The 49908-nt window shown below is 72.1% G+C and carries 33 protein-coding genes; 20 read left to right on the plus strand and 13 right to left on the minus strand.

The genetic code is table 11. The annotated features are described in order from the left end of the window. Positions 1 to 6: 6 nt before the first annotated feature. Positions 7 to 1314, minus strand: a complete 1308-nt coding sequence (locus ACPYO6_RS16120) for an ISL3 family transposase (RefSeq protein ID WP_425713489.1) — start codon at positions 1312 to 1314, stop codon at positions 7 to 9. A gap of 527 nt (positions 1315 to 1841) precedes the next feature. Between ACPYO6_RS16120 and ACPYO6_RS16125 the strand changes: the two genes are divergently transcribed. From ACPYO6_RS16125 to cimA, 6 genes are all read left to right on the plus strand, one after another. Then, positions 1842 to 3890: an acetolactate synthase large subunit gene (locus ACPYO6_RS16125; RefSeq protein ID WP_425715813.1), complete on the plus strand. Its 2049-nt coding sequence runs from the start codon at positions 1842 to 1844 to the stop codon at positions 3888 to 3890. Positions 3891 to 3900: 10 nt separating this feature from the next. Further along, positions 3901 to 4425: an acetolactate synthase small subunit gene (gene ilvN / locus ACPYO6_RS16130; protein ID WP_425715814.1), complete on the plus strand. Its 525-nt coding sequence runs from the start codon at positions 3901 to 3903 to the stop codon at positions 4423 to 4425. Positions 4426 to 4552: 127 nt separating this feature from the next. Next, complete coding sequence (gene ilvC / locus ACPYO6_RS16135) at positions 4553 to 5581, plus strand: ketol-acid reductoisomerase (protein WP_425715815.1); 1029 nt, start codon at positions 4553 to 4555, stop codon at positions 5579 to 5581. 120 nt (positions 5582 to 5701) lie between these two features. Then, entirely contained in the window at positions 5702 to 6787 is a 1086-nt protein-coding gene (locus ACPYO6_RS16140; RefSeq protein WP_425715816.1) for a 3-isopropylmalate dehydrogenase, read from the plus strand. Between the two features lie 122 nt (positions 6788 to 6909). Beyond that, on the plus strand, positions 6910 to 8037 hold the full coding sequence (locus tag ACPYO6_RS16145; RefSeq protein WP_425715844.1) for a branched-chain amino acid aminotransferase: 1128 nt from the start codon (positions 6910 to 6912) through the stop codon (positions 8035 to 8037). A 16-nt stretch (positions 8038 to 8053) separates the two neighbouring features. Continuing rightward, positions 8054 to 9643 (plus strand): citramalate synthase, encoded by a 1590-nt coding sequence (gene cimA, locus ACPYO6_RS16150; RefSeq protein WP_425715817.1) that lies wholly within the window; start codon positions 8054 to 8056, stop codon positions 9641 to 9643. Between the two features lie 61 nt (positions 9644 to 9704). Here the strand turns inward: cimA and ACPYO6_RS16155 are convergent, their stop codons facing one another. Continuing rightward, positions 9705 to 11531 carry a DNA/RNA non-specific endonuclease gene (locus ACPYO6_RS16155; protein WP_425715818.1) on the minus strand — a complete coding sequence of 609 codons (1827 nt, stop codon included), beginning with the start codon at positions 11529 to 11531 and terminating at the stop codon, positions 9705 to 9707. A 314-nt stretch (positions 11532 to 11845) separates the two neighbouring features. Between ACPYO6_RS16155 and ACPYO6_RS16160 the strand changes: the two genes are divergently transcribed. Further along, positions 11846 to 13312, plus strand: a complete 1467-nt coding sequence (locus ACPYO6_RS16160; RefSeq protein ID WP_425715819.1) for an MFS transporter — start codon at positions 11846 to 11848, stop codon at positions 13310 to 13312. A 72-nt stretch (positions 13313 to 13384) separates the two neighbouring features. Beyond that, the gene (locus ACPYO6_RS16165; protein ID WP_425715820.1) at positions 13385 to 15838 is read left to right on the plus strand and encodes a GmrSD restriction endonuclease domain-containing protein; all 2454 of its coding nucleotides are present in this window, start codon (positions 13385 to 13387) and stop codon (positions 15836 to 15838) included. Positions 15839 to 15945: 107 nt separating this feature from the next. On the opposite strand, the gene ACPYO6_RS16170 is transcribed toward ACPYO6_RS16165, so the two are convergent. After that, positions 15946 to 17652 (minus strand): DNA/RNA helicase domain-containing protein, encoded by a 1707-nt coding sequence (locus ACPYO6_RS16170; protein WP_425715821.1) that lies wholly within the window; start codon positions 17650 to 17652, stop codon positions 15946 to 15948. A 279-nt stretch (positions 17653 to 17931) separates the two neighbouring features. On the opposite strand from ACPYO6_RS16170, the gene ACPYO6_RS16175 reads away from it, so the two are divergent. The 4 genes from ACPYO6_RS16175 (at position 17932) to ACPYO6_RS16190 (ending at position 21836) form a co-directional block, all read left to right on the plus strand. Continuing rightward, positions 17932 to 18141, plus strand: coding sequence for a heavy-metal-associated domain-containing protein (locus ACPYO6_RS16175; protein WP_425715822.1), 210 nt, complete (start codon positions 17932 to 17934; stop codon positions 18139 to 18141). Positions 18142 to 18230: 89 nt separating this feature from the next. Continuing rightward, complete coding sequence (locus ACPYO6_RS16180; RefSeq protein ID WP_425715823.1) at positions 18231 to 20591, plus strand: heavy metal translocating P-type ATPase; 2361 nt, start codon at positions 18231 to 18233, stop codon at positions 20589 to 20591. A 36-nt stretch (positions 20592 to 20627) separates the two neighbouring features. Beyond that, positions 20628 to 21008, plus strand: a complete 381-nt coding sequence (locus ACPYO6_RS16185) for a metal-sensitive transcriptional regulator (RefSeq protein WP_425715824.1) — start codon at positions 20628 to 20630, stop codon at positions 21006 to 21008. Between the two features lie 111 nt (positions 21009 to 21119). After that, a complete protein-coding gene (locus ACPYO6_RS16190; protein ID WP_425715825.1) occupies positions 21120 to 21836 on the plus strand; it encodes a 2'-5' RNA ligase family protein in 717 nt (238 codons plus the stop codon). Here the strand turns inward: ACPYO6_RS16190 and ACPYO6_RS16195 are convergent. Next, a complete protein-coding gene (locus ACPYO6_RS16195; RefSeq protein ID WP_425715826.1) occupies positions 21794 to 22666 on the minus strand; it encodes a hypothetical protein in 873 nt (290 codons plus the stop codon). The genes ACPYO6_RS16190 and ACPYO6_RS16195 overlap by 43 nt on opposite strands. Before the next feature lie 37 nt (positions 22667 to 22703). After that, positions 22704 to 24053 (minus strand): isocitrate lyase, encoded by a 1350-nt coding sequence (gene aceA / locus ACPYO6_RS16200; protein ID WP_425715827.1) that lies wholly within the window; start codon positions 24051 to 24053, stop codon positions 22704 to 22706. A gap of 133 nt (positions 24054 to 24186) precedes the next feature. Between aceA and ACPYO6_RS16205 the strand changes: the two genes are divergently transcribed. Further along, on the plus strand, positions 24187 to 25734 hold the full coding sequence (locus ACPYO6_RS16205) for a helix-turn-helix domain-containing protein (RefSeq protein ID WP_425715828.1): 1548 nt from the start codon (positions 24187 to 24189) through the stop codon (positions 25732 to 25734). A 157-nt stretch (positions 25735 to 25891) separates the two neighbouring features. Continuing rightward, positions 25892 to 26944 (plus strand): lipoate--protein ligase family protein, encoded by a 1053-nt coding sequence (locus ACPYO6_RS16210; RefSeq protein WP_425715829.1) that lies wholly within the window; start codon positions 25892 to 25894, stop codon positions 26942 to 26944. A gap of 40 nt (positions 26945 to 26984) precedes the next feature. Here ACPYO6_RS16210 and pdxS read toward each other — a convergent pair whose 3' ends face one another. Beyond that, a complete protein-coding gene (gene pdxS / locus ACPYO6_RS16215; protein WP_425715830.1) occupies positions 26985 to 27878 on the minus strand; it encodes a pyridoxal 5'-phosphate synthase lyase subunit PdxS in 894 nt (297 codons plus the stop codon). Between the two features lie 87 nt (positions 27879 to 27965). On the opposite strand from pdxS, the gene ACPYO6_RS16220 reads away from it, so the two are divergent. Together ACPYO6_RS16220 and ACPYO6_RS16225 are read left to right on the plus strand one after the other, a co-directional pair. Continuing rightward, positions 27966 to 29291: an aminotransferase class I/II-fold pyridoxal phosphate-dependent enzyme gene (locus ACPYO6_RS16220; RefSeq protein WP_425715831.1), complete on the plus strand. Its 1326-nt coding sequence runs from the start codon at positions 27966 to 27968 to the stop codon at positions 29289 to 29291. 282 nt (positions 29292 to 29573) lie between these two features. Further along, positions 29574 to 30341, plus strand: a complete 768-nt coding sequence (locus tag ACPYO6_RS16225) for a GolD/DthD family dehydrogenase (RefSeq protein WP_425715832.1) — start codon at positions 29574 to 29576, stop codon at positions 30339 to 30341. A gap of 14 nt (positions 30342 to 30355) precedes the next feature. Here the strand turns inward: ACPYO6_RS16225 and uidA are convergent, their stop codons facing one another. Further along, complete coding sequence (gene uidA / locus ACPYO6_RS16230; protein ID WP_425715833.1) at positions 30356 to 32206, minus strand: beta-glucuronidase; 1851 nt, start codon at positions 32204 to 32206, stop codon at positions 30356 to 30358. A gap of 85 nt (positions 32207 to 32291) precedes the next feature. Here uidA and ACPYO6_RS16235 point away from each other — a divergent pair, with 85 nt between their 5' ends. Beyond that, positions 32292 to 34625, plus strand: a complete 2334-nt coding sequence (locus ACPYO6_RS16235; protein WP_425715834.1) for an alpha-glucosidase — start codon at positions 32292 to 32294, stop codon at positions 34623 to 34625. Between the two features lie 127 nt (positions 34626 to 34752). On the opposite strand, the gene ACPYO6_RS16240 is transcribed toward ACPYO6_RS16235, so the two are convergent. Further along, a complete protein-coding gene (locus tag ACPYO6_RS16240; RefSeq protein WP_425715835.1) occupies positions 34753 to 35502 on the minus strand; it encodes a YggS family pyridoxal phosphate-dependent enzyme in 750 nt (249 codons plus the stop codon). 343 nt (positions 35503 to 35845) lie between these two features. Here ACPYO6_RS16240 and galT point away from each other — a divergent pair, with 343 nt between their 5' ends. Further along, the gene (gene galT / locus ACPYO6_RS16245) at positions 35846 to 36970 is read left to right on the plus strand and encodes a galactose-1-phosphate uridylyltransferase (RefSeq protein ID WP_425715845.1); all 1125 of its coding nucleotides are present in this window, start codon (positions 35846 to 35848) and stop codon (positions 36968 to 36970) included. Next, a complete protein-coding gene (locus ACPYO6_RS16250) occupies positions 36963 to 38177 on the plus strand; it encodes a galactokinase (RefSeq protein WP_425715836.1) in 1215 nt (404 codons plus the stop codon). Before galT ends, ACPYO6_RS16250 begins: the two co-directional genes overlap by 8 nt. Positions 38178 to 38241: 64 nt before the next feature. Here ACPYO6_RS16250 and ACPYO6_RS16255 read toward each other — a convergent pair whose 3' ends face one another. The 5 genes from ACPYO6_RS16255 to ACPYO6_RS16275 form a co-directional block, all read right to left on the minus strand. Continuing rightward, complete coding sequence (locus ACPYO6_RS16255) at positions 38242 to 39051, minus strand: VIT1/CCC1 transporter family protein (RefSeq protein ID WP_425715837.1); 810 nt, start codon at positions 39049 to 39051, stop codon at positions 38242 to 38244. Between the two features lie 245 nt (positions 39052 to 39296). Next, complete coding sequence (locus ACPYO6_RS16260) at positions 39297 to 39890, minus strand: hypothetical protein (RefSeq protein WP_425715838.1); 594 nt, start codon at positions 39888 to 39890, stop codon at positions 39297 to 39299. A 264-nt stretch (positions 39891 to 40154) separates the two neighbouring features. Further along, positions 40155 to 43016 (minus strand): DEAD/DEAH box helicase, encoded by a 2862-nt coding sequence (locus tag ACPYO6_RS16265; protein WP_425715839.1) that lies wholly within the window; start codon positions 43014 to 43016, stop codon positions 40155 to 40157. Positions 43017 to 43038: 22 nt separating this feature from the next. Next, positions 43039 to 44328, minus strand: a complete 1290-nt coding sequence (locus ACPYO6_RS16270) for an APC family permease (RefSeq protein WP_425715840.1) — start codon at positions 44326 to 44328, stop codon at positions 43039 to 43041. Positions 44329 to 44337: 9 nt separating this feature from the next. Next, on the minus strand, positions 44338 to 46005 hold the full coding sequence (locus tag ACPYO6_RS16275; protein WP_425715841.1) for a heparan-alpha-glucosaminide N-acetyltransferase domain-containing protein: 1668 nt from the start codon (positions 46003 to 46005) through the stop codon (positions 44338 to 44340). Positions 46006 to 46318: 313 nt separating this feature from the next. On the opposite strand from ACPYO6_RS16275, the gene ACPYO6_RS16280 reads away from it, so the two are divergent. After that, positions 46319 to 49906, plus strand: coding sequence for a hypothetical protein (locus tag ACPYO6_RS16280; RefSeq protein WP_425715843.1), 3588 nt, complete (start codon positions 46319 to 46321; stop codon positions 49904 to 49906). The last annotated feature ends 2 nt before the right edge of the window (positions 49907 to 49908 follow it).

Raw genomic sequence — 49908 nt, forward strand, 5'->3', positions numbered from 1 at the left:
GGCTCTTCACATTCGAGGGTGTAGTTGGGGTCGGAATCCGCCCGTCTCGAGTAGTGATCGGGCGATGTAATTGGTCAGGTTGCGGAAGCCGAGGGCCGAGCCGCGCAGGTGCTCGAGCCTGCCGTTCATGGCCTCGGTGGGGCCGTTGGACGTGCCGGGCCGGTCGAAGTAGGCGAGCACGTCGGCGGCGCGGCGCTTCAGGGTCCTGCCCAGCTTGCGCAGCTCGGTCAGGGCGGCTGGCACGGTGGAGCTGACGGAGGCGATGAGCTGGGCCATGAGCTGGCGACCATGTGCGCGGTCGGGGACGCGGTAGGCGGCGATCATGCGCTGGTAGACGGCCCAGGCGGCCTCGACCGCTACGTGGGTGTCGCCGTCGAACAGGCCCTCCAGGCGCTGGGACTGCTTCTCGGTGAGCAGGTCGGCGCCGGTGTGCAGGGTCCGGCGGGCGGCGTAGAGCGGATCGCCCTTGCGGCCCCGGTGCCCGCAGGTGTCCTGCTGGACACGGCGCCGGCAGTCATCGAGCGCGTCGCCAGCGAGGCGGACCACGTGAAAAGGATCCATGATGGCGACCGCGTCGGGCAGCTCTTCGGCGGCGGCGGTCTTGAACCCGGTGAAGCCGTCCATCGCGACGATCTCGACCCCGTCGCGCCAGTCCTGCGGCCGGCCCGCGAGCCACTGCTTGAAGGCGTGTTTCGAGCGGCCCTCGACCATGTCCAGCAGCCGGGACGGGCCGGTCCCCTCGCGAACAGCGGTGAGGTCGATGATCACGGTCACGAACCTGTCGCCGCGGCGGGTGTGGCGCCAGACATGCTCGTCGACACCGATGGCGCTGACGCCGTCGAACCGGGTCGGATCATCGATGAGGACGCGGCGTCCTTCGGTCAGGACCGCGGCGTTGGCGGTGTTCCACGAGACCCCCAGCCCCTCGGCGACACGAGCGACACTCAAGTGCTGGCACACGATCCCTTCCAGCGCCCACCGCAACCCGCGGCGGGAGAGCCGAGCGCGCGGCTCGGCCGCGGCGGTCGTGTCCTGACGCCACACGTGCCCGCAGCCCGTGCACCGGTACCGACGCACCCTCACCTCCAGCGTCGTGGGACGCCACCCCAAAGGCTCGTGAGCGAGCTCGCGCGTGACGGTGTCCCGCGCGACGCCCTCGCACCCGCACCGCCGGCACCAGCTGTCCGGTTCGACGACCCTGCAGGCCAGGACCGCCCGACCAGGCTCGATGCGCTGGCCGACGACCTCCAAGCCGAGCTCGTCCAGACGAGCGAACGTGGTCAGATCAGGGCGGGCGAAGGTAGCGTCAGGCACGTCGAGGTCTTCCCGGTGGGTGGCGTGAGAACCCCCATCATCGGAAGACCTCGACCCCTATCTGGACGCTGACACGCCGGCACCTCGCTCACCACCGCGCCAGGCCGTCTACACCCTCAATCCGGAAGAGCCGGATCACCGCGTCGAGCTCCGCCAGATACTTCGGCATATACCTAAGTGTTGGGGGTGGACGTGAGGGAGTCAAGGGGTGACGGGCGCTCCCAACCGCAATCTCGACGACGACGAACCGCAATCTCGGCGAATGAATTGTCTCGCAGAGTGGGAACGTGAACCACGATGCGAGACGGGTGGCTTCCCCTTCGCGCGCGGGCGTACAGTGCATGCATGCCTCGGATCAGCATTCTCGTAGTCGGCCGCGCGGCCGACCCTCGTTGAGAGCTGGTCCGGCCGCGCCCCTCGACACCCATCGGGTCGAGGGGCTTTTGCATGTCCAGCACCACCCCGATGACCCGGACCCGGGTCGCGGACGAACCGGCCCCGCGGGCCGGACAGGCGAAGGAGGGACCATGACGAGCACGTCGCACAGCGCGCCGGGCCGTACCGCGCCCGACGACGAGGCCGCACGCCCCGTCGTCGACGCTGCCAGGACCGGGACCGACGACGCCGTACTCGCGGGCGACTCCGGTTCCAACGGCGCAGCCCCGGCCCGCCGCGGCCCCACGCCCGGCATCGACCCGGTCGAGGCCGACATCCTCGCCACGGCCGCCGTCGCGGAGCGCACGCTCGCGCACGGCGGGACGGGCGGCACGGGAGTCGTCCTGCGGGGCGGTCGCATCGAGGCCGTCGCGGAGGAGGCCCAGATCGTCGAGCCGTCCACGGGTGCCCGCAACATCGTCCGTGCGCTCGAGGAGCTCGGCGTCGACACGATCTTCGGGATCCCGGGCGGCGCGATCCTGCCGACCTACGACCCGCTGTTCCAGTCGGACAAGGTCCGCCACATCCTCGTCCGCCACGAGCAGGGCGCCGGCCACGCGGCCGTCGGCTACGCGGCCGCCACCGGCAAGACCGGCGTGTGCATCGCGACGTCGGGCCCGGGCGCCACGAACCTCATCACCGCCATCGCCGACGCGAACATGGACTCCGTCCCGATCGTCGCGATCACCGGCCAGGTGGGCGCGGCGGCGATCGGCACGGACGCCTTCCAGGAGGCGGACATCGTCGGCGCCACCATGCCGCTGACCAAGCACTCCTTCCTCGTCACCGACCCGGACGAGATCCCCGCGCGCATCGCCGAGGCGTTCCACCTCGCGGCGACCGGCCGGCCGGGCCCCGTGCTCGTCGACGTCGCGAAGTCCGCCCAGCAGGCGGAGTCGGACTTCGTGTGGCCGCCGGCGATGGACCTGCCCGGCTACAAGCCGACCGTCAAGCCGCACGGCCGTCAGGTCAAGGAGGCGGCCCGCCTCATCGCGTCGGCGTCGCGCCCCGTCCTCTACGTGGGCGGCGGCGTCATTCGCTCGCAGTCCACCGACGCGCTCGCCGAGCTCGTCGAGGTCTCGAACGCGGCCGTCGTCACCACGCTCATGGCGCGCGGCGCGTTTCCGGACTCGCACCCGAACAACGTCGGGATGCCCGGCATGCACGGGACCGTCGCTGCGGTGGCCGCGCTGCAGAAGGCGGACCTCGTCGTCGCGCTCGGCGCCCGGTTCGACGACCGCGTGACCGGCCGGCTCGACAGCTTCGCGCCGCTCGCCAAGGTCATCCATGCGGACGTCGACCCGGCGGAGATCTCGAAGAACCGTCACGCGGACGTGCCCATCGTCGGCGACCTGTCGGAGACGATCCCGGCGCTCGCGTCGGCGCTGCGAGACGCGCAGGCCCAGCACGGCGAGCCCGAGCTCGACGCGTGGTGGGCGCAGCTGAGCGACCTGCGCAGCCGCTACCCGCTGGGCTGGGCCCCGACGAACGACGGCCAGCTCGCGCCGCAGCACGTCATCTCGCGCCTCGGCGAGCTCGCCGGCCCGGACGCCGTGTACGCGGCGGGCGTGGGCCAGCACCAGATGTGGGCGGCGCAGTTCATCAGCTACGAGAAGCCGCGCACCTTCCTCAACTCCGGCGGCCTGGGCACGATGGGCTACGCGATCCCGGCCGCGATGGGCGCGAAGGCCGCGCTGCCGGACACGCCCGTCTGGGCGATCGACGGCGACGGCTGCTTCCAGATGACCAACCAGGAGCTCGCCACCTGCGTGCTCGACCAGATCCCGATCAAGGTCGCGATCATCAACAACTCCTCGCTCGGCATGGTCCGCCAGTGGCAGACCCTGTTCTACGAGAGCCGGTACTCGAGCACCGACCTGCACACCGGGCACGACACGGTGCACATCCCGGACTTCGTCAAGCTCGCCGACGCCTACGGCTGCGTGGCGATCCGCGTGACCAAGGTCGAGGAGATCGACGCCGCGATCGAGAAGGCCATGTCGATCAACGACCGCCCGGTCGTCATCGACTTCGTCGTCAGCAGGGACGCCATGGTGTGGCCGATGGTGGCCTCGGGCGTCTCCAACGACGAGATCCAGTACGCGCGCGGGCTCACGCCCGACTTCGAGCACGAGGACTGAGGGGAAGGACATGAGCACCAGGCACACGCTGTCCGTTCTGGTCGAGAACAAGCCCGGCGTCCTCACGCGGGTCACGGCCCTGTTCGCCCGGCGGGCGTTCAACATCCACTCGCTCGCGGTCGGCCCGACCGAGCGCGAGGACGTCTCCCGCATCACGGTCGTGGTCGACGCCGCCGAGCTGCCGCTCGAGCAGGTCACCAAGCAGCTGAACAAGCTGATCAACGTGCTGAAGATCGTCGAGCTGGACCCGGGCAACACGGTCGAGCGGGAGCTCCTGCTCGTCAAGGTCCGGGCCGACGACGAGTCGCGCACCGCGGTCCTCCAGGTGGTCGAGCTCTTCCGCGCCCACGTGGTGGACGTGGCGCCGGAGGCCGTGACGATCGAGGCCACGGGCGGCGACGCCAAGCTCGAGGCCCTGCTCACCGCGCTGGGGCCGTACGGCATCCGTGAGATCGTGCAGTCGGGGTCGGTCGCGCTGGCGCGCGGCTCCCGCTCGCTCACGGACCGCACGCTCGACCGCGTCCGTTCCGCCTGACGGCGGGCGGCCACCTCACCCGCGCGGGAGCCACCGGCCCACCGCGCACCCCGCCGGCCGGCGCCGGCGGCACGCACGAACGCACCATCGAACGAAGCCCAGCAGCACACAACGAAGGAGGGCCCTCGTGGCCGAGCTGTACTACGACGACGACGCCGATCTGTCGATCATCCAGTCCAAGAAGGTGGCCGTCATCGGCTACGGCAGCCAGGGGCACGCGCACGCGCTCAACCTGCGGGACTCCGGCGTCGAGGTCGTCGTCGGTCTGCGCGAGGGTTCGTCCTCGCGCGCCAAGGCCGAGGAGCAGGGCCTCGCGGTCGCGACGGTCGGCGAGGCCGTCTCCGGCGCCGACGTCGTCATGATCCTCGCCCCGGACCAGCACCAGCGGAAGATCTTCTCCGAGGAGGTCGAGCCGAACCTCAAGGACGACGCCGCGATCTTCTTCGCCCACGGCTTCAACATCCGCTACGACCTCATCCAGCCCTCCGCGGGCCACGACATCGCCATGGTCGCGCCGAAGGGCCCGGGCCACACGGTGCGTCGCCAGTACGAGGACGGGCGCGGCGTGCCGGTGCTCCTCGCGGTCGAGCAGGACGCCTCGAGCCAGGCCTGGGACATCGCCGCCTCCTACGCGAAGGCGATCGGCGGCCTGCGCGCCGGCGGCATCAAGACCACGTTCACCGAGGAGACCGAGTCCGACCTGTTCGGCGAGCAGACCGTGCTCTGCGGTGGCGTCAGCCAGCTCGCGCAGTACGGCTTCGAGGTCCTCACCGAGGCCGGCTACCAGCCGGAGATCGCCTACTTCGAAGTCCTCCACGAGCTCAAGCTCATCGTCGACCTCATGTACGAGGGCGGCATCGCCAAGCAGCGCTGGTCGGTCTCCGACACGGCCGAGTACGGCGACTACGTCTCGGGCCCGCGCGTCATCACGCCGCAGGTCAAGGAGAACATGGTGGCGGTCCTCGCGGACATCCAGTCGGGTGCCTTCGCCGAGCGCTTCATCGCCGACCAGGACCAGGGCGGCCCGGAGTTCGCCGCGCTGCGCAAGAAGGGCGAGCAGCACCCGATCGAGGCCACGGGCCTCGAGCTGCGCAACCTGTTCTCCTGGGTCGAGACCCGGGACGCGGACTACACGCAGGGCCAGGTCGGTCGCTGACCTGCCCGACGCCGGAGCTCGCCCCGGCCCGGCCCGCCACCTCGCGTGGTGGGCCGGGCCGGGGCGGCCCGTCATGATCATCGGGGCCGCGAGGCCCGCACGAATGTGGAGAGGACAACTGTGAGCGAGCAGCGCGAGATCGACCTGGGCGTCATCGGTGGCGACGGGATCGGCCCGGAGGTGGTGGCCGAGGCCCTCAAGGTCGCGCGCGCCGCGCTGGACGGCACGGGCGTCACCCTCAGGGAGACGCCCTACGAGCTGGGCGCCGAGCGCTGGCACCGCACCGGCGAGACGATCACCGACGACGAGGTCGCGGCCCTGCGCGAGCACGACGCGATCCTGCTCGGCGCCGTCGGCGACCCGAGCGTCCCCTCCGGCGTCCTCGAGCGCGGCCTCCTGCTGCGCCTGCGCTTCGAGCTCGACCACTACGTCAACCTGCGCCCCGCCAAGCTCCTGCCCGGCGTCGGCACGCCGCTCGCCGACCCCGGTGCGATCGACCTCGTCGTCGTCCGCGAGGGCACCGAGGGCCCCTACGTCGGCAACGGCGGCGCGCTGCGCGTGGGCACCCCGAACGAGCTCGCCACCGAGGTCTCCGTCAACACCGCCTTCGGTGTCGAGCGCGTGGTCCGCGACGCCTTCGCCCGTGCCCAGGCCCGCCCGCGCAAGAAGCTCACGCTCGTGCACAAGCACAACGTCCTCGTCCACGCCGGCCACCTGTGGCGGCGCACGGTCGACGCCGTCGCGGCCGAGCACCCCGAGGTCACGGTCGACTACGCCCACGTCGACGCCACGATGATCTACCTCGTCACCGACCCGGCGCGGTTCGACGTCATCGTCACCGACAACCTGTTCGGCGACATCGTCACCGACCTCGTCGCCGCCGTCACCGGCGGGATCGGGCTCGCGGCGTCCGGCAACGTCAACCCCGACCGCACGTCGGCGTCGATGTTCGAGCCCGTCCACGGCTCCGCCCCGGACATCGCCGGGACCGGGAAGGCCGACCCGACGGCCGCGATCCTGTCCGCCGCGCTCATGCTCACCCACGTCGGCGAGGAGGCGGCGGCCGCGCGGATCGATGCCGCTGTCGAGGCCGACCTCGCCGCCCGGGGGAGCGCCCCGCGATCGACCAGCGAGGTCGGCGACGCGATCGCCGCCGCCGTCTCGCTGACGGCCGACGCCACGGCCACGACCGGGGCCGAGCGATGAGCGACGAGACGCCCATCGCCGTCGGCCAGGAGGTCGGGGACGCCCAGGTGACCGCCGGCGAGCCCGGCGACGCCACGACGCCCGGTGGCCTTCCCCTGCCCGGCCGGGGCCACGGTCTCGAGATGCCGGGCCTGGACTCCGCCGCCCTGCCGCCCGCCGGTGAGCTCGCCGCTCGCGTGACGGGGGAGCGCAGCGACCACCCCGCCGACGACGCCGCGTACGCGGACGTCATGGGGAACCTCGCGTTCGGCACCGCCTTCACCGACCACATGGTCCGCGCGACCTGGACGCACGACTCCGGGTGGGGGCCGCTGCGCCTCGAGCCCTACGGCCCGCTCCAGCTCTCGCCGGCCGCGTCCGTCCTGCACTACGGGCAGGAGGTCTTCGAGGGGCTCAAGGCCTACCGCTGGGCCGACGGCTCCGTGCGCACGTTCCGGCCCGGCTTCAACGCCGCTCGGCTCGCCCACTCCGCCCGCCGCCTCGCGCTGCCCGAGCTGCCCGCCGAGGACATGATCGCCTCCCTCGCCGCGCTGCTCGCGCACGACGAGCGCTGGGTGCCCGGCGACGAGGGCGCCTCGCTGTACCTGCGACCGTTCATGTTCTCCTCCGAGCCGTTCCTCGGCGTGCGGGCCGGGCGGCAGGTCGAGTACCTGCTCATCGCCTCGCCCGTGGGGCCGTACTTCGTCAACGGCTTCGAGCCGGTCGGGATCTGGGTCTCCTCGACCTACCACCGCGCCGGCGCCGGCGGGATGGGGGACACGAAGACCGGCGGGAACTACGCCGCGTCCCTGCTCCCGCAGGCCGAGGCCTACGAGAAGGGCTTCGAGCAGGTCCTGTTCCTCGACGCCTCGACGAACACCTACGTGGACGAGCTCGGCGGGATGAACCTCGTCGTCGTCGACTCCGACGGCACCGTCCGCACCCCCGGGCTCACGGGGACGATCCTCGAGGGCGGCACCCGGGACTCGCTGCTCACCCTGCTGGCCGAGTCCGGCCGCGAGGTGCGCCAGGAGCCGATCGCGCTCGCCGACCTGCTCGCGGACATCCGCTCCGGCGCCGTCGCCGAGGTGTTCGCCTGCGGGACCGCCGCCGTCGTCACCCCGATCGGCCGGCTCGCGGGGGAGGACTTCGACGTCACCGTCGGCGACGGTCGGCCGGGGCCGGTCACCCGCTCCCTGCACGCCGAGCTCACCGACATCCAGTACGGCCGCGCGGCGGACGCGCACGAGTGGATGTACCGGCTCGTCTGAGCCGGCGGGAGGCACGATGACCAGCGAGCTGCACGTCTACGACACCACCCTGCGCGACGGCGCCCAGCAGGAGGGCATCAACCTCACCGTCGCGGACAAGATGGCGATCGCCGCCCTGCTCGACGAGCTCGGCGTCGACTACATCGAGGGCGGCTGGCCCGGCGCCATCCCGCGCGACACGGAGTTCTTCCAGCTCGCCGAGAAGGAGCTGACGCTCACCCGCGCGCGGCTCGCGGCCTTCGGGTCGACGGCGAAACCCGGCGTTCCGGCCGCCGAGGACGCCCAGGTCCAGGCGCTGGTCGACTCCGGCGCCGGCGTGCTCACGCTCGTGGCCAAGTCGGACTCGCGGCACGTCGAGCGCGCGCTGCGTACCACGCCCGAGGAGAACCTGCGGATGGTGCGGGACACCGTCACCCATCTCGTGGGGCTCGGGCGCGAGGTGCACGTGGACCTCGAGCACTTCTTCGACGGCTACCGGCACGACCCGGGGTACGCGCGCGAGGTCGCCGCCACCGCGCTCGCGGCCGGCGCGACGTCCGCCGTCCTGTGCGACACCAACGGCGGCACCCTGCCCGACGAGGTCGGGCGGATCGTCGCCGAGGTCCGCGCGGGCGTGGACGGCCGGATCGGGATCCACACGCACAACGACGCCGGCACCGCCGTCGCGTCCTCGATCGCGGCGGTCGACGCCGGGGCGACCCACGTCCAGGGCTGCGTCAACGGCTACGGCGAGCGCACCGGCAACGCCGACCTCGTGGCGGTCATCGCCAACCTCGAGCTCAAGCGCGGGCTTGAGACGATCGGGCCCGACCGTCTGCGCGAGGCCACCCGCATCAGCCACCAGATCGCCGAGCTGACGAACATCCCCGCCTTCTCGCGCCAGCCCTACGTGGGCCACAGCTCGTTCGCCCACAAGGCCGGGCTGCACGCCTCGGCGATCCGCGTGGACCCGGACCTCTACCAGCACACCGACCCGGCGGCCGTCGGCAACGACATGCGGATGATCGTGTCCGACATGGCCGGGCGGGCCTCGATCGAGCTCAAGGGCCGCGAGCTCGGGTTCGACCTCTCGGGCCGGGGCGAGCTGCTCACCCGCGTCACCGAGCGCGTGAAGGCGGCCGAGGCGCGCGGCTACACCTACGACGCCGCCGACGCCTCCTTCGAGCTGCTCCTGCGCGAGGAGCTCGGCGAGGGCGGAGCAGGCGCGTACTTCGACGTCGAGTCCTGGCGTGCGCAGGTGACCTCGCTGGACGGCCGCGGCCGGACCGAGGCCGAGGCCACCGTCAAGCTCCGCACCGGGCAGGGGAGGATCGTCCGCACCGGCGAGGGCAACGGCCCCGTCAACGCGCTCGACCACGCGCTGCGCGAGGCGCTCGTGGACACCTACCCGGAGATCGAGGAGTTCGCGCTCGTCGACTACATGGTGCGCATCCTCGACTCCCAGCAGGGAACCGACGCCTCGATCCGCGTGCTCGTGCGGTCCTCGGACGGCGTGCGCTCGTGGTCGACGGTGGGGGTCGGGACCGACGTCGTCGAGGCGTCCTGGGAGGCGCTCGTCGACTCGTTCGTCTGGGGCCTCGTGCACGCGGAGGTCGCGCCGCGCTAGCTCGGCCCGCTGTCATCGAGAGTGCGGTTCGCCGAGGGCGTTCGCCGCGTGCGGGAGGCCCTCACCAGGCGATCTGGTCCACCGACCCCAGCGCGCGGCTGCGCTCCGCCTCCGGACCCGACCCGTCGGGACCGTCACCGGCCGCGGCTGCGGCGAACGTCAGCCCTGTCCGCTCCTCGAGCTCGGCGCGCGCCACCTGGTACGTCGCGAACTCGGAGAGGTCGAGCACCTCGAGGTCGGACAGGTCCTGCGAGAGCAGGAAGGACTGTGCCCGCAGCTCGCCGCCGACCACGTAGTAGATGATCTTGTAGAACTCGCGGGGGACCTGGAAGCCGCGGTACTCGCGGTCGGACTCCTTGAACACCGGTCCTGCGACCACGGCGATCCGCAGGTCCTCGACCTCGACCCGGTCGAAGAGCGCGTCCTCGAGCTTGCCCCAGACGCCCGCGAGGCCGGACTGGTTGAAGGTGTTCATCTGCGGGGCGATGTTGGTGAAGCTGAACGAGTCCTCGTTGGCGCGCTGCGCCTCGCCGCGCGGTCCCCAGAGCAGGTCCGAGCGACGCGCGATGTGGCCGCGGTCGAGGTCGTTCGCCCCGTAGAGGTCGTCACCCGCCTGGAACTCCTCGTCGATCCGCTCGTCGTAGCGGAACTCGATCCCGTCGCGACTGAGCCGCCGCAGGCCGGTGCCGTCGACGTTCCAGGCGACCCACCGGGCCAGCCGGCGGCTCCGGGACTGGGTCAGGCTGAAGTGGGTGTAGGGGACGACCGGGGAGCCGTCGACCTCGACGGCGTCGGACGCGAGATCCTTCCCGAGCTCGGGGACCGCGACCGGGAGGGAAAGGAACTCCTCGTCGAATCCTCCGCCTGTGGCCTCGGCCGTGGCGGACTCGTCCGCGACCTCCGCGGACAGGGAGAACTCGAGCTTGTCTCGCACCGAGGAGGCGTAGCAGGCCAGGGCGCGTTCCCCCTCGGCGGAGTCGGACCCGGCGAAGTGGAGCCCGCCCATCACCGTCGAGGTGTGCCCGTTGCCCGCCTTGAGCATCCAGACGGCGCCGGAGTCGCCCCCGTCGCTGAGCCGGTCGGAGGTGCCGGAGCGGCGCGGGTCCGGCTCGATCTCGAAGCAGCCGATCTGCTGCTCGCCGGTCCCGTCGCCGTAGTCGATCGACACCAGGGTCTCGATCCGCGACACCTGCCCGTGGCTGACGCCCGTCGTGCGTCCGGACTTGACCACCTGGTCGCCGAGGTCCGGGTCGCCGATCTGGTCCGGCACGATGTCCAGCTCGAGGATCGTCGGGTCGGCACCGCGGTTGTCGATCGTCGCGATCGCCGCGTCCCCCGCAGCACCCAGGTGCGACCGGAGCAGGCGGCCGAACCGGTTGTCGGTGGCGCGGTTGTCGTCGTGGGTGCCCGGCTGCAGCGCGGCGTCGCCGATCGCGCCGTCCGGACCGTGCAGGACGTGCCAGTTCGACAGCAGCACCGGCTCCCCGGTGTGCCGGTCGTGGACGATCGCCCCCGCGGTGCCGGCCGAGACCCGAGGGTGGGACACGCTCACGCCCGGCACCAGCGGATCGACGCGCCTCCGGCGCGCGTCGTCGAATGCCTCGGGCACGATCTCGTAGGAGAGCCGGAAGCCGCGCTGGAGAACGTCGGTGGGGACGGAGATCCGCTCGGCCTCGATCGTCTCGGGGATCGCCCGCGTACCGAGCGCCTCGAGCTCGGTGAGCGGGACCTTCCGCGTCACGGTGAACTGGAGCGAGATTTCGTCCGTGCGCTCCCCGCCGGTCTCCTTGTAGCCGATACCGACCGAGGTGATGTTCGGGTCGGCGAGGTAGTCGGGCCCGTGACGGCGGATCCAGTTCGTCAGCTGCTGCCGGTCCGAGGTGTCCATACCCTCGAGCCTGAACCGCCGACATGGATCTCGGGTGATCGGGCGGCGAATGCCAGGTGGACCGCGCGAGTGCGCGCGTCGCCCGGGTTCGACGGTCGGCACCTCGGCCCGTCGCCCATCACGTCCTGCCTGTAGGCCCTGTCCTGCCTGCGCGGTGCTCGGTCGCACCTCGTGCGTGACGGCGCCGACCGGAAGTGAACGTCGAGGGGTGATCGAGCGGGCGCCGACGTAGGCTCGGCGGGTCGACGCGGGGTGTTCGTCGTCGGGGAGTGGCGTGCGGCAGGTGCCCACGCCTCGGAGGGAGGAGCTCGTCGGTGCAGGCCGAGAACGATCCGAACCGGTCGCCCGACACCCCGGACCCTGCGCGCTGGCGGATCCTCGTGGTCACCCTCGGGGCCATCTTCATGGCCCTCATCTCGGTGAGCATCGTCAACGTGGCGCTCCCGTCGATGCAGGAGGGCCTCGGCGCCTCGCAGTCCGACCTCCAGTGGGTGCTGTCCGGCTACGCGCTGACGTTTGGCGTAGTGCTCGTGGCGGCCGGCCGGGCCGGCGACGTCATGGGGCGCGGCGGGATCTTCCTCGTCGGGATGGCGATCTTCACCGTCTTCTCGATCACCTCGAGCCTCGCGCCGAACGCCGAGTGGCTCAACGTCTCGCGGTTCGCGCAGGGGGTCGGCTCCGGGCTCGTCAACCCGCAGGGCGTCGGGATGATCCAGCAATACTTCCGGGGCGCCGAGCGGGCGAGGGCCTTCGGCTACTTCGGCGCCGCGGTCGGGGTGTCGGTCGCGATCGGACCGGTCCTCGGCGGGGTCCTCATCAGCGCCGGCGGGACCGACCTGGGCTGGCGCCTCACCTTCCTCGTCAACGTGCCGGTGGGGCTCGTGACGATCGCCCTCGGGCTGCGGTGGTTCCCGCGGCCCCTCATCCGGTCGCTGCGCCGGGCCGATCCCGCCACGCGCGCAGAACGCTCCCTCGACCCCGTCGGCGCGCTGCTGCTCGGCGCCGCGGTCCTCGCCATCCTCTTCCCGTTCATGGAGGGGCGCGGGTCGGCCGCGCTGTGGCTGCTGGTGCCGGCGGGTGTCCTGCTCGTCGTCGCCTGGGTGTGGTGGGAGAAGCGGTACGCGCGCTCCGGGCGGAGCCCGATGGTCGACCTCGCCATCTTCCGCACCCGCAGCTTCACCAACGGGTCCCTGATGATCACGCTCTACTTCCTCGGGATGACGAGCGTGTGGGTGCTCGTCGCGCTGTACATGCAGCAGGGCGACGGCCGCTCCGCGATGGAGGCCGGCGTCATCGGGCTGCCGTCGGCGGTGCTGTCCGCGTTCGGGGCCAACTGGGCCGGCAAGCGGGTGCTCACCTACGGCCGCAAGCTGGTGATCGGCGGGCTGCTCATGGGGCTGGTGGGCCTCGTGCTGAGCATCGTCGTGGTCCAGCTGCACGCGTCGGCGGGGCTGAGCGTCTGGTGGCTCCTGCTGTCCCTCTCTTTCATCGGCGCCGCGCAGGGGTGTGTGGTCAGCCCCAACCAGACCCTCACGCTCGCCGAGGTCCCGCTCGCGTACGCCGGGAGCTCGGGGGCGGTCATGCAGACCGGGCAGCGGATCGGCACCTCGATCGGCATCGCCGTCATCACCGCGGCCGTGTTCGGCACGCTGGAGGCGACGGACTGGCCCACGGCCGCGTCGCTCGGGTTCGGGGTCATCGCCGTGGTGCTGCTCGCCGCGCTGGCCGTGGCCGTGAAGGACCTGCGGGACCGGCGGGAGGACGGCACAGCGATGGTCTGAGGTGTGGGGCCCCGTCCGCATAGGGTGGACGACACGCTCACACGTTCGGGGGACACATCAGTGGTTACGGCATTGGAGGCCAACCTCCAGAGCATCTTCGAGGGCAAGAAGCAGTACGTCGTCCCGCTCTTCCAGCGGCGGTACGAATGGGGGCCTAGACAACTCACCAAGTTGTGGTCCGACATCGTCGAGCTCGAGGAGACTCGTCGGACCGACCCGGCGGCCACGCACTTCATCGGGTCGCTCGTCCTGGCGACGAGCCCGGCAGCCGGACCGGTGGGCGTGCAGCAGTTCCTTGTCGTCGACGGTCAGCAGCGACTGACCACGTTGACCCTGCTGCTGGCGGCACTGCGGGACCATCAGTCGGAGCACACCGGTCGCGAGCATTTCGACCGACTCAACTCGCAGTACCTCGTCAACGTCTGGGACAAGGGCACACCGACGAAGTTTCTCCCGACCCAGGCGGACAGGGACGCCTATCTCGCGGTCATCCGTGCCGCCCCGAGCGCGGGCGGCACGGACCATGTGGGGGCCGCGTACCGGTACTTCAGATCGGTCCTCAGCTCGGTTCCTGCCGATCAGGTTGAGGGCATCGAGAATGCAGTTCTTGCCGGCCTGTCACTTGTCTCGGTCACCGCTCAGCAGGGTGACAACGTCCATCGGATCTTCGAGTCGCTCAACAACACCGGTCTGCAGCTGACCCAGGCTGACCTGCTCAAGAACTACCTGTTCATGCGGCTTGGCGACAGCGGTGACTCCGTTTACCAGTCGGTATGGCTCCCGCTCGAGAGACTGCTGTCGTCCGACAACATCGAGCTGCTGTTCTGGCTCGATTCCGTCCAGCGTGACGAGCGCGTCAAGCAGTCGGAGACCTACGACAAGCAGCAGAGGCGTCTCGACGTGATGGTCGAGACGGAGCAGATCGAGCTGGAGGTGCGACGCATCGCCGCGCTCGGGGAGCTGCTCGTCCTCATTCTCGAGCCTGATCGAGAGAAGGACCCACGAGTGCGGGTGCGGCTCGAACGGCTGTGGACCTGGGGTACGAAGACTGCGTTCCCCGTCATGCTCCAGCTGCTGTCTCGCCGCGCCGACGGGACGTCGACGGCAGAAGAGGTAGCCGACGCGCTTCGGATCCTCGAGAGCTACCTCGTGCGCCGGATCGTCATCGGGCGTGCAACCGCCAGTCTGAACCGGACTCTCCTCCAGGCCGTCCAGGCAGTCGTCGCCGCAGATGATGTCGCTGCCGGGCTTCGTGAGTTCCTGTCACGTGGTCGCAAGTACTACGGGACGGATCGCGAGGTCCGCGAGGCGGTGCATGCAGTTCCCTACTACTGGCAGGGACGTGGGCTGCACAAGCGACTCATCCTCGAGTGGTTGGAGGAGTCGTTCGGCTCCAAGGAGCCGGTCGACATGAAACGCCTCTCGATCGAGCACGTCATGCCTCAGTCGTTGTCCGACGAGTGGCGTGCAGACCTGTCGCAGTGGCTCAGCGTCGAGGAGATTCATGCCTTCCACGAATCGAAGGTGCACGCGATCGGCAACCTCACTCTCACCGGGTACAACAGCGAACTCAGCAACGATGAGTTCGCGCGCAAACGGGTCGAGCTCGCGCGCAGCGGGCTGCGTCTGAATCAGTTGATCGGCGCTCACGAGACGTGGGGCCCGAACGAGATCGAGCGGCGGGCGTCGGCTATTGCTGATGCGATCATCGAGATCTGGCCGGGACCGGTCGAGGCGCTTGTCGATGACGGATCGTCGGAGGAACTCTGGCTGACGGTCGCCGAGATTCTGGCCGAGATTCCAGCCGGTAGATGGACCTCGTACGGAGACGTCGCCATCGTTGCGGGTACGCACCCTGTTCCCGTCGGTCAGCGGCTCGCTCGCGTCCCCACGGCCAACGCTCACCGCGTCCTGACCGCAGACGGGCGGGTCGCGTCCGGGTTCAGGTGGATCGATCCACAGCGCACGGACGACCCGCACGACGTGCTGCGGGCTGAAGGGGTGTTGTTCGGTCAGGATGGGCGCGCCCTGGAGGCTGATCGCCTGAGGGCGATCGACCTTGCCGAACTGTCTGGCCTTTCGGTGCCCCAACTGCGACCTGAACAGTTCGAGAGACAACTCAGCTCGTACCAGGGGCCCGATATTGTGGACGCTGTCCACCGGCTGATCGCTCACTGGGAAACGATCGGTGGCGAGATGGATTGGGGCCGAGCCTCGGAGGTCACGGCGTTCTTCAACGCTCAGGGCGCAGATGGTTCGGTCTGGCCGTTCGCGCTGTACCCCAGCGGAAAGGTTGAAGTGGTCTTCCAATATCTCGAGAGTCGACCGCCGTTCGATGACGTGCTGTTGCGGGACGAGCTCAGAGAGCGACTGAACGGCGCGCCCGGAGTGGACCTGCTGGACCGGCCCAGGCCCGGCTTCTCGGTCGAGGTGCTGGCGGATGCCGCCGCATTCGACGTGATTGCAGAGAGCCTGACCTGGTTCATGACGCATCTTGAGCGCGAGGAGTCCGACGACGACGCCTGATGGATGGCACGGGGCTCGAAATGCTGCTCGCCGCGCTGGCCGTGGCCGTGAAGGACCTGCGGGACCGGCGGGAGGACGGGACCGCGATCGTGTGAGGTGCGGGGGCGTCAGAAGAACCGGCGCAGGTACTCGCGCAGCGGTGCGTCGCAGACGTAGACGTAGGTCCCGCGAATCCCTCGGGTCAGGAGCACGCCGTAGATGTTTCGGATGAGCCCGAGAATGTCGTCGTCGGAGTAGGTGATGCCGAGCAGGTTGTTGTTGGCCTTGCCCTTGGCGTCGAAGTACGAGGAGCGGTCGGCGACGACTCGTCCGCTGAGCGGGTCGAGACGCAGGTCGTTCCCGATGATCACGCCCGCGTAGTTGAGGTCGTATCCCTGGACGGTGTGGATCGATCCGACTTCGCCGATCGAGCCTGGTGAGTTGATCCAGTCCCGTGTTGCGCGGTTCCAGGCGAGCTTGTGGCTGCCGAGCTCGATGTCGTGGGCGGCGTTGTCGCGCCTGCTCACCCACCTCCATGCGTAGCCGGCGACGAGGCGCGACAGCCCGTACTCCTCGTTCTGCGTGCGAATGCGTTCGTACATCGCATCGAAGTCGTCGAAGAGCTCGAGCTCGTACTCGCCGAACTCCTGTCGTCCCGGCTGAGAGCCGGCCAGGACCCGACGGATGTATCCGACGTAGTCGGCGTCGGCCCTGACTCGCATCTGCGAGGTGAGGGTGTAACGACGGCCGTCACGGTGCGCGTCGTCCTGCAGTGCCGCCAGCGTCTGTTCGGGAATGTCGGCGGGACGGACTCTCTGCCCGGTGTCGACGAGCAGGATCTGGTGCCTGCTCCTCGCGGTGATCCAGTCGAGCTGCGTCTTTGCCTGCCAGTCCTCCCCGAACAGCTCCTGGCTGATCTCTCTGTAGGCCTTCGTCATCGTTCCCATCGCCTGGGCCGAGTAGATGGTGAGTCGGTGAGCCTCGTCGACGATCAGGAGTTCGAAGGTGTCGGTGCTCCGTCCGACCTCGAACGGCGTGAGCACCATGCCCGGCTCGAGCCCGGGCGTCCGCCTGAACACGTTCTGCACCGAGTGTCGGAGCGACTGCTGCGGGACGACGAGTCCGACTCGGAAGTCCGCGAGAAGCTCACGGTGGCCGGGCGTGAAGTACTCGGCGAGGAACGAGTCCGACGAGATCTGCTCCTCGTCGTCGGAGAGCGCGATGTCGACGAGCAGCTTGACGAGGAAGATCGCGACGATCGTCTTCCCGGTGCCGGGGTGTCCTTCGACAAGGCTTCGGCTGTCGGCGTCGTTCGAGAGGTCCTCGAAGAGCCCGTCGAGAATGCTCTCGACGACGATCGCCTGGTCGTTGCTCAGCGCCTTGAACGGCGACAGCTTGAAGAGGTCGCTGTTGACGATCTCGGGAATCGACCGGGTGAAGTACCCGGATTCGCGCAGTGACTCGAAGATCTCGTCGAACAGCAGCTGATACCGGCCGCGGTCGTAGTACTCGGCGTCGACGATCCCGTCGTTGCGGTTGAGCACCTCGAACTGGCCGTCGCCGCTGAAGAGCCTGATAAGAGTCGACTCCAGGTCGAGGCATGCCGACCGGTTGAACGTGTCGTCGACGATGACGTTGGCGGTGTCGAGCCCGTCCCGTGTCGACAGATGCTGGCGCATACGGCCGGCGGCGTTACCGGTCTCACCGACGTAGACGGACCCCGTGCCGCTGATGCTGTAGACGACCGGCCAGTTGCGATGCCGTGGATCCTGGCCGGCCCAGCTGGTCACGGACCCTTCGTCGAAGGGGAACGACTCGATCGACCAGGTCGGCATCGGTCGTCAGCTCCTTCCATGGCCCGATCGCATGCCGAAAGCTCGGGTGTCGATGAATCGGCCTGTCGTCGTGGTTCGTCTCGAGGCTAACCATTCTGACCCGTCGGTGCTTCTACGTGTACGTGACTGTCCGGGCCGCTTCCGCTCGTCGGGCCCTCGCCCATGCTCGGACGCACGCCCGGTGCCAGGCCGCTCCTTGCCCTTGTTTGATACCTATAGGGGGTATATGCTCGGTCGTAACGGCAGTGAGCGCTGCCGTTCGAGACGAAAGGAACAGTCATGGCTGCCAGCACCAAGGAGTACCTCGTCGACGGCATGACCTGCGGGCACTGCGAGATGTCGGTCAAGGAGGAGATCGGCGAGATCGCGGGCGTTTCCGAGGTCGAGGCGTCGCACGAGTCCGGCAAGGTCAGCGTCACGGGCGAGAACTTCACCGACGAGCAGGTCGCCGCAGCTGTCAGCGAGGCCGGCTACTCGCTCAAGGCCTGACCTTCGCGACGCCCCGCGCCGCCGCCCGTGGGATACCCATACCGGGCATAACGAACGATCCAGCGACCTCCTAGGGAAGGGGAGAGCACATGGCACAGACTGCTGCACCGGTCGACGCGACGGACCTCGTCCACCTCGAGCTCGGGGTGACGGGCATGACGTGCACGTCGTGCTCCTCCCGGATCGAGCGAAAGATCAACAAGGTCGACGGCGCGGACGCGATCGTCAACTACGCGACCGAGACCGCGACGATCGACTACGACCCGAGCAGGATCACGGAGGACGAGCTCATCGAGGTCGTCCGCGGCGCGGGGTACGACGCCTTCGCGATGACGGCGGCGGAGGAGCCGGCCGTCGACGAGTCGGGTGGGGACGAGATCGTCGACCGGCACGAGGAAGCACGCCTCGCCGAGGAGAAGGACCTCAAGGATCGCCTGATCTGGTCGGCGATCTTCTCCGTGCCGGTCGTGGCGATCTCGATGATCCCGGCGCTGCAGTTCCCGAACTGGCAGTGGGCGATCCTCGTGCTGTCGACGCTCATCTACCTGTACGGCGGCATGCCCTTCCACCGCGCCACACTCCTCAACCTGCGCCACCGCTCGACCACGATGGACACCCTCGTGTCGCTCGGGACGACCGCCGCGTACGTGTGGTCGCTGTGGGCGCTGTTCTTCGGGACCGCCGGCCACCCCGGCATGACGATGGAGATGAGCCTGCTGCCGCGCGCCGACGGCATGGACCACATCTACCTCGAGACCGTCGCCGTCGTCGTCACCTTCCTGCTGCTCGGCCGCTGGTTCGAGGTCCGCGCGAAGGGCGCCTCCTCGGCGGCGCTCAAGTCGCTCCTCGACATGGGGGCGAAGGACGCGGCGCTTCTTCGCGACGGACGCGAGGTCCGCGTGCCCGTCGGACAGCTCGCGGTCGGCGACGTCTTCGTCGTCCGCCCCGGCGAGAAGATCGCGACCGACGGCCGGGTCGTCGAGGGCACCTCCGCGATCGACGAGTCGATGCTGACCGGCGAGTCGGTCCCCGTCGACGCGTCGCCCGGCAGCCTCGTCACCGGCGCCACGATCAACACCTCCGGCCGGCTGCTGGTCGAGGTGACCCGCACCGGCGCCGACACGACCCTGTCCCAGATGGCGAAGCTCGTCACCGAGGCGCAGTCGAAGAAGGCCCCCGTGCAGCGCCTCGTCGACAGGATCTCGGCCGTGTTCGTGCCGACCGTCATCGTCCTCGCCGTGATCGCGCTGATCGTCCACCTGCTCATCGGCAACGACGTCAACTGGGCGTTCTCGGCCGCCGTCGCGGTGCTCATCATCGCCTGCCCGTGCGCGCTCGGCCTCGCGACGCCGACCGCCCTGCTCGTCGGTACCTCGCGCGGCGCCCAGCTGGGCCTGCTCATCAAGGGCCCCGAGGTGCTGGAGTCCACGCGTCAGGTCGACACGATCGTCATGGACAAGACCGGCACCGTCACCGAGGGCGTCATGTCGGTGACCGGCGTGCACGCCGCCGCCGGCGGCGACGAGGACGCGGTGCTCGCGCTCGCGGGCGCGGTCGAGTCGGGCTCGGAGCACCCCATCGCCCAGGCGATCGTCACCGCCGCGTCCGAGCGCGGCGAGCTCGCCGCGGCCACCGGTTTCGAGAACTCCGCCGGACGGGGCGTGAGCGCCGTCGTCGACGGTCGGACCGTCGTCGTCGGCCGCCCGGACGGCGAGCTCCCGGCGGAGTTGTCCCAGGCGTTCGAGGACGCGCAGGGCCGCGGCGCGACGCCCGTCGTCGTGTCCATCGACCGGGTCCCCGCCGGCGTGGTGGTCGTGCGCGACACGATCAAGGCGTCGTCGGCGCAGGCGGTCGCGCAGTTCGCGGACCTCGGGCTCACGCCGTACCTGCTCACGGGGGACAACGCCCGGGCCGCCGCCGCTGTCGCGGCCGAGGTCGGGGTCGGCGAGGGCAACGTGATCGCCGACGTCATGCCGGAGGACAAGGTCGCGGTCATCGAACGACTGCAGGCCGAGGGCAGGCGCGTGGCGATGGTCGGCGACGGCGTCAACGACGCGGCCGCCCTGGCGCAGGCCGACCTCGGCCTCGCGATGGGCGCAGGCACCGACGTCGCGATCGAGGCCTCCGACATCACGCTGATGAACAACGACCTGCGCTCGGCGGGCGACGCGATCCGTCTCTCGCGCCGTACGCTGCGGACGATCAAGGGCAACCTGTTCTGGGCGTTCGCGTACAACGTCGCGCTGATCCCCGTCGCCGCGCTCGGGCTGCTCAACCCTGGGCTCGCCGGCATCGCGATGGGCTTCTCGTCGGTGTTCGTCGTGTCGAACTCCTTGACGCTGCGCGGCTTCCGGTCGACGTTGGGCGAGGGCCGCCCGGCGGACGCCACCGGGGCCGAGCACGGCGCGGAGACCGCGGCGGGGGACCGCGAGCTCGTCGAGGCGAAGTAGCGAACCAGCGAACCAGAAGAGCAACGGGAGACAACCATGACGACGACCGACATCGACCCGCCCGTCGGCGCCGAGCCCGGCGCGGCGACCGCCTCCACCGGGGCGAGCACCGACTCCGTGGAGAGCGACCCAGCGCACCACCACGGCTACATCAACGACAAGGCCCGCTACGTCGCGCGGCTGCGGAAGATCGAGGGGCAGGCGCGCGGCCTCCAGCGGATGGTCGACGAGGAGAAGTACTGCATCGACATCCTCACGCAGATCACGGCGCTGACCTCCGCGCTGCGCAACGTGGGCCTCGGGCTGCTCGACGACCACATGCGGCACTGCGTCCGCGACGCCGTCATCGCCGGAGACGAGGAGGCGGACGCCAAGTTCAAGGAGGTCGCCGACGCGATCGCCCGCTTCAGCCGGTAGTCGCGCGCCGGCCGCCGCGAACCGGCCACCGCGCGCCGAGCACCGTGGCAGGATCCCGCCCGGCGCCCGATTCGGATGGACGCCGGGCGCCGCGGGGGAGAGGCTGACCCGATGCGCCTGTTCGCCGCGATCCGGCCGCCCGCCGAGGTGCTCGACCACCTCGAGCTCCCGCTGACCAACCTCCGGCTCGGCGCCGGCGCACCCCTGCGCTGGGTGCCGCCCGACCAGCAGCACCTCACGCTCGCCTTCTACGGCGAGATCCCCGACGGCGCAGCCGACGCCGCCGCCGACTCCCTCGCCGAGGCCGCCGCCCGGCACGCCCCGCTCGACCTGCGGCTGCGCGGCGCCGGCTCCTTCACCGGCCGCACCCTGTGGGTCGGGGTCGGCGGCGACACCGACCCGCTCGCCGCCCTCATGTCCGACGTCGCGGGAGCCCCGTACGAGCCCGAGCACGACGCCGACGAGGACGAGGAGCACGACGACGAGCCGGGACGCCCCGGTGGCGCCCCGGCCCGCGGCCGGCCGAACGGATCTCGGCCGAACGGCTCCAGGTCGAACGGCTCCCGGCCCAATGGCTCCCGCTCGAGCCGCGGCCGGTCGGCCCACGCCGGCCAGGACCGCCGCCGCGCCCACCTGACCGTCGCCCGCGAGTCACGCCGCTCGCGCGGGACCGACCTGGCCGGCCTCGCCTCCGCGCTCGCGATCTACGAGGGGCCCACGTGGCGGGCCGACGTCGTCGAGCTCGTGTCCTCCCACCTGGGTGAGGGACGCGGCGGCGGACCGCGTCACGAGGCCATCGCGACGCTCCCGCTGACCGGCTCGGCGTAGCGCCGCGACCGGATCCGCGCGACCCGCTCCGGCAGCGCCCGCACGGACGCCGGCGTCGGGCCGACCTCCCCGCAGCCCGGCTGGACCGCGGCCGTGCGCGCGCGGGCGTCGGCGGCCTCGGCCTGCAGCGCGTCGAGGTCGCCGAGCGCGAAGGTCGCCGCCCGGCCCCGGAGCTCGAAGAGAACCTCCTCCGCCTCCGTGGCCGCCTGGACGCAGCCGAGGACGATGCGCGCCCGCACGGTCCCGCCCGGCAGGCCGAGCCACCGCTCGGTGAACGCGAGGACCTCGTCCCACAGCCGCGCCTCCCGGCGCCCCTGCAGGCCGGTCAGCCGGACCTCGATGCCGGGGCCGTCGGCCCGACGGGCGTGCGCGTCGGCCACGTGCAACGCGACGTCGACGAGGGTCGCCGACGCGGGACGGCCTCCGACCTCGAGCCGGTCCTCGGCCTCCTCCCACCCGCGGGGCCGCGCGACGACCGCCGCGCGCGCCGAGCCCGGCAGCACCCGCCACGCGGGGTCCTCGTGCGCGCCGCTGGATCGGCGGTCCGGGGCGATCGGTGCGCCGTCGGCCGCGGACTGCGCGCGGCACCGGCGCTCGCGCAGGATCTCGCGCCGCTCGTCGTCGAACCGCTCGTGCAGGGCGCCGACCAGCGCGAGGGCCACCGGCGAAGGGATACGGCCGGCGGGCCGGCGGACCACCGCGACGCGGGCGCCACGGTCGGCGGAGAGGGCGGGCCGTTCGTCGTCGGGCATGGGGGTTCCGACGTCGGGCACCCGGGAGGCGGGGACGCGACGGAGCGGGGCGGTCATCGGGAAGTCGGTGAGGGTCATGTCGGTGCACTCCTTCGTGACGGGGCGGCGGGGCCGCTCAGCGGAACTGCTGCTCCTCGGTGGACCCGCGCAGGGCGAGGGTCTCGGCGGTCGGGTTCAGCGCGGTGGCGACGAGGTCGAAGTAGCCCGTGCCGACCTCGCGCTGGTGGCGCGTCGCGGTGTAGCCGTCGGCCTCGGCGGCGAACTCGCGCTCCTGGAGGTCGACGTAAGCGGTCATGCCCTCGCGGGAGTAGCCGCGGGCGAGCTCGAACATCCCGTGGTTGAGCTGGTGGAAGCCGGCCAGGGTGATGAACTGGAAGCGGTAGCCCATGGCACCGAGCTCGCGCTGGAAACGGGCGATCGTGTCGTCGTCGAGGTGCTTGCGCCAGTTGAACGACGGCGAGCAGTTGTACGCGAGCATCTGGTCCGGGTGCTCGGCGTGGACCGCCTCGGCCACCTCGCGGGCGTGCTCGAGGTCCGGCGTCGACGTCTCGACCCACAGCAGGTCGGCGTACGGGGCGTAGGCCAGCGCGCGGGCGATGACGGCCTCGGTGCCCGGCGTGGTGCGGTAGAACCCCTCCGCCGTGCGCTCGCCGGTGGTGAAGACCTGGTCGCGGGGATCGACGTCGGAGGTGATGAGCGTGGCCGCGAGCGAGTCGGTGCGGGCGACGACGAGGGTGGGCGTATCGAGGACGTCCGCCGCGAGGCGTGCCGCGGAGAGCGTGCGCACGTGCTGGGAGGTGGGGACGAGGACCTTGCCGCCGAGGTGGCCGCACTTCTTCTCCGAGGCCAGCTGGTCCTCGAGGTGGACACCGGCCGCGCCCGCGACGATGAGCGCCTTCGTCAGCTCGAACGCGTTGAGCGCCCCGCCGAACCCGGCCTCTGCGTCCGCGACGATCGGGGCGAGCCAGTCGAAGCCGGGGTCCGTGCCCTCGGAGAAGCTGATCTCGTCCGCACGCAGGAGCGCGTTGTTGATCCGTCGGACCACCGCGGGGACGGAGTTGACGGGGTAGAGCGACTGGTCGGGGTAGGTCTGGCCGGCCGAGTTGCCGTCGGCCGCGACCTGCCAGCCCGAGAGGTAGATGGCCTCGAGTCCCGCGCGGACCATCTGCGTGGCCTGGTTGCCGGTGATCGCGCCGAGCGCGTGGACGTAGTCACGGGTGTGGAGCAGCTGCCACAGGCGCTCGGCGCCGCGCCGCCCGAGCGTGGGCTCCTCGCGGACCGTGCCGCGCAGCCGGACGACGTTCTCCGCCGAGTGGTCGCGGCGCACGCCTGCCCAGCGCGGGTTCGACGCCCAGTCCTGCGCGAGGTCCGCGGCCTCCGAGCGGATGCGGCCCTCGACGGAGCGGGGCTCGGGGCGGGGCGTGGTCGTCGTGTGCGTCTGGTGCGTCTCGACGTCGATGCTCATGGTGTGCCTCTTCCTCGTGGCGGTCGGCGAACCTCGGGTGAAATCCGCGATGAGTACACGCTCGTGGCTCGTTCTGGCCGCGGCCAGCAGGAGAATGTGTAAAGTTCGAGCGATCTTCACCGAAGGAGAAGAGATGGCCGCGACGACGCGAACGACCACGCCCGACGACGACGGACCCGCGCGGCGCGCCGGCGCCCTGCCGGGCGGGCCGCACTCTCGCGGGGAGGTCGACCCGAACGCCTCCGACGACGAGCTCGACCTCGCCGTGCTCGGCCGCCGGATCCGGCACGCCCGTCAGGAGGCGGGGCTCACGCTGGCCGAGCTCGCGGTCCGGGTCGAGCGGGCGCCGTCGTTGCTCTCCCAGATCGAGAACGGGAAGCGCGAGCCGCGCCTCGCGCTCGTCCACGCGATCGCGCGGGCCCTCGACGTCCCGGTCGCGGACCTCATGCGGTCCGAGCCGCCCTCGCGCCGGGCGGCCCTCGAGCTCGCGCTCGAGCGCGCCCAGGCCGACCCCGGGTACGCGGCGCTCGGCCTGCCGTCCGTGCGCGCCACCGCGAAGCTGCCGGCCGACGCGCTCGAGGCGCTCGTCGGCCTGCACGTCGAGCTCGCCCGCAGCGCGACGATCCGCTCGGCCACACCGGAGGAGGCGCGGCGCGCGAACGCCGAGCTGCGCGCGTCGATGCGGGGGCGGAACAACTACTTCGCGGAGATCGAGACGGCGGCGGCGGAGATCTCGGCGGCCGTGGGGCACCGCGGCGGGCCGCTCACCGACCGCGGCGTCTCCGCCGTCACCGAGCACCTGGGCTTCACGATCCATCGCACCGACGACCTGCCGCGCTCGACCCGCTCGGTCACCGACCTCCACCACCGCCGGATCTACCTGCCGCTCACCGCCCAGGGCGGGCACGACCCGCGCACGATCGTCCTGCAGACCCTCGGTCACTTCGCCCTGAACCACGCCGACCCGCGCGGGTACGCGGAGTTCCTCGCCCAGCGGGTCGAGGCGAACTACTTCGCCGCCGCGCTGCTCGTGCCCGAGCGGGCGGCGGTCGACTTTCTTGCCGCCGCCAAGAAGGAGCGGGCGCTTGCGATCGACGACCTGCGCGACGCCTTCGCCGTGTCCTACGAGACCGCCGCCCACCGGTTCACCAACCTCGCCACCGAGCACCTCGGGCTGCCCGTGCACTTCATGCGGGTCGGCGAGGACGGGGTGATCTACAAGGCCTACGAGAACGACGACGTCACGTTCCCCACCGACGTCACCGGCGCCGTCGAGGGCCAGATCGTCTGCCGGCGGTGGGCCTCGCGTCGGGTGTTCGCCAACGTCGACCGCTACGCCACCCACTTCCAGTACACGGACATGGGGCGGGGCACGTACTGGTGCACGACCCACGTGGAGCGCACGGACGCCGGGGACTTCGCCATCGACGTCGGCGTGCCGTTCGACCACGCCAAGTGGTTCCGCGGTCGCGAGACGGGGGAGCGGGCCCGGTCGAGCTGCCCGGACCCGGCCTGCTGCCGGCGCCCGCCCGCCGAGCTCGCCGGCCGGTGGAAGTCGCACGCCTGGCCGAGCGCCCGTGCGCACTCCCACCTGCTCGCCGCGCTGCCGCCGGGCACGTTCCCCGGGGTCGACGACACCGAGGTCTACGAGTTCCTCGACCGCCACGCGTCGGGCTCGTGACCGTCCCCCGCTCGTCGAGATTGCGGTTGGTGCACGTCGAGATTGCGGTTGGGAGCCCCACGGCATGTCGAGAGTGCGGGTGAGAGCGCCCCTGAGCCGCACTCTCGGCATGGATGCCGACGAACCGCAATCTCGGTGAGTGCGTAGGCTCGAGCGCGTGCACGGTGAGTACAAGGTCCCCGGAGGCAAGCTCGTCGTCGTCGACATGGAGGTGAGCGACGGGCGCCTGAGCGACGTCCACCTGGCCGGCGACTTCTTCCTCGAGCCCGACTCGGCGCTCGCCGACCTCGACGCGGCCCTGACCGGGCAGCCGGAGTCGGCGTCGGCGGCGGACCTCGCCGCTGTCGCGGCCACCGTCCTCGACCGGCCCGACGTGCACCCGTTCGGGCTCACCGCCGAGGGCGTCGGCATCGCCGTCCGCCGGGCGCTCGGCCGCGCGATCTCCTGGGACGACCTCACCCTCGAGCTCGTCCACGGCCCCACCCTCCACCCGGCGATGCACGTGGCCCTCGACGAGGTGCTCCCCGCCGAGGTCGCCGCCGGACGCCGCGGCCCCACCCTGCGGTTCTGGGAGTGGGACGCGCCGCTGGTCGTCATCGGCTCGTTCCAGTCGGTGCGCAACGAGGTCGACGAGGAGGCGCTCGAGCGGTACGGCATGTCGGTGGTCCGCCGCGTCTCCGGCGGCGGCGCGATGTTCATGGAGGCCGGCAACTGCATCACGTACTCGCTCGTGGTGCCGACGTCGCTGGTCGAGGGCCTCAGCTTCGAGCAGTCGTACGCCTTCCTCGACGCGTGGGTGCTCGATGCGTTGAAGGAGATCGGCGTCAACGCCCGGTACGTGCCGCTCAATGACATCGCCTCCGACGTCGGAAAGATCGGCGGAGCAGCCCAGAAGCGGTTCGCGAACGGCGTGGTGCTCCACCACGTGACGATGAGCTACGACATCGATGCCCAGAAGATGCTCGACGTGCTGCGCATCGGCCGCGAGAAGCTGTCCGACAAGGGCGTGCGGTCCGCCGCCAAGCGCGTGGACCCCATGCGCAGTCAGACCGGCATGGCGCGCGAGGCGATCATCTCCGCCTTCCTCGACCATCTGCGGCTGCGGTACTCGACCGTCGAGTCGGGGATACGGCCCGAGGAGCTCGAGGCCGCGCAGAGGCTCGTCGACGAGAAGTTCACCGACGAGAAGTGGACCTACCGGGTGCCGTGAGCCGGCGGATGGTCGAACCGCCGCCGGCCCGCGCCCGCCGTCACCACCCGCGCTCGGCGAGCCGGTGCGGGGCCGGCAGGTCGGCCACGCTGATGCCCACCATTGCCTCGCCGAGCCCGCGCGAGACCTCCGCGACGACGGCCGGGTCCTGGTAGGACTGCGTCGCCTTGACGATCGCCAATGCGCGCGCCTCGGGGTTGCCGGACGTGAAGATGCCGGACCCGACGAACACGCCGTCGGAGCCGAGCTGCATCATCATCGCCGCGTCGGCCGGGGTGGCGACACCGCCGGCGGTGAACAGCGGGACGGGCAGCCGGCCCTCGCGCGCCACCTCGACGACGAGCTCGTAGGGCGCCTGCAGCTCCTTGGCGGCGAGGTAGAGCTCGTCCGCCGACCGTGAGCGCAGCGCGTTGATCTCGCCGGTGATCTGGCGGATGTGCTTGGTCGCCTCGGACACGTCGCCGGTGCCGGCCTCGCCCTTCGAGCGGATCATCGACGCGCCCTCGGTGATGCGGCGCAGGGCCTCGCCGAGGTTCGTCGCCCCGCACACGAACGGCACGGTGAACTTCCGCTTGTCGATGTGGTGGGCGTAGTCGGCGGGGGAGAGGACCTCGGACTCGTCGACGTAGTCGACCCCGAGGTGCTGGAGCACCTGCGCCTCGACCAGGTGCCCGATGCGCGCCTTGGCCATGACGGGGATCGAGACGGCGGCGATGATGCCGTCGATGAGGTCGGGGTCGCTCATCCGCGCCACGCCGCCCTGGGCGCGGATGTCGGACGGCACGCGCTCGAGGGCCATGACGGCGACCGCGCCCGCGTTCTCGGCGATCGTCGCCTGCTCCGGGGTGACGACGTCCATGATGACGCCGCCGCGCAGGGAGTCGGTGAGGGCGTCGGGGGAGAGGCGGGTGGCGGAGGCAGGTGCGGTGGTCATGGCGAGGGATCCGTTCGTCGTCGTGCGGGGGCAGGGTTTTGACCTAGGCCAAACAGCCTACCTGTCCTGTCAGTAGGCTCGTACCCGATGACGACATCTGAGACCGCCCGCGAGATCACGGGCTCGACGGCGGCCGAGATCGTCGAGAGCGTCCGCGGCCTCGTCGAGCGGGGACGCCTGGCGCCGGGGGAGCAGCTCCCGTCGGTCCGGTCCCTCGCCGACCGCCTCGGGCTCAACCGCAACACCGTGGTCTCCGCCTACCGGCTCCTCGGCCAGGCGGGGCTCGTCGTCACACGCGGGCGCGCCGGGACGCACGTCGCCGGGCTCGCGTCGGTCCCCGAGGAGGGGTACGCCGCAGACAGCGTGCTGCGCGACGTCGCGACCGGGAACCCCGACCCGACGCTCGTCCCGGGCATCGAGCGGGCGCTCGCCACGCTGTCGAGCCGGCCGGTGATGTACGGGGAGCGCGTGATCGACGCCGGGCTCGAGGGGCTGGCGCGGGAGTGGCTGCTGCCCGACGTCGGGGCCGAGGGCGAGGCCCGGCTGACCGTCACGGGCGGGGCGTTCGATGCCGTCGAGCGGCTGCTCGCGCAGGCGCTGACGAGGGACGACGCCGTCGCGCTCGAGGACCCGTGCTTCCTCGCCACGCTGCGTACCGTGCGGCTGGCCGGCTACCGCCCCGTCCCGGTCCCGGTGGACGCCGAGGGGATGACCGTCGAGGGGCTGCGGGCCGCGCTCGAGCAGGGCGTGCGCGCGGTGGTCTGCACGCCGCGGGCGCAGAACCCGACGGGCGCGAGCCTGAGCGAGGCGCGGGCGGCCGAGCTGCGGGCGCTGCTGGTGGACCACCCCTACGTGCTCGTCATCGAGGACGACCACTTCTCCCGGCTCTCGCGCCGCCCGTTCCGCACGATCGTCGGGCCGGACCACCGGCGGTGGGCACTCGTCCGGTCGGTGTCCAAGTTTCTCGGCCCGGACATGTCGCTCGCCATCACCGCCACCGACCCGGGCACGGCCGAGCGGCTCGCCCTGCGCCTGAGCCCGGGCACCACGTGGGTGAGCCACGTCCTCCAGAGGCTCGCGCACGCGCTCCTCACGGATGCGGACGCGTTGGCCACCATCGAGCGGGCGGCGGCTCACTACGGGGCGCGGAACGCGGCGTTCGCGGGGCTGCTCGCCGAGCGCGGCATCGACGTGCCGGGCTCCGACGGGCTCAGCCTGTGGGTGCCGGTGGCCGCGCCCGCCCGGGAGGTCGCCGAGCGCCTCATGCGGCGCGGCTGGCTCGCCCGCCCCGGGGACGAGTTCGCGATCGACGACGCCGAGGGGTCGCGGCACCTCCGCCTCACGGTCCATCACCTCGACGACGACGCCGCCGAGCTGCTCGCGGACGACCTCGCGGCGGCGTCCTCGGCCTGACGAGGGGCAGACCCTGGCGGCCTCGCTAGAGCCAGGTCCGCGTAATCCTCGAGCATCTGCTCGGCGCGCCGGAGTGAGCCGGGCTCTGGGTTGTGCCGTCAGCAGGAGCCCGCGAATCGCAGAGGTCACTTCGTCGTCGATGAACGCCCGGATGTCGCCGTCGGCCTCGGACGCGGCACAGGACCGAGGTCCTGGTGCACGAACCCATCCGGGGTGAGACGGTGGACGAGGCGCCGGTCGAGTGCCGGGCGCCGGATCGTCGACCGAACGAAGGAGACCACCGTGTCCGAGACCGCACCTACCGTCGACCTCGACTTCAGCCTCGCCGGGAAGGTTGCGCTCGTCACCGGCGGAGCCGCCGGCATCGGATCCGCGATCGTCGACGCCTTCGCAGCGAAGGGCGCCCGGATCGCCGTCCTCGACCTCGACGGCGAGGCCGCCGCCGCGAAGGTCGCCGACCTCGAGGGCGGGCTCGCCGAGGCCTGCGACGTCTCCGACGAGGCGTCGGTGCAGCGCGCCGTCGACGCGGTGATCGCCGAGACCGGGCGCATCGACATCCTCGTCAACAGCGCGGGGATCGCCCTCCTCGGCCCGGCGGAGGAGCTCCCCGCGGCCGACTTCCGGAAGACGATCGACATCAACCTCACGGGCTCGTTCCTCGTGGCCCAGGCCGTGGCCCGGCACATGCTGCCCGCCGGTCAGGGCCGCGTCATCAACATGGCCTCCCAGGGAGGGAGTGTTGCCCTCGACCAGCACGTGGCCTACGGCGCCTCGAAGTTCGGCGTCATCGGCCTGACGCGGAACCTCGCCAACGAGTGGGGCGGCCGCGGCGTCACGGTCAACACGATCTCGCCGACCGTCGTCCTCACGGACATGGGCCGCAAGGCGTGGGCCGGCCCGAAGGGCGACGCGCACAAGGCCGAGATCCCGACCGGCCGCTTCGCCTACCCCGAGGAGATCGCGGCGACCGCCGTGTTCCTCGCCTCCGATGCTGCGGCGATGATCAACGGCGCCGACCTCGTGGTCGACGGCGGATTCACCATCCGCTGACCGCTCGGCGGCGACTACCGCGCGGGTCGGTCGGTGCGGTGGTCGTCGTCGGGCCCTGCGTCTCGATCGCGAGCCGCCCGCCAGCGCTCCCGCAGCGCGTGCGCGGCCGCCTTGGGGCGCCGGTCGCGGGTGAACGCGCCCTTCTTGTTGCCGCCCACCCGCATGACCCCGGCCTTGGTCGCGAAGTCGGCGAAGTTCCACACGTGCTCGCCGATGACGGCGTCGATCGAGTCGAGCACCCGGTGGTTCATCTCGAGGTACTCGACCTGGTACTCCTCGCTCCACGGCTCGGCCGGGTCGGAGTGGAGCCCGGCCAGGGTGTCGGCGCCGTACTCGGTGATGATGATCGGCTTGCGGTCGGTCGCCCACGCCTGGAGTTCCTCGGTCCAGGCTCGCTCGGCGGCGGCGAGCTCCCCGGTGTGGACGTACGAGCCGTAGTGGCGGTTGAGCATGAGGACGTCGGCGAACTGCGAGACCCGGCACGTCCCGTGCGGGGCGAGCATGACGTTGACGAACCCGACCGGGCGCGTGGCGTCGAGCTCGCGGGTGAGCGCGAACAGCGGCCGGAAGTACGCCTCGGCGGCCTCCGTGTCCGACTCCGGCTCGTTGGCGATCGACCACAGCACCACGCTCGGGTGGTTCTTGTCCCGGTGGACGAGCTCGCGGATCGCCCGGGCGTGGACCTCGCGGCTCTCGTCGTTGATCGTCTCCGGCGAGAAGGTCGTGTACCCCTGCGCGCCGAAGATCCCGCCGCCCAGTCCCATGTTCTGCCCGACGGCGGCCACCTCGTCGATGACCACCAGCCCGTGCCGGTCGGCGTGCTCGAGGACGTCCTGGCTGTAGGGGTAGTGGGAGGTGCGCAGGGAGTTGGCGCCGATCCAGTGCAGGAGCTCGGTGTCGTGGACCAGGTGGGCGTCGGAGTGCCCCTTGCCGATGACGTCGTGGTCCTCGTGCATGCCGAAGCCGCGGAAGTAGAACGGCTCGCCGTTGATGAGGAGCTCGGTGCCGCGCACCTCGACCGTGCGGACGCCGACGCTCTGGTGATAGCTGTCGAGCACCTCCTCGCCGTCGATGAGCCGCACCTCGAGGTCGTAGAGGTAGCCGTTCCCGGGCGCCCAGCGGTGGACGTCCGGGACGGTGAGCGTGCCGGCGGCGCCGCCCGGGCCGGCCTCGGCGTCGTCCTCCGCGACGACCCGGCCGTCGGCGTCCCGCAGGATGACCGCGACCGTCTCCGTGGCCTGCGAGGACGCCTCGACCAGCCAGTCGATCGTCCCGGTGGTGCCGTCGAGGCCGGGGACGACGGTGATGTCGGTGAGGTGGTCGCGCGGCGTCGAGTGGAGCCAGACCGAGCGGTGCAGCCCGGCGTAGTTGACGAAGTCGTGCCAGTAGGTCTGGCGGCGCCCGTCCTCGGTGTCCTCGACGACGCCCGGCGGGATCGACCGGAAGGTCAGCGTGTTGTCGACGACGACGGTGACGCGGACGGTCTCCCCGGGGCGTACGTGGACGGTGACGTCGACCTCGAACGGCGTGTAGCCGCCCTCGTGGGAGACCACCTCGGTCTCGCCCACCCACACGGTGGCGCGGTGCGTCGCAGACTCGAGGTGGAGGACGATCCGTTCGCCGGCCCAGCCCCGCGGGACACGGACCGTGCGCTGGTACCAGGCCTCGCCCACGTGCTCCCGGACCGCACGGTCGGGGACGAGGTCGTTGTAGCTCGCGGGCACGGCCATGTCCCGGGCGCCGGGGAGCCGTCCGGCGAACCAGCGGTCGGTGCGACCGCGGCCGTCGGGGTCGAGGGCGAAGTCCCAGATCCCGTCGAGCGGACGGCGGTCGCGGGTGGCGGTCTCCTGCGGTCGCATGGTCATCGTCGTGCCCACTTCGTCGGCAAGTGTCTCCACGCTGCCACCAGGCGGTCCGGGCCACAACGCGACGCGGACCTACGATGACGCGGTGACGAGCAGCGATGCCGGGCGACGACGGGGGCGACGACGCCCGAGGCGATGGCGCCGGATCACGCTCGTCGTCGCACTCGTCCTGGTCGTCGGCGTGACCGCGGGGATCCTGTGGCGACTACCCCCACCGGCGACCGACCTCGCCGATCCGCCCACGGGCGACCTCGATGCCGGGGACGGGGGGACGTGGGAGGTCGGGGGGTTCGACGTCGTCGTGGGGGACTCGCTCACGGTCACGCACGACGACGCCGACGGCCCGGTCTGGGAGACCGCGCCCGGGGACGCGTTCCTCACCGCGGCGGCTGGGGAGACGACCTACCGGGACGACGTCGGACTGCTGCGGATCGACGACGAGCACGACGCGACGTGGGCGGCGCAGACGATCGATTCCGTCGAGCCCGACGGCGACACCCTGCGGCTGACCGGGACCCTGACCGGGGACGACGGCGATCTCGGCCCGGTCGGCTGGGAGATGGCGCTGAGCGAGGGGGCGCCCGGGCGGCTCGACGTCGACGTGCGGATCGCTGCGGAGGGGGCCGCTGGGGAGTCCGGCGACGGCGAGGCGGACGGCCGCGCGCCGAACCGGCTCTACCTCTCCTCCGTGCTGGCCGAGGACGAGAGCGTGCATGGGCTCGGCGCGCAGAGCGGCGACTTCGACCTGCGCGGCCGGCGGGTGCCGATCGTCTCTCGCGAGCAGGGAGTCGGGCGCGGGAACCAGCCGCTGTCGTTCGCCGTTGACCTGGCGGAGGCCGCCGCGGGCGGGCAGGACACGACCTACCTGGTCAGCGGCGTCAACGTGACGAGCGAGGCGCGCAGCCTCGCCTACCGGGGCGAGCGGATCGCGAGCGTCGACCTCACCGGTGAGGGTCTCGTGTGGGAGGTCTGGGCGGACGAGGCGTCGTTCTCGCTCGCTGCCGCGGGGACGCCGCTCGAGGCGGTCGAGATCCAGTCGGGCTGGGCGGGGGCGGCCGACCCGCCGCCGAGCTGGACGCAGGAGGGCGCGATCGTCGGGCTCCAGGGCGGGACCGACGAGGTGCGCGCCGAGCTCGAGACGCTGCGGAACGCGGGCGTGCCGGTCGCCGCGGTGTGGCTGCAGGACTGGACGGGGCGGCGCGTGACCTCGTTCGGCGACCGTCTCCAGTGGAACTGGGTGCTCGACGAGGAGCGCTATCCCGGGTGGGACGAGCTCGTCGCGGAGCTGGAGGCCGAGGGGATCCGGGTACTCACGTACACGAACGCGTTCGTCACGGCGGACAGCGGGGCGGCCGCGGCCGAGCGGGGCGGGCGCGACCTGCACGCCGAGGCCGCCGAGCTCGGGCACCTCGTCCTCGACCCCGCGGGCGAGGTGTACGAGCTCGACCAGCAGGGGTTCGACGCGGCGATGGTCGACCTCACCAGCGAGGACGCCCGGGAGTGGTTCGCCCGCGTGATCGCCGACGAGGTGGCCGACGCGGGCGCGAGCGGGTGGATGGCCGACTTCGCCGAGGGGCCGCCGCCGGACGCCGTGCTCGACGCCGGGTCCGGCGAGCAGTGGCGCGCCGCCTGGCCCGTGCTCTGGCAGGAGGTCAACGCCCGGGCACTCGAGCTTGCCGGGCTCGAGTCCGAGGGGCTCGTGTGGCACCGCAGCGGGCACTCGGCGTCCGCCGGGGCCGCGGACGCGCTGTGGCTCGGGGACCAGATGCAGGACTGGTCGGCGGAGGACGGGCTGGCCTCGGTCCCGGCGATGCTGCAGGCGACCGCGGCGAGCGGGATGGCGCAGATGCATTCCGACGTCGGCGGGTACACCTCCCTCGCCCTACCCGTGGTCCCGGACATCGGGCGCGACGACGAGCTGCTCGCCCGATGGGGTGAGCTCTCGGTGCTCGGGCCGGTGCTGAGGACGCACGAGGGCAACCGGCCGGCAGAGGTGGTGCAGGCGGCGGGATCGGCGGAGACTGCCGCGGATCTCGCAGCGTCGGCGCGGCTGTTCGTCGCGCTCGCACCCGAGCGGGCCCGGCTGACGGAGGACGATCCGCTCGGCGCCGCGCAGCACCACCCGTGGATGATCCACGGGGGTGCGGAGCTCCTCGAGGGGGCGGGTGCCGAGATCGCGATGGGGCCCGACGTGCTGCTCACGCCCGTGCTCGAGCCCGGGGCGGAGAGCGTGGAGGCCGTGCTGCCGCCCGGTCGTTGGGTTCATGCGTGGAGCGGGGGCGTGCACGGGGAGGACGACGGCGTGACCGAGGTCGAGGTTGACGCACCGATCGGGCGGCCGGCGCTGTTCGTCCGCGAGGGGACGCAGGTCGCCGACGAGATCACGGCCTTCGTCGCGGACGAGCGGAGCTCGTCCTGACGGGTGCCGTTCGTCGTCGGGCGTGGGGTTGTGGTGTCGGGTGTGCACCAGCCGCAATCTCGACGGTCACCAGCCGCAATCTCGACGGTCACCAACCGCAATCTCGACGAACGGGTGGCGGGACTCCCTACGCGGGGGTGGGGCGCGGGCCGAAGACAGCCGTGCCGACGCGGATGATCGTCGCGCCGGCGGCGACGGCCGGCTCGATGTCCCTCGACATCCCCATGCTCAGCTCGAGCGCCCCGAGCCCGCCGACCTCCTGACCGATCCGCTCGCGCAGCTCGGCGAGCTCGGTGTAGGAGGCCCGCACGAGTCCGGCGTCGGGGCTGTTGGCGCCGATCGTCATGAGACCGGTCAGCCGGAGGTTCTCGCACTGGCCGACGTAGGCGGCGAGGTCGACGGCGGACGCGGGCTCGACCCCGTGCTTCGTCGGCTCGCGCGAGGTGTTGACCTGGATCATCACGTCGAGCAGACGCTGCTCGGCCCGCGGCCCGATCCCGTCCCCGGCGTCGAGGCGGCGCCCGACTGCCTCGTCGATCTTGCGCGCGCGTCGGGGCGACTCCACGGACTGCACGCACGTGGTCCACGGCAGCGCCGCGTTGATCTTGTTCGACTGCAGGTGCCCGATGAGATGCATCTCGTGGCTGTGGACCTCGGGGGCGGCGAGCTCGGGCCCGGACGTGACAAGCTCGTCGACCCGGTTGTGGCCGAGGATCGTGGCGCCCGCGTCGAGCACGGCGAGCATGTCGGCGATCGCCTGCGTCTTGACCGCGACGAGCACGCGGACCTCGCGCTGGTCGCGGCCGGCGGCATCCGCGGCGGCGACCACGCGGTCGCGCACGGTGCGCATCCGCGCGAAGAGGTCGGACTCGGTCATCGGGGCACCTTATCGCTGCGGGGGAGTCGCGTCGGAGATGCCTCCGACGCCGGACGACCGGTCCGTGAGCTCGCGTGCTCGGTCCCCGGCACCGGTCGGTACGCCGGAGCGCGGGACCGTCCGACGTCGGGCTGTGACACGGGTACCCGCGGGCGCGGTAGCGTCATGGAACGGCATGCCATGTGCCGACGAACCGGACACCTCCGACGGAGACGACGTGGTCAGCAGCACCCCCTCGGGCGACGGGCCCGCGCCCTCACCCGCACTCTCGACCGGGACGACGACGACCGGGACGACGACGACCGGGACGACGACGACCGGGACGACGACGACCGGGACGACGATGACCCGGGCGGCGCTCGCCGACGGCCGCGAGCTCATCTACTTCGACGCGCCCGGTGCTCCTCCGCGCGTGCCGAGCCCCGACCCGCGCACCCTCGCCCCCCGGCCCGCGACACCCCGGCTCCGGCGCGACCCGCTGACGGGGGACTGGGTGACCGTCGCGAGCGCGCGGCAGAACCGCGCCTTCCTGCCGCCGGCCGAGTTCGACCCGCTCGCGCCGCAGACGCCCACCAACCCCAGCGAGATCCCGGACGACTACGAGGTGGCGGTGTTCGAGAACCGCTCGCCGTCGTTCGGACCGGGGCTCGGCGAGCCGGCGAAGACCGGCGGCCTCGAGCAGGTGCGGGACGCGGTCGGCCGGTGCGAGGTCGTCTGCTTCAGCCCCGACCGCACGGGCTCGTTCGCCACGCAGACGGAGCGGCGGGCCCGCACGATCATCGACGCGTGGGCGCAGCGCACGGCGGAGCTGAGCGCGATGGACGGCGTCGAGCAGGTGGTCGTGTTCGAGAACCGCGGCGTCGAGATCGGTGTGACCCTGCACCACCCGCACGGCCAGATCTACGCCTACCCCTACGTCACCCCGCGCACGCGGGCACTGCTCGACCAGGTGCGCGCCCACGGCGGGGACCTCCAGGGCGACGTGCTCGCGAGCGAGCTCGCCGGCCCTCGCGTGGTGGCGCAGACCGATCGGTGGGTCGCCTACGTGCCCTTCGCGGCCCGCTGGCCGATCGAGCTGCACGTGCAGCCGAGACGTCGTATCCCCGACCTCGCCGCCATCGACGACGACGAGCGCACCGAGCTCGCGGGACTGTCGTTGCGCCTGCTGCGGGCGGTCGACGCCCTCTACGGCACCCCGACGCCGTACATCGCCGCGTGGCACCAGGCGCCCGTGCGCGAGGGGCGCGACGACGTCCGGCTGACCTGGCAGATCACCTCTCCGCGGCGCGCCGTGGATCGGCTGAAGTACCTCGCGGGTTCCGAGGCCGCGATGGGCGCCTGGGTTGCCGACATCGTGCCCGAGGCCGGCGCGGAGCGGCTGCGGGAGGCGCTCGCACGGGTCGACGCGGACGCGGCTCGGTTCGATGCCGACGAGGCCGCGCGCGACGGGGACGGCTCGGATGAGTGACGGCACGGGCGCCACAGGGTCGAGCTCCACTGGATTGAGCGCCACCGGGCTGCGCGACGCCTTCGCCGCCACGTTCGGGCACGCACCGACGGGCGTCTGGTCGGCCCCCGGGCGCGTCAACCTCGTCGGCGAGCACACCGACTACAACGGCGGCGCGAGCCTGCCGTTCGCCATCGACCGTCGGGCCCGGGTCGCCGTTGCCCTGCGCGAGGACGGGGTGGTGCGCGCCGGCACGAGCTTCTCCCCGGACTCCGTCACGTTCGATCTCGGCGGGCTCGCGAGCGGGTCGGAGCGCCCGACGGGCTGGGGCGCCTACGCCCTTGGCGTCGTCTGGGCGCTCGGGGAGGTCCGACCGCTCGACGGCCTGTCCGGGTTCGACGCGTGGATCGACTCGACCGTCCCTGTCGGTGTGGGGGTGTCGTCGTCGGCCGCGGTCGAGGCCGCGATGTGCGTGGCCCTCGACGAGCTGTGGGGCCTCGGCCTCGACCGGCAGACGATGGTGCGGGTGTGCCAGCGCGCGGAGAACGTGGTGGCCGGGGCGCCGACCGGCACGCTCGACCAGTCTGCCGCGCTGCTCACCCGGCCCGGGGCCGGCATCCTCCTCGACTTCGGCCGCGGCACCGTGTCCCAGGTCCCGCTCGACCTCGACGACGCTGGGCTCGCGATCCTCGTCGTCGACTCCACCGTGCGCCACGACCACGCCACCAGTGGCTACGGAACGCGGCGGGCCGAGTGCGAGCGGGCGGCCCGGATCGCCGGGGTGGAGCACCTGGCCGAGGTCGCGCCGGGTGAGGTGGCCGGTTGGTCGGGGCGGATGCCCGACGTCGAGCTGCGCCGGATGCGGCACGTCGTGACCGACACCGCCCGGTGCCACGAGGTCGCGCGCCTCCTCGCGGCGGGTGAGCCGCGCGCGGTCGGGCCGGTGCTCACCGAGGCGCACGCGTCCCTGCGGGACGACTTCGAGGTCTCGGTGCCGGCGATCGACGCCGCCGTCGACGCCGCGGTGGCCGCCGGCGCGCACGGCGCCCGGCTCACCGGGGGAGGGTTCGGCGGGGCGTCGATCGCGCTCGTCGACGCCGCCGACGCCGAACGCATCGCCGCCGAGGTCACCGACGCGGTGGAGGGCGCCGGCTTCCCGCGGCCCGACATCTTCCCCGTCCTGCCGAGCGGGGGCGCTCGCCGGGACGACGACGAACGACCGGGCTGATCCGGCGCTCCCGTCGTGCCGGTCCGGGATCGGCGTCCCCGGCCGGCCCCGACGCGCGAGACCGTCAGCCGATCGCGCCGCCGACGAGCGAGCCGATGCCGTAGGTGACGAGCATGGCGATCAGTCCGCCCGCGATCGTTCGGACGGTCGCGCGACCCTGCGCGGCCTCGCCGAGGCGGGAGGAGACGAGCCCGGTGAGGGCGAGCGCCACGACGACGGCGAGCATCGTCGCCGGCACCCGCAGCGACACCGGGGTCAGGAGCATCGCGGCGAGCGGGACGAGGCCGCCGAGCGTGAACGCCACGAGCGAGGCCACGGCGGCCTGCCACGGGCTGACGAGCTGCTCCTCGTCCATGCCGAGCCGGACGTTGAGGTGGGCGTCGACGGCGTCGTGCGCGGTCATCGCGTCGGCCACCTGGCCGGACAGCTCGGCCGGGACGCCGGTGTGCTCGAGCGACCCCATGAGCGCGAGGCGCTCGCGCTCGGGGTCCGTGGCGAGCCCGGAGCGGATGCGCGCGATCATCGACCGCTCCGTGTCGCGCTGGGTGGAGACCGAGACGTATTCGCCGGCGGCCATCGACAGGGCGCCGGCCACCAGCGCGGCCACGCCCGCGATGGCGAGCGCGGTGACCGACGAGCTGGCTCCCGCGACCCCGACGACGAGGCCGGCCACGGAGACGATGCCGTCGTTCGCGCCGAGCACCCCGGCGCGAAGCTGGTTGAGGCGCGCGCTCGACCCCACGCGCTCGTCGTGGGCGCTCGCAGCGGCCAGGGCGTGCTCGGAGGGGGCGTCCGGCGAGGCGCCTTTCGACGTCGGGACGTCAGGTTTCGGACGGATGGTGCCGCTCGGGGCGGGGTCGAGGAAGAGGGTCATGACACTGACCGTACGCCGCGCCCAGGTGCTTGTCACCGTTGGAAAGGCTGGCCTCACGTGCCGACCTGGGTGTGCGTCGTTCGTCGTCGGGCGATGGGTTGGTGAGCCTTACCTCACAACGTCAAGAGAGGGTGAGGCGAGCCTCACCTCACGCGTGCCAGTCGGTCCCGCTGTCGTCGAGATTGCGGTTGGTGCTCATCGAGATTGCGGTTCGTGCTTACCGAGATTGCGGTTCGTCGGCGCGCCTACTCGTCGAGCAGCCAGTGGTTGCGCATCCCGAGGGCCCGTTCGAGCGCGGCGACGACGCCGGCGACCATGAGCGTCACGTTCGCCCAGCTCGGCAGGGACACCGGTGAGGTGAAGTCGAACCACCCGGTCCAGCCGGACACGAGTTGCACGAGCTGAGGAAGCTCCAGCAGCAGCGCGAGGGCCAGGATCGTCCACGAGACCACTGCGAGGAGCCTGCTGGCCGCGGGGCGCTCGCGCTCGAGGTCGGCCCGCCACCGTTCGCCCGTCCCGGGGCGCGGCTCGAGCTGGACCTCCTGACCCACGGCGTCGACGAGGTGTGCGCGCGAGAGGCCGTACGTGCTCCACGCGACCTCGATCCGATGCCCGTGCGGGAGCTCGAACCGAGACTTGCCGCGCTGGACGCGGTCCTGCACGCCGTCGCGGTAGAGGTGGACCTTCTCGGAGAGGTCGAACAGGTCGACGTCGACGTCCCAGGTGGTCCCGCCGAGCGTCGTGCCCAGCTGCGCACGCCAGAGCCACTGCCAGCCGGTCACGGGGCGCAGCTCACTCTCGTCGCCGGGCTTCTCGCCCTTCGGGCCGTCGGATGTCACGGCACCGAGTCAAGCAGGCGGGGAGGGGGCAGGCGTCCGCCGTCCGATCGACGCGCGGTGTCATCCCTTCGATCGACCCGACGACGACGAACAGCGCGAATCGTGCCCCGCCCGGACCATGTCGAGAGTGCGGTTCGCGGGCCACACCCGCACTCTCGACAGGTCCCGTCATCGAGAGTGCGGTTCGTGCGCACCGAGATCGCGGTGTGTGTCGCACCAACCGCAGTTTCGACGTGCACCAACCGCAATCTCGACGAACGGGGGTCAGGAGGCGGCGGCCACGCGGACGACCGCGAGGATGACGCGACCCGCCTCGTCCGACGCCGCGAGGTCGACCACCCCCGTCAGCGCCCAGTCGAGCTCCTCGTTCTCGTCGACGAGCCGCTGCGTGACGAGCCACCAGCGCCGCTCGCCCGGCTCCGGGGCCGCGTCGACGTCCACGCCCGCGAGCTCGAGGTCGGCGTCGTCGGGGTCGGTCGTCACCGTGACGACCTGGCGGCTGGTCGCGTCGGGCCCGGTCGAGAGCCACTCGTGGGCGTCGTAGAAGTCGTCGAGGACCCGCGTCCAGTCGTCCTCGGTCACCGGTGCGCCCGGCGCCAGGGCCGCCGCCACGCTCCCAACCGCAATCTCGACGGAAGGTTTGCTCCCAACCGCAATCTCGACGGAAGGGTTGCTCCCAACCGCACTCTCGACGGAAGAGGTGGGCCAGCCGGAGCCGGCCACCAGCCGAGCGAGCGCGCCTGGGTTGTCGTTGGCGATCTGCCGGACGTACGCGGTGCTCGCCCGCAGGACCGCCGACCGGAACGCGTGCGTGTTGCGCGTGAGCGCCACGTTGCCGTCGGCGTCGGCCCCCAGCCGCGGCTCCTCGAGCCCCCCGACCGCGTGCGCCGCCGCCTGCGCGTCCCCTGGGTCGACCGTGCCGTCGGCCAGCGCCGACCACTCGTCGAGCAGCGAGGAGTCGACCGACCGCACGAGCGCGCCGAGCCAGTCGACGATCTCGGTCACGGCCTCGGTCCGGTGCGCGTCGGGCACGACCTGGCGCAGGGCCCGGTAGGCGTCGGTGAGGTAGCGCAGCACGACGCCCTCGGAGCGGCCGAGGTCGTAGCGGGAGATCAGCTCGGAGAACGTCGACGCGCTCTCGACCATCTCGCGGACCACGGACTTCGGGGCGAGCTCGAGGTCGGCGACCCACGGGTTGGACTGGCGGTAGGTCGCGAGCGCGGCGGTGAGCATCTCGTCGAGCGGCCGCGGCCACGTGACCTCCTCGAGCGCCTCCATCCGCTGCTCGTACTCCACGCCCTCGGCCTTCATCGCGGCGATCGCCTCGCCGCGGGCGGCGCGCTCCTGCGCGTAGAGGACGGGGCGCGGGTTCTCGAGGGTGGCCTCGACGACGGAGATCACGTCCAGGGCGTGCAGCTCGTCCTCGACGTCGAGCAGGTCGATCGCCGCCAGCGCGAAGGGGGCCAGCGGCGCGGTGAGCGCGAAGTTCTTCGGCAGGTCCAGGGTGAGGCGGACGTAGGGCTCGCCGGGGTGCGCCCGGCGCCACGCGGCGTCGGCATGCTCGACCACGCCGGCGAGCCGCAGCGACCGGTAGATCTCGATCGCCCGGCGCACGTGCATGTTCCGCGGCGTGTCCGGCTCGTGGTTGTCCGTGAGCAGGCGGTACGCGGCGGCGACCGGGTCCCCGGGGCGGGCCAGCAGCGCGAGGATCATGGTGTGGCTGACCTGGAGCTGGCTGGTCAGCCGCTCCGGGGTGGCCTCGACGAGCCGGTCGTGCGTCTTCTCGGTCCAGTTGACCAGGCCCGGCTCGGGCTTCTTGCGCTGGATCCGCTTCTTCTTCGCCTCGTCGTCGCCGGCGCGGGCGAGGAGGCGCGCGTTCTCGATCTCGTGCTCCGGCGCCTGCGTGACGACCTCGCCGAGGGTGTCGAACCCGGCGCGCCCCGCACGCCCCGCGATCTGATGGAACTCGCGGGCGGTGAGGTGGCGGACCCGTTCGCCGTCGAACTTCGTCAGCGCCGTGAGGACCACGGTGCGGATCGGCACGTTGATGCCCACGCCGAGGGTGTCGGTCCCGCAGATGACGGGGAGCAGGCCGCGCTGGGCGAGGCGCTCGACGAGCCGGCGGTAGCGCGGCAGCATCCCCGCGTGGTGGACGCCGATGCCCTTGCGCAGCAGGCCGGACAGGGTGACACCGAACCCGGGGCCGAAGCGGAAGTCCCCGATCGCCTCGGCCACGGCGTCGCGCTGCTCGCGGGTCGCGATCTTCACCGAGGTGAGCGCCTGGGCGCGGGTGACCGCGTCCTTCTGGGAGAAGTGGACGACGTAGGCGGGAGCCCGGTGCGTGGAGGTCAGCTCGACGAGCAGGTCCTGCAGCTGCTGGACCGACCACGTGAAGGTGAGGGGGACGGGCCGTACGGCGTCGTCGACGAGCTCGACCTCACGGCCGGTGCGCCGCGTGAGGTCCTCGCGCAGCCACGTGACGTCGCCGAGCGTGGCGGACATCAGCAGGAACCGGGCGTGGGGCAGCTCGAGCAGCGGGATCTGCCAGGCACCGCCGCGCTGCGGGTCCGCGTAGTAGTGGAACTCGTCCATGACGACGGTGGCCTCCGACGTCGGACCGTCGGGCCCCTCGCGCAGCGCCGTGTTCGCGAGGATCTCGGCCGTGCAGCAGATGATCGGGGCGTCGGGGTTGATCGAGCTGTCGCCGGTGACCATGCCGACGTTGGCCGCGCCGAACAGGTCGACGAGCTCGAAGAACTTCTCCGAGACGAGCGCCTTGATCGGCGCCGTGTAGACGCCCGGGCGGCCCTGGGCGAGCGCGTGCGTGAGGGCCCCGACGGCGACGAGCGACTTCCCCGAGCCCGTCGGCGTGGCGAGGACGACGTGGGCGTCGGTGGCCAGCGCGACCAGCGCCTCCTCCTGGTGCGGGTACGGCTCACGGCCGGTCGAGGAGACCCAGTCGAGGAAGCCCTCGAGGATCGCGTCGCCGGTGGGCGTGCCGTCGGCCTCGTCCTCGAGGCGGTCGAGGAGCACGTTGAGCGGCGGACCGGCGACCTCGTCCGACGACGGCGCCTCCGGCGCGGGGGCGGCGGGCGTCTCGACGTCGGGCTCGGGGGAGGTGGTCACCGGCCCAGGGTGTCACGCCCCGTCAGCTGCGCCGGCGGAAGACGACGACCGCCCGGCCCGCGAGGCCGACGGCGAGGACCGCGAGGCCGGCCACGAGCGAGGTCCACGGCAGCGTGGCCACCAGCACCACGCACCCGATCAGCCCCACCACCTGCAGCGCCCGCGGGTACCTCCGGTCGTCGCCCGCCTGCGTGAGCGCGGACAGGTTGGCCACCGCGTAGTACACGAGCACGCCGGTCGAGGAGAAGCCGATCATCTCGCGCAGGTCGACGAGCAGGACCGCGACGGCGACGACCGCGCCGATGACCATCTCCACCCGGTGCGGCACCTTGTGGACGGGGTGCACGGCGTCGAGGACCCCGGGCAGGTCGCGGTGCCGGGCCATCGCGAGCGCCGTGCGGGAGACCCCCGCGAGCCCGGCGAGGAGCGCCCCGAGGCAGGCGGCGGCCGCGGCCACGCGGACGAGCCCCTCCGACCACGGGCCGAGGCCGGCTGCCTGGGCGGCGTCGACGAGCGGGGCCGCCGAGGCGGCGAGGTCGCCCGGCCCGAGCGTGCCGAGCAGTGTGAGCGCGACGACCGCGTACAGGAGCACGACGGCGAGGAGCGTGGTGACGATGGCGCGCGGGATCGTCCGGCGCGGGTCGCGGACCTCCTCGCCGAGCGTGGCGATCCGCGCGTACCCCGCGAGCGCGAAGAACAGCAGTCCCGCGGACTGCAGCACGCCGTACGCGCCGCCGGGGGCGTCCCAGCTCCCGAGGGCGGTGCCCGGGTCCGCGCCCCCGCCGGCCCACATCGCCACGAGCACGACGACGAGAAGCGCGAGGACGACCCCCGCGATGACGGCGGCCGCCCGGGCGGTGCGGCTGATGCCGCGGAGGTTGACCGCGGTGAGGGCGAGAACGGCGAGGGCGGCGACCGGCCGCGCCAACCCCGGCGGGACCGCGTACGCGGCGAAGGTCGTGGCCATCGCGGCGGCCGAGGCCGTCTTGCCGATGACGAAGCCCCAGCCGGCCGTGAACCCGGCCCACTCGCCGAGGCGCTCGCGGCCGAAGACGTAGGCCCCGCCCGAGGTGGGGTAGGCGGCGGCGAGCTGCGCCGTCGACGTGGCGTTGCACAGCGCGACGACGACCGCGATCGCGAGGCCCGCGAGGAGCAGGCCGCCGGCCGCTCCAGCCGCGGGGCCGAACGCGGCGAAGACGCCGGCGCCGATCATCGACCCGAGGCCGATGGCGACGGCCCCGGGCAGTCCGAGCCGCCGGTCGAGCGAGCCGGACGGGCCCGGGGGAGCCGACGGCGTGGGGGGTGCGGTCACCCGCGAAGGTTAGGCCGGACCGGTGTCCGCCGGATGAACGGGCGGCGGGGCGAACCGGGACGTGTCCTCGACGTCGGGGCGGCCCGCGGCGGGCGCCCGGGACGGAGCGGGGGCGGCGTACGAGGCGGAGGCGCCGTTCGTCGTCGGCCATGGGTGCGTGCCCGGGCTGGGCGCGACCGGGGAGACTCGCTCCCCGGCGTCCGTGCGGGCGGCCCGGACGGAAGCCGCGTGCATGAGGCGTTCGAGCGGCCCGCGGCCGAGCGTGAGGTACCAGGCGAGGCAGCCGATCGCGAGCCCGCCGGCGAGGTAGGCGAGCGGCCGGTTCGTCTCCTCGAACGTGGCGAAGGTGTCCGGCCACCAGTCGATGGCGATGACGTGGGCCGAGTACGCGGTGAGCGACATGGTCCCGATCGCGCGGATCGGGAGCAGCGCCAGGTGGACGACGCGCGGCAGGAGGAGGCAGGCCGCGAGGATCGTCAGGGCCACGCCGCCGGAGCCGACCATCTCGACCGGCGACGCCGAGTGGGCCGTGGCCTGGAACAGGTCGAGGGTGCCCGGCCAGACGACGTCCGTGTCGAAGGTGGCCCCCGGGAGCCCGGGAAAGTGCCACGGCTCGCCGCCGCCGGTCGTCGCGTCGCCGGCGCCGGGGGAGGACTCGTCGATCACCGCATCCGGCTGCTCGCCGACCCAGAGGAACTGGCCGGACTGCTGCTCGCCGGGGAAGGGGTCGTCCGCGCTCTCCTCGCCGAACGCCATCGTGCCGACGTTCGCCGCGCGCAACGCCGCCCCGCCGCCGTAGCCGACGCCCGCCGAGAGCAGCCCGGCCCCGAGGAGGATGAGCAGCACCTTCCAGCTGCGCAGGTCGAGCCGCGCGACCCCCATGCCGACGAGGACCAGGCCGAACCAGACGAGGCCGGGGTAGAGGCCGAGCAGGGCGTCGAGGACGGCCCCGTTGACGCCCCAGGAGTCGCTCACCATCCCCGACGCCGTGATGAGCGTGAGCAGGTACGGCTTCGCGATGGCGGCGACGAGCGTCCACACCCCTCCGACGACGAGGAGCCGGCGGGCGCGCCACCGGTGGAACGGCAGCGAGAACATGAACCACACGGCGTAGAAGCCGAGGATGAGCGCGACGAACGTGTCGAGCATCGCGAGCAGCGCCGTGATCGCGAGCAGGAGGACGGCACGGACGAGGATGCGGGTGCGCGACTGGAGCGCCCGCACGCCCGTGTACGGCGTGCGCCCGCCCGTGAGGATGCCGAGCGAGACGCCGGCGAGGAGGCAGAAGAGGATCGAGCTGCGGCCGTGGGCGAACCCGAGCCAGCCGGACAGGGTCGACAGGTCGTCGGTCGTGTAGCCGACGTGCGCCGTGACCATGCCGAGAACGGCGATGCCGCGCGCGAGGTCGAGGCCGACGAGGCGGCCCGTGCTGCGCGGGGCCGCGGGGCCGGACTCCGTGGTGCGTGCGGCGGTCGCGGCGCTCGCGCCGCTCGTGGCGGGACGGCCGTTGACGTACGGCGAGGCGTTGGTGCTCGGTCCGGCGTTGCCGTACGGCGAGGCGTTGGTGCTCGGTCCGGCGTTGCCGTACGGCGAGGCGCCGGCGTACGGCGAGACGCTGCCGTTCGCGTGGCCCGCGGAGGCCGGTGCGGACATGGGCGCCGCGGGCGTGTGACTCATGCGCGCATCCTGCCGCGCGAGGCGCCGTGGGCACGACCTCGCGTGCCCGCGCGGGCGGGGGAGCGCTCCCCATGTGCCGCCGCTCACGCTCCGCGGAGCGGTTCTGTGTCGCGGAGGTCGGTCGGGCGAGAACGCTCATCTGCGCACGCCGTCCGACAGGCGCATGATCCGGCCGAATTTCGGGACATCGTACGCATCGTCGCAGGTCAGTTCACTTGCTCGTCACATCTCGGACGTCCCCGGGTCGCTCACGCGGCGCAATGTGCGCGCGCCGGGCTGCGCTGCCCGGTTCCACCCCTCAAGGAGCAGTCACATGAGTCACGCACGATCGCGCCGCCTCGCCGCGGCGGCGCTCGGCACCGCCCTCATCGGTGTCGCACTACCGGCCGCCGCCGTACCAGGCCCGGCCCCGCTCGAGCCGGACGCACCGGCCACGGCGGAGGACGAGGCCGCCGGCCCCGTCCTTCCCACCGAGTGGGAGGCCGCGACGGCCACCCCCGAGCAGGAGGCCTCCGGCGCCCCCACGCTCACCCCGGCCGACGGGACCCGCATCGCCGGTGCGGAGACCCTGGTCGCCGCCCGCACCTCGGCCGACGACCCGGTGGCGTCCATCGCGGTCGACGGCGAGGAGCTCGTATCCGCGCCCACGCTCGGCGGCGACGAGGTCGCCTACTTCCAGGCCGGCGTCGGGTCGAACTCCATGGCGCGCGGCAACGGCAACTACCTCATCGTCAACGGCTCGCGCGTCGCCATCCTCGACACCTGGGTGAGCGAGACCACGCAGATCCCCGTGCCCTACGACCTGCTCGTGCACGGCCAGAACACGATCGTCCTGCACTCCGGCGCCACGCCGGGGTCCTGCGGCCTCAACTACGACGACTTCGGCGTCTCCAACTTCAACCTCGAGCTGGCCGACGGCACCCGGATCCGGGACGACGAGCAGCACCCCGTCATCACCCTCGGCGACGGCAACTGCGGCCACATCCCCGACCGCCCCCAGTCCGTCGAGCTCACCTTCACCATCCCCGGCGAGCCCGGCGACGACTCGGGCCTGCTCCACGGGCTCGACACCACCTCGCTGTCGGACGGCGAGCACGTCGTCACCGCCGCGAGCGAGTCCGGCGCCGAGACGACCCACACCTACACGGTCGACAACACCGGGCCCGCGCTCGTCTCGTCGAGCCCCGCCGCCGGCGACACTGTCATCGGCGACCTGACGATCGCGGCCGAGGTCGCCGACGAGGCGGGCCTGCGCGGCGAGACCGTGCTCACCCTCGACGGCGAGCCCGTCACGGCCGGCGACACCCTCGCCACCGACGACCTCGTGGCCGGCGAGCACGAGCTCGTCGTCGAGGCCGAGGACCGGCTCGGGAACGGCGCGCGCCACGTCGTCGCGTTCACGACCGCCCCGAGCACCCCCGCCTTCGGTGAGCTCGCGCCGGCGGACGGCACGACCGACGTGGGCGACGCCGTCGAGCTGTCGGCCGAGGTGACCGACCCGAACGGCGCCGACCTCACGACGACCTTCTACGCGGCGGACAGCGCCGCGCCGAGCGCCGCCCACCAGGGAACCCTCCGCGAGGTCCCGCTCGGTCAGCTCGACCTCACCGGGCAGGAGGAGGCAGCAACCGACGCGCTCGACAGCGTCGACGGCGAGGTGCTCCGCAGCCCTGCCGGTGAGGACGTCACCTTCCAGCGCTTCGACGTGCCCGTCGAGGCCGCCGAGGACGACGAGATGGTCCTCTCGTGGGCCGGTGAGGTCGACCCGGCCCGCGGCGTGCGGCTCTACGCCTGGGACGTCACCGAGGCGTCCTGGGAGCAGATCGGCGACACCCGCGGCACCGCGGGCGCCGAGACCCGGCTCGGCGGCACCGTCGGCATGCAGCACGTCGACGCCGGCGAGGTGCACCTCCTCGTCGAGGGCTACGACCCGTTCGCCGACGACATCGACGACGCCCCCGACGGCGCCTTCCGCGACCCGGGCACGTACGACTTCTCGCTCGTGCACATGACCGACACCCAGTACTACACCGAGGGTGCGATCCAGCGCGAGGACGAGACCGAGCGGGCGAACTTCGAGGCCGCGTACCGCGGGATGGTCAACTGGGTGGTGGACAACGCCGAGGAGCGCAACATCGCCTACACGTTCCACACCGGTGACATCACCGAGAACCACTTCATCCTCACCGAGAACGAGGAGTGGAACGAGCAGGTGCGTGGCGAGTTCGAGCTCGCCGACGAGCTGCAGGGCATCCTCGACGACTCCGGCATGCCGAACGGCGTGCTGCCCGGCAACCACGACAACGTCTACGGCCTGGACAACGACCTGTACAACGAGTACTTCGGTCCGGAGCGGTACGAGGCGCTGTCCGAGGGCTGGGAGAACGCCGAGTACGGCGGCCCGTGGCGCGAGGGGGACAACTCCGCGCACTACGACCTGTTCACCGCGGGCGGGCTCGAGTTCATCGCGGTCCACCTCCCGTTCTGGGCCTCCGACGCCCAGCTGACCTGGGCCCGCGAGACGCTGGCCGATCACCCGGACCGCAACGCGATCCTCGCCTCGCACGACTACCTCAACGGCTCGGACTCGCCCGACGGTCGGGGGGCTCCGTTCGCCAACCCCGACGGCCAGCGGATCTACGACGAGGTCGTCTCGCAGAGCCCGAACATTTTTCTCACCCTGACCGGGCACATCCACGGCGTCGGCATGAACGTCCGCACGGACGTGGCCGAGCCCGGGCACAACGTCGTCGAGCTCCTCGCGGACTACCAGGCCTACGAGGTCGACGGTGAGTTCATGACCGGCTTCCTGCGCCTGCTGCAGTTCGACGTCGACCGCTCCGAGATGACCGTGGACACCTACTCGCCGTGGCTCGACAACCACGGCGCCACCGAGTTCGACCCGAAGGAGCGCTACAACGGCTCCGAGGACGAGTTCACCGTCCCGGTCGACCTGTCCACGCGCACGACCTCGATCGCCACCGACGCCGTCTCCGTCGCCGTCCTCACCGACGACGTCATCGGCTCCGCCGACGTCGCGGGCGAGGGCACCGCCACCGCGCAGTGGGCCGGCCTCGAGCCGAGCACGTCCTACGGCTGGTACGCGGTCGCCGAGAGCGCCACCGGCGGCTCGGCCGTCTCCCCGGTCTCGAGCTTCACCACCGCCGGCAGCGCCGAGGAGCCGGAGGAGCCCGAGGAGCCGGGTGACCCGGTGCCGCCGACTCCGGGGCGTGGGTTCTACCTCAACGACGGCTGGGACGCGGTCGCGGAGCACGAGTTCTCCTTCGGCCGGGTCGGTGACGAGGTGCTCGTGGGTGACTGGGACGGTGACGGGAGCGACTCGCTCGCGGTCCGTCGCGGGAACAGCTACTTCCTGTCCAACTCGCTGTACGGCGGGAACGCGGACGTCGAGCTCGACTACGGCCGGGCGAGCGACACGGTGCTCGTGGGTGACTGGGACGGTGACGGCGTGGACACCTTCGCCGTGCGCCGGGGGAACAGCTACTTCGTGTCCAACACCCTGGAGTCCGGGGACGCGGAGACCGAGCTGGACTACGGCCGCGCCCCCGACGCCGTCCTCGTGGGTGACTACGACGGCGACGCGATCGACACGTTCACGGTGCGTCGGGGGAACCGGTACTTCATCGCCAACTCGCTCACCGGTGGGAACGCGGACTCCGAGCTCGCCTACGGCCGGGCCACGGACGAGGTGTACGTCGGTGACTGGGACGGTGACGCGGTCGACACGTTCGCGGTGCGGCGTGGGATCACGTTCTTCGTCTCGAACTCGCTGACGTCCACGGTCGCCGAGATCGAGCAGGACTACGGCCGCTCCGGTGACGAGGTCTTCGTCGGCGACTGGGACGGCAACGGCACCGACACCGTCGGCATCCGCCGCTGACC

It is taken from the genome of Georgenia sp. Z1344 (assembly GCF_049856295.1).
Classification (GTDB): Bacteria; Actinomycetota; Actinomycetes; order Actinomycetales; family Actinomycetaceae; genus JB111.

What these genes read in the sequence shown, in the direction of transcription:
- ACPYO6_RS16280 (WP_425715843.1), top strand. Translation starts at nt 46,319, where the DNA reads ATGAGTCACGCACGATCGCGCCGCCTCGCCGCGGCGGCGCTCGGCACC.
- cimA (WP_425715817.1), top strand. Translation starts at nt 8,054, where the DNA reads ATGACCAGCGAGCTGCACGTCTACGACACCACCCTGCGCGACGGCGCC.
- ACPYO6_RS16240 (WP_425715835.1), bottom strand. Translation starts at nt 35,502, where the DNA reads ATGACCGAGTCCGACCTCTTCGCGCGGATGCGCACCGTGCGCGACCGC.
- ACPYO6_RS16250 (WP_425715836.1), top strand. Translation starts at nt 36,963, where the DNA reads ATGAGTGACGGCACGGGCGCCACAGGGTCGAGCTCCACTGGATTGAGC.
- ACPYO6_RS16275 (WP_425715841.1), bottom strand. Translation starts at nt 46,005, where the DNA reads ATGAGTCACACGCCCGCGGCGCCCATGTCCGCACCGGCCTCCGCGGGC.
- galT (WP_425715845.1), top strand. Translation starts at nt 35,846, where the DNA reads ATGACCCGGGCGGCGCTCGCCGACGGCCGCGAGCTCATCTACTTCGAC.
- ACPYO6_RS16255 (WP_425715837.1), bottom strand. Translation starts at nt 39,051, where the DNA reads ATGACCCTCTTCCTCGACCCCGCCCCGAGCGGCACCATCCGTCCGAAA.
- ACPYO6_RS16185 (WP_425715824.1), top strand. Translation starts at nt 20,628, where the DNA reads ATGACGACGACCGACATCGACCCGCCCGTCGGCGCCGAGCCCGGCGCG.
- pdxS (WP_425715830.1), bottom strand. Translation starts at nt 27,878, where the DNA reads ATGACCACCGCACCTGCCTCCGCCACCCGCCTCTCCCCCGACGCCCTC.
- uidA (WP_425715833.1), bottom strand. Translation starts at nt 32,206, where the DNA reads ATGACCATGCGACCGCAGGAGACCGCCACCCGCGACCGCCGTCCGCTC.
- ACPYO6_RS16155 (WP_425715818.1), bottom strand. Translation starts at nt 11,531, where the DNA reads ATGGACACCTCGGACCGGCAGCAGCTGACGAACTGGATCCGCCGTCAC.
- aceA (WP_425715827.1), bottom strand. Translation starts at nt 24,053, where the DNA reads ATGAGCATCGACGTCGAGACGCACCAGACGCACACGACGACCACGCCC.
- ACPYO6_RS16180 (WP_425715823.1), top strand. Translation starts at nt 18,231, where the DNA reads ATGGCACAGACTGCTGCACCGGTCGACGCGACGGACCTCGTCCACCTC.
- ACPYO6_RS16175 (WP_425715822.1), top strand. Translation starts at nt 17,932, where the DNA reads ATGGCTGCCAGCACCAAGGAGTACCTCGTCGACGGCATGACCTGCGGG.
- ACPYO6_RS16170 (WP_425715821.1), bottom strand. Translation starts at nt 17,652, where the DNA reads ATGCCGACCTGGTCGATCGAGTCGTTCCCCTTCGACGAAGGGTCCGTG.
- ACPYO6_RS16190 (WP_425715825.1), top strand. Translation starts at nt 21,120, where the DNA reads ATGCGCCTGTTCGCCGCGATCCGGCCGCCCGCCGAGGTGCTCGACCAC.
- ACPYO6_RS16125 (WP_425715813.1), top strand. Translation starts at nt 1,842, where the DNA reads ATGACGAGCACGTCGCACAGCGCGCCGGGCCGTACCGCGCCCGACGAC.
- ACPYO6_RS16145 (WP_425715844.1), top strand. Translation starts at nt 6,910, where the DNA reads ATGCCGGGCCTGGACTCCGCCGCCCTGCCGCCCGCCGGTGAGCTCGCC.
- ilvN (WP_425715814.1), top strand. Translation starts at nt 3,901, where the DNA reads ATGAGCACCAGGCACACGCTGTCCGTTCTGGTCGAGAACAAGCCCGGC.
- ACPYO6_RS16220 (WP_425715831.1), top strand. Translation starts at nt 27,966, where the DNA reads ATGACGACATCTGAGACCGCCCGCGAGATCACGGGCTCGACGGCGGCC.
- ACPYO6_RS16195 (WP_425715826.1), bottom strand. Translation starts at nt 22,666, where the DNA reads ATGACCCTCACCGACTTCCCGATGACCGCCCCGCTCCGTCGCGTCCCC.
- ACPYO6_RS16205 (WP_425715828.1), top strand. Translation starts at nt 24,187, where the DNA reads ATGGCCGCGACGACGCGAACGACCACGCCCGACGACGACGGACCCGCG.